57 protein-coding genes, 1 tRNA gene and 1 pseudogene (1 of these 59 cut by a window edge) are annotated in these 56,242 nt (G+C 70.1%); 22 read left to right on the top strand and 37 right to left on the bottom strand.

The features are described from left to right. Together D0T12_RS00275 and D0T12_RS00270 are read right to left on the bottom strand one after the other, a co-directional pair. Positions 1-248 carry the 5' portion of a DUF6745 domain-containing protein gene (locus D0T12_RS00275; RefSeq protein ID WP_117397220.1) on the bottom strand. Its footprint begins 937 nt before the window's first position, so only the first 248 of its 1,185 coding nucleotides appear in the window; its start codon is at positions 246-248; the stop codon falls past the left edge of the window. Then, entirely contained in the window at positions 248-784 is a 537-nt protein-coding gene (locus D0T12_RS00270) for a hypothetical protein (RefSeq protein WP_117397219.1), read from the bottom strand. Before D0T12_RS00270 ends, D0T12_RS00275 begins: the two co-directional genes overlap by 1 nt. A gap of 164 nt (positions 785-948) precedes the next feature. Between D0T12_RS00270 and D0T12_RS00265 the strand changes: the two genes are divergently transcribed. Then, on the top strand, positions 949-1,353 hold the full coding sequence (locus tag D0T12_RS00265) for a hypothetical protein (protein WP_117397218.1): 405 nt from the start codon (positions 949-951) through the stop codon (positions 1,351-1,353). A gap of 650 nt (positions 1,354-2,003) precedes the next feature. Here the strand turns inward: D0T12_RS00265 and D0T12_RS00260 are convergent. Then, on the bottom strand, positions 2,004-2,438 hold the full coding sequence (locus D0T12_RS00260; protein ID WP_117397217.1) for a tautomerase family protein: 435 nt from the start codon (positions 2,436-2,438) through the stop codon (positions 2,004-2,006). Between the two features lie 82 nt (positions 2,439-2,520). Here D0T12_RS00260 and D0T12_RS00255 point away from each other — a divergent pair, with 82 nt between their 5' ends. Then, positions 2,521-3,039 (top strand): winged helix-turn-helix transcriptional regulator, encoded by a 519-nt coding sequence (locus tag D0T12_RS00255; protein ID WP_233525759.1) that lies wholly within the window; start codon positions 2,521-2,523, stop codon positions 3,037-3,039. Positions 3,040-3,370: 331 nt separating this feature from the next. Here D0T12_RS00255 and D0T12_RS00250 read toward each other — a convergent pair whose 3' ends face one another. The 16 genes from D0T12_RS00250 to D0T12_RS36945 all read right to left on the bottom strand — a co-directional run bounded on the left by D0T12_RS00250 (position 3,371) and on the right by D0T12_RS36945 (position 17,005). Next, on the bottom strand, positions 3,371-3,805 hold the full coding sequence (locus tag D0T12_RS00250) for a hypothetical protein (protein WP_117397216.1): 435 nt from the start codon (positions 3,803-3,805) through the stop codon (positions 3,371-3,373). Between the two features lie 19 nt (positions 3,806-3,824). Next, a complete protein-coding gene (locus tag D0T12_RS00245; RefSeq protein WP_117397215.1) occupies positions 3,825-4,301 on the bottom strand; it encodes a YcxB family protein in 477 nt (158 codons plus the stop codon). 52 nt (positions 4,302-4,353) lie between these two features. Further along, complete coding sequence (locus D0T12_RS00240) at positions 4,354-5,496, bottom strand: hypothetical protein (protein WP_117397214.1); 1,143 nt, start codon at positions 5,494-5,496, stop codon at positions 4,354-4,356. Next, positions 5,496-5,879: a RidA family protein gene (locus D0T12_RS00235; protein ID WP_117397213.1), complete on the bottom strand. Its 384-nt coding sequence runs from the start codon at positions 5,877-5,879 to the stop codon at positions 5,496-5,498. Before D0T12_RS00235 ends, D0T12_RS00240 begins: the two co-directional genes overlap by 1 nt. Positions 5,880-5,888: 9 nt before the next feature. After that, positions 5,889-6,854 carry a sugar kinase gene (locus tag D0T12_RS00230; protein ID WP_199487210.1) on the bottom strand — a complete coding sequence of 322 codons (966 nt, stop codon included), beginning with the start codon at positions 6,852-6,854 and terminating at the stop codon, positions 5,889-5,891. Continuing rightward, positions 6,851-7,531: a bifunctional 4-hydroxy-2-oxoglutarate aldolase/2-dehydro-3-deoxy-phosphogluconate aldolase gene (locus tag D0T12_RS00225; protein ID WP_117397212.1), complete on the bottom strand. Its 681-nt coding sequence runs from the start codon at positions 7,529-7,531 to the stop codon at positions 6,851-6,853. Before D0T12_RS00225 ends, D0T12_RS00230 begins: the two co-directional genes overlap by 4 nt. Before the next feature lie 10 nt (positions 7,532-7,541). Next, entirely contained in the window at positions 7,542-8,765 is a 1,224-nt protein-coding gene (locus D0T12_RS00220; protein WP_117397211.1) for an alanine racemase, read from the bottom strand. After that, a complete protein-coding gene (locus D0T12_RS00215) occupies positions 8,762-9,547 on the bottom strand; it encodes an IclR family transcriptional regulator (RefSeq protein WP_117397964.1) in 786 nt (261 codons plus the stop codon). Before D0T12_RS00215 ends, D0T12_RS00220 begins: the two co-directional genes overlap by 4 nt. Positions 9,548-9,717: 170 nt before the next feature. Beyond that, positions 9,718-10,461, bottom strand: a complete 744-nt coding sequence (locus D0T12_RS00210) for an MBL fold metallo-hydrolase (protein WP_117397210.1) — start codon at positions 10,459-10,461, stop codon at positions 9,718-9,720. Next, complete coding sequence (locus D0T12_RS00205; RefSeq protein WP_117397209.1) at positions 10,458-11,612, bottom strand: M20 family metallopeptidase; 1,155 nt, start codon at positions 11,610-11,612, stop codon at positions 10,458-10,460. The genes D0T12_RS00210 and D0T12_RS00205 overlap by 4 nt, the downstream gene beginning before the upstream one ends. Beyond that, the gene (locus D0T12_RS00200) at positions 11,612-12,580 is read right to left on the bottom strand and encodes an ABC transporter permease (RefSeq protein ID WP_117397208.1); all 969 of its coding nucleotides are present in this window, start codon (positions 12,578-12,580) and stop codon (positions 11,612-11,614) included. The genes D0T12_RS00205 and D0T12_RS00200 overlap by 1 nt, the downstream gene beginning before the upstream one ends. Continuing rightward, entirely contained in the window at positions 12,580-13,524 is a 945-nt protein-coding gene (locus D0T12_RS00195) for an ABC transporter permease (protein ID WP_117397207.1), read from the bottom strand. Before D0T12_RS00195 ends, D0T12_RS00200 begins: the two co-directional genes overlap by 1 nt. Then, complete coding sequence (locus D0T12_RS00190) at positions 13,517-15,145, bottom strand: sugar ABC transporter ATP-binding protein (RefSeq protein WP_117397206.1); 1,629 nt, start codon at positions 15,143-15,145, stop codon at positions 13,517-13,519. Before D0T12_RS00190 ends, D0T12_RS00195 begins: the two co-directional genes overlap by 8 nt. A gap of 2 nt (positions 15,146-15,147) precedes the next feature. Further along, positions 15,148-16,203: an ABC transporter substrate-binding protein gene (locus tag D0T12_RS00185; protein WP_117397205.1), complete on the bottom strand. Its 1,056-nt coding sequence runs from the start codon at positions 16,201-16,203 to the stop codon at positions 15,148-15,150. 266 nt (positions 16,204-16,469) lie between these two features. Beyond that, a complete protein-coding gene (locus D0T12_RS35155; RefSeq protein WP_158581348.1) occupies positions 16,470-16,625 on the bottom strand; it encodes a hypothetical protein in 156 nt (51 codons plus the stop codon). A gap of 254 nt (positions 16,626-16,879) precedes the next feature. Next, the gene (locus D0T12_RS36945; protein ID WP_267900382.1) at positions 16,880-17,005 is read right to left on the bottom strand and encodes a hypothetical protein; all 126 of its coding nucleotides are present in this window, start codon (positions 17,003-17,005) and stop codon (positions 16,880-16,882) included. A gap of 321 nt (positions 17,006-17,326) precedes the next feature. Between D0T12_RS36945 and D0T12_RS00180 the strand changes: the two genes are divergently transcribed. Together D0T12_RS00180 and D0T12_RS34670 are read left to right on the top strand one after the other, a co-directional pair. Then, on the top strand, positions 17,327-18,460 hold the full coding sequence (locus tag D0T12_RS00180; RefSeq protein WP_158581347.1) for an amidase domain-containing protein: 1,134 nt from the start codon (positions 17,327-17,329) through the stop codon (positions 18,458-18,460). 13 nt (positions 18,461-18,473) lie between these two features. After that, positions 18,474-18,887, top strand: a complete 414-nt coding sequence (locus D0T12_RS34670) for an Rv0361 family membrane protein (RefSeq protein WP_147339313.1) — start codon at positions 18,474-18,476, stop codon at positions 18,885-18,887. On the opposite strand, the gene D0T12_RS00175 is transcribed toward D0T12_RS34670, so the two are convergent. After that, positions 18,817-19,788: an alpha/beta fold hydrolase gene (locus D0T12_RS00175; RefSeq protein ID WP_117397203.1), complete on the bottom strand. Its 972-nt coding sequence runs from the start codon at positions 19,786-19,788 to the stop codon at positions 18,817-18,819. The two genes, D0T12_RS34670 and D0T12_RS00175, sit on opposite strands and share 71 nt — an antisense overlap. 67 nt (positions 19,789-19,855) lie before the next feature. On the opposite strand from D0T12_RS00175, the gene D0T12_RS00170 reads away from it, so the two are divergent. Continuing rightward, complete coding sequence (locus tag D0T12_RS00170; protein WP_117397202.1) at positions 19,856-20,410, top strand: CGNR zinc finger domain-containing protein; 555 nt, start codon at positions 19,856-19,858, stop codon at positions 20,408-20,410. A 370-nt stretch (positions 20,411-20,780) separates the two neighbouring features. Here D0T12_RS00170 and D0T12_RS00165 read toward each other — a convergent pair whose 3' ends face one another. From D0T12_RS00165 to fbaA, 3 genes are all read right to left on the bottom strand, one after another. Then, positions 20,781-21,665 (bottom strand): dioxygenase family protein, encoded by an 885-nt coding sequence (locus tag D0T12_RS00165; RefSeq protein ID WP_117397201.1) that lies wholly within the window; start codon positions 21,663-21,665, stop codon positions 20,781-20,783. Between the two features lie 217 nt (positions 21,666-21,882). Beyond that, positions 21,883-23,526, bottom strand: a complete 1,644-nt coding sequence (locus D0T12_RS35705) for an RNA polymerase sigma factor (RefSeq protein ID WP_199487209.1) — start codon at positions 23,524-23,526, stop codon at positions 21,883-21,885. A 254-nt stretch (positions 23,527-23,780) separates the two neighbouring features. After that, complete coding sequence (gene fbaA / locus D0T12_RS00155; RefSeq protein WP_117397200.1) at positions 23,781-24,803, bottom strand: class II fructose-bisphosphate aldolase; 1,023 nt, start codon at positions 24,801-24,803, stop codon at positions 23,781-23,783. 237 nt (positions 24,804-25,040) lie between these two features. Between fbaA and D0T12_RS00150 the strand changes: the two genes are divergently transcribed. Further along, entirely contained in the window at positions 25,041-25,766 is a 726-nt protein-coding gene (locus D0T12_RS00150; protein WP_117397199.1) for a DedA family protein, read from the top strand. Between the two features lie 63 nt (positions 25,767-25,829). Next, positions 25,830-26,231, top strand: a complete 402-nt coding sequence (locus tag D0T12_RS00145) for a RodZ domain-containing protein (RefSeq protein ID WP_233525757.1) — start codon at positions 25,830-25,832, stop codon at positions 26,229-26,231. Positions 26,232-26,747: 516 nt separating this feature from the next. Here D0T12_RS00145 and pyrE read toward each other — a convergent pair. Further along, complete coding sequence (gene pyrE, locus D0T12_RS00140) at positions 26,748-27,284, bottom strand: orotate phosphoribosyltransferase (protein ID WP_117397197.1); 537 nt, start codon at positions 27,282-27,284, stop codon at positions 26,748-26,750. Between the two features lie 36 nt (positions 27,285-27,320). On the opposite strand from pyrE, the gene D0T12_RS00135 reads away from it, so the two are divergent. Continuing rightward, positions 27,321-27,839, top strand: coding sequence for a hypothetical protein (locus D0T12_RS00135; RefSeq protein ID WP_199487208.1), 519 nt, complete (start codon positions 27,321-27,323; stop codon positions 27,837-27,839). Positions 27,840-28,064: 225 nt separating this feature from the next. Continuing rightward, positions 28,065-28,262: pseudogene (locus tag D0T12_RS37230) on the top strand (RapZ C-terminal domain-containing protein); the annotation flags it as partial. A gap of 135 nt (positions 28,263-28,397) precedes the next feature. Here the strand turns inward: D0T12_RS37230 and D0T12_RS36930 are convergent. The 4 genes from D0T12_RS36930 to D0T12_RS00110 form a co-directional block, all read right to left on the bottom strand. Next, a complete protein-coding gene (locus D0T12_RS36930) occupies positions 28,398-29,042 on the bottom strand; it encodes a tetratricopeptide repeat protein (protein ID WP_267900380.1) in 645 nt (214 codons plus the stop codon). A gap of 80 nt (positions 29,043-29,122) precedes the next feature. After that, positions 29,123-30,424: an NYN domain-containing protein gene (locus D0T12_RS00120; protein ID WP_117397194.1), complete on the bottom strand. Its 1,302-nt coding sequence runs from the start codon at positions 30,422-30,424 to the stop codon at positions 29,123-29,125. Between the two features lie 373 nt (positions 30,425-30,797). After that, the gene (locus D0T12_RS00115; RefSeq protein ID WP_117397193.1) at positions 30,798-32,426 is read right to left on the bottom strand and encodes a DUF7800 domain-containing protein; all 1,629 of its coding nucleotides are present in this window, start codon (positions 32,424-32,426) and stop codon (positions 30,798-30,800) included. After that, a complete protein-coding gene (locus tag D0T12_RS00110) occupies positions 32,383-33,411 on the bottom strand; it encodes an SDR family oxidoreductase (protein ID WP_117397192.1) in 1,029 nt (342 codons plus the stop codon). Before D0T12_RS00110 ends, D0T12_RS00115 begins: the two co-directional genes overlap by 44 nt. A gap of 264 nt (positions 33,412-33,675) precedes the next feature. Here D0T12_RS00110 and D0T12_RS00105 point away from each other — a divergent pair, with 264 nt between their 5' ends. From D0T12_RS00105 to D0T12_RS00090, 4 genes are read left to right on the top strand one after another with little or no spacing between them, the layout of a single operon-like run. Next, positions 33,676-34,071, top strand: coding sequence for a hypothetical protein (locus D0T12_RS00105; RefSeq protein WP_199487207.1), 396 nt, complete (start codon positions 33,676-33,678; stop codon positions 34,069-34,071). Continuing rightward, on the top strand, positions 34,061-34,717 hold the full coding sequence (locus tag D0T12_RS00100; RefSeq protein WP_117397191.1) for a DUF4388 domain-containing protein: 657 nt from the start codon (positions 34,061-34,063) through the stop codon (positions 34,715-34,717). Before D0T12_RS00105 ends, D0T12_RS00100 begins: the two co-directional genes overlap by 11 nt. A 59-nt stretch (positions 34,718-34,776) precedes the next feature. Next, positions 34,777-35,175 carry a roadblock/LC7 domain-containing protein gene (locus tag D0T12_RS00095; RefSeq protein WP_233525756.1) on the top strand — a complete coding sequence of 133 codons (399 nt, stop codon included), beginning with the start codon at positions 34,777-34,779 and terminating at the stop codon, positions 35,173-35,175. Between the two features lie 23 nt (positions 35,176-35,198). Continuing rightward, positions 35,199-35,570 carry a hypothetical protein gene (locus D0T12_RS00090; protein ID WP_117397189.1) on the top strand — a complete coding sequence of 124 codons (372 nt, stop codon included), beginning with the start codon at positions 35,199-35,201 and terminating at the stop codon, positions 35,568-35,570. Between the two features lie 36 nt (positions 35,571-35,606). Here the strand turns inward: D0T12_RS00090 and clpB are convergent, their stop codons facing one another. The 5 genes from clpB to dnaK all read right to left on the bottom strand — a co-directional run bounded on the left by clpB (position 35,607) and on the right by dnaK (position 42,550). Next, entirely contained in the window at positions 35,607-38,204 is a 2,598-nt protein-coding gene (gene clpB / locus D0T12_RS00085) for an ATP-dependent chaperone ClpB (protein ID WP_117397962.1), read from the bottom strand. Positions 38,205-38,266: 62 nt separating this feature from the next. Next, positions 38,267-38,713 carry a heat shock protein transcriptional repressor HspR gene (locus tag D0T12_RS00080; RefSeq protein ID WP_117397188.1) on the bottom strand — a complete coding sequence of 149 codons (447 nt, stop codon included), beginning with the start codon at positions 38,711-38,713 and terminating at the stop codon, positions 38,267-38,269. 4 nt (positions 38,714-38,717) lie between these two features. Further along, complete coding sequence (gene dnaJ / locus D0T12_RS00075) at positions 38,718-39,896, bottom strand: molecular chaperone DnaJ (protein WP_117397187.1); 1,179 nt, start codon at positions 39,894-39,896, stop codon at positions 38,718-38,720. Between the two features lie 132 nt (positions 39,897-40,028). Further along, complete coding sequence (gene grpE / locus D0T12_RS00070; RefSeq protein ID WP_117397186.1) at positions 40,029-40,688, bottom strand: nucleotide exchange factor GrpE; 660 nt, start codon at positions 40,686-40,688, stop codon at positions 40,029-40,031. Further along, positions 40,685-42,550, bottom strand: coding sequence for a molecular chaperone DnaK (gene dnaK / locus D0T12_RS00065; protein ID WP_117397961.1), 1,866 nt, complete (start codon positions 42,548-42,550; stop codon positions 40,685-40,687). The genes grpE and dnaK overlap by 4 nt, the downstream gene beginning before the upstream one ends. 472 nt (positions 42,551-43,022) lie before the next feature. Between dnaK and D0T12_RS00060 the strand changes: the two genes are divergently transcribed. From D0T12_RS00060 to D0T12_RS00050, 3 genes are all read left to right on the top strand, one after another. Beyond that, complete coding sequence (locus D0T12_RS00060; RefSeq protein ID WP_117397185.1) at positions 43,023-43,475, top strand: DoxX family protein; 453 nt, start codon at positions 43,023-43,025, stop codon at positions 43,473-43,475. A gap of 310 nt (positions 43,476-43,785) precedes the next feature. Continuing rightward, positions 43,786-44,409 carry an RNA polymerase sigma factor gene (locus D0T12_RS00055; protein WP_117397184.1) on the top strand — a complete coding sequence of 208 codons (624 nt, stop codon included), beginning with the start codon at positions 43,786-43,788 and terminating at the stop codon, positions 44,407-44,409. Then, a complete protein-coding gene (locus tag D0T12_RS00050; protein WP_117397183.1) occupies positions 44,402-45,580 on the top strand; it encodes a hypothetical protein in 1,179 nt (392 codons plus the stop codon). Before D0T12_RS00055 ends, D0T12_RS00050 begins: the two co-directional genes overlap by 8 nt. A gap of 66 nt (positions 45,581-45,646) precedes the next feature. Here D0T12_RS00050 and D0T12_RS00045 read toward each other — a convergent pair whose 3' ends face one another. Next, positions 45,647-47,179 (bottom strand): 3-hydroxyacyl-CoA dehydrogenase, encoded by a 1,533-nt coding sequence (locus D0T12_RS00045; RefSeq protein ID WP_117397182.1) that lies wholly within the window; start codon positions 47,177-47,179, stop codon positions 45,647-45,649. 145 nt (positions 47,180-47,324) lie between these two features. Between D0T12_RS00045 and D0T12_RS00040 the strand changes: the two genes are divergently transcribed. Continuing rightward, complete coding sequence (locus D0T12_RS00040; protein ID WP_117397181.1) at positions 47,325-48,533, top strand: acetyl-CoA C-acetyltransferase; 1,209 nt, start codon at positions 47,325-47,327, stop codon at positions 48,531-48,533. 58 nt (positions 48,534-48,591) lie between these two features. On the opposite strand, the gene D0T12_RS00035 is transcribed toward D0T12_RS00040, so the two are convergent. Next, positions 48,592-49,197, bottom strand: a complete 606-nt coding sequence (locus tag D0T12_RS00035) for a TIGR03086 family metal-binding protein (protein ID WP_117397180.1) — start codon at positions 49,195-49,197, stop codon at positions 48,592-48,594. A gap of 304 nt (positions 49,198-49,501) precedes the next feature. On the opposite strand from D0T12_RS00035, the gene D0T12_RS00030 reads away from it, so the two are divergent. Further along, entirely contained in the window at positions 49,502-51,643 is a 2,142-nt protein-coding gene (locus tag D0T12_RS00030; RefSeq protein WP_199487206.1) for a (Fe-S)-binding protein, read from the top strand. Between the two features lie 4 nt (positions 51,644-51,647). Here the strand turns inward: D0T12_RS00030 and D0T12_RS00025 are convergent, their stop codons facing one another. Further along, on the bottom strand, positions 51,648-53,309 hold the full coding sequence (locus D0T12_RS00025; RefSeq protein WP_158581346.1) for a BTAD domain-containing putative transcriptional regulator: 1,662 nt from the start codon (positions 53,307-53,309) through the stop codon (positions 51,648-51,650). Positions 53,310-53,497: 188 nt separating this feature from the next. Here D0T12_RS00025 and D0T12_RS00020 point away from each other — a divergent pair, with 188 nt between their 5' ends. The 3 genes from D0T12_RS00020 (at position 53,498) to D0T12_RS00010 (ending at position 55,129) form a co-directional block, all read left to right on the top strand. Beyond that, positions 53,498-54,241 carry a hypothetical protein gene (locus D0T12_RS00020; RefSeq protein ID WP_117397178.1) on the top strand — a complete coding sequence of 248 codons (744 nt, stop codon included), beginning with the start codon at positions 53,498-53,500 and terminating at the stop codon, positions 54,239-54,241. 35 nt (positions 54,242-54,276) lie between these two features. Beyond that, a complete protein-coding gene (locus D0T12_RS00015; protein ID WP_117397177.1) occupies positions 54,277-55,011 on the top strand; it encodes a ZIP family metal transporter in 735 nt (244 codons plus the stop codon). A gap of 47 nt (positions 55,012-55,058) precedes the next feature. Then, positions 55,059-55,129 (top strand) — tRNA-Gly (locus tag D0T12_RS00010). Positions 55,130-55,202: 73 nt separating this feature from the next. Here the strand turns inward: D0T12_RS00010 and D0T12_RS35150 are convergent. After that, on the bottom strand, positions 55,203-55,367 hold the full coding sequence (locus tag D0T12_RS35150; protein ID WP_158581345.1) for a hypothetical protein: 165 nt from the start codon (positions 55,365-55,367) through the stop codon (positions 55,203-55,205). Between the two features lie 196 nt (positions 55,368-55,563). Here D0T12_RS35150 and D0T12_RS00005 point away from each other — a divergent pair, with 196 nt between their 5' ends. Next, complete coding sequence (locus tag D0T12_RS00005; RefSeq protein ID WP_199487205.1) at positions 55,564-56,130, top strand: hypothetical protein; 567 nt, start codon at positions 55,564-55,566, stop codon at positions 56,128-56,130. Positions 56,131-56,242: the final 112 nt, after the last annotated feature.

The raw sequence follows: 56,242 nt of genomic DNA, 5'->3' as shown, positions 1-56,242 counted from the left end.
AGGGAGCGTCGGCCCGCGCGGATGTCGGCGCCGATGCTGCCCGCCATCGGCGAGCCCAGCCAGATCACCTGGTCCGGTGGCCGGCGGCCGGCGCCGAGGTAGACGTCACGGACGCCCGCCTCGGCCGCCGCCCGGTCCGTCGGACCCGCGGCCAGCCCGTGCCCCACCCACTCGTCCCGCACCAACGGCAGGAGTGCCTGCTGTTCCGCGGTCGGGGGCGGGTGGGGGCCGGGCGCCTTCGCCGTCATCAGTCCGCGACGAAGCGGACGGACGCGTTCCACTCCTGCTCACGGGCCGCCTGCTCGCGGATCGCCTGGTCGCGGGCCGCCTGCTTACGAGCCTGCTTACGGGCCTGCTCGCGCTTGCGGCGGGCTTCCGGGTCGAGGACGCGGGGTGCCATTTCGCGCTTACGGCGCAGTACGTACCGGCCGGGCGCGATTCCCGTGTTTCCGTGCTCCGGGTGGTCGAGCCACGCGGTCGCCCCGTCGCCGACTTCCAGCGATCCCAGGGTGATGTCGTCCGCCGCGCCATGGGCGGCCTCGTACCGGACGTCACCGGACGCGAGGAGGAGGTGCGTGTGCCCGCCCGCCTCGCCATGGACAACGGCGATACCGGACGCCGGAACCTGGGTCACCGCAGGCTGATAATCCGGCGACGCCATCGCGGCGGGAATCACCGAAACATCGCCCTGGTGCTGAAGTCCGGCGATCGTCGGAATGTCGAGTTCGGCGGCCAGGTGGGCGAGGTCGCTGCCTTCTGACCGCACGTTGCTGAGAAGTATCATTACGGCCTCCCGCCGAAGTGCTTGCCATGAAATGTAACGTCGCCCTCTCAACACAGGAAACTGATTTTCTGACCGGACGCACCCCGTCCCCGAAGAAGCCCCTTGTCGGACGCGTGGCGTAGGTTGCCTGGTGTGGCGGAACCGGGGTGTGAGGTGAGCTGGTCGTGAGCTGGGACGTCTTGCTGATGCGGGCTCCGGCGGAGGTCAGCGGGATGGACGACCTGCCGCGAGATTTCGCTCCCCACCCGATCGGTTCACTGCCGGACGCCCTCGGCCGCCTGGAGAGCGAGCTGCCCGAGGTCGATCTCTCAGATCCCGAGTGGGGTGTGATCGAGGGCCCGATATGGTCGATCGAGCTGAACATCGGCCGCGAAGATCCGCTGGAGGCGGTGATGCTTCATGTTCGGGGTGGTGGCGACGATGTGCTCACCGTCATCCTGAGAATCGGGCAGGTACTCGGATGCCGGGCCCTTGATACCTCCACCGGCGATTTTCTCGCGGAAGGCCGAACCGAGGGTTGGCGCGCTTTTCAGCAGTACCGCGATCGGGTGACGAACAAGCCCGGCTAGGGCGTGTCTCGGTCAATGCGCCCGGCTGACGGCCACTTTGAGGTACGGCCGGTGCCCTACGGTCAACGGCCTTACTCGTCCACCCGCCGACCTGTGCCTTCTGAGCATTTACGTCGTCGCGTTGACCGGGTTCACCGTCAGACGGTGAACAACATTCGTGCACAGGTAGCGATCGGTTCCGGCGGTTCAGAATCGCGGGTGGAGGTTCGATCGATCGCCTCTGGCGCGGATCCTTTTCTGCGTCGCCCAACGAGTTCGATCACCCTTCCCACCAGGTGGTCCGGACGCCGGCCAACCTGTTCTTCTGGTGGGGAACTTCGTGCTCGTTGAACCTGAGGCGCTTCCGGATGCGCTCGGCCTGTTCACCGCGACTCTCCGGAGGCGTCTCATCCCGATGCCGACGCGATCGGCAGCTACCGAAGTCTTGATCCAGGTCTGGCTGCCACGACCGCCTTGCGCTCTCTGAACGGGCCGGGCCACGGCGCGAACCGTGCGGCGGGCGCGCACGGCCGCGGGCTGGACGAGGAGGGGTGGTGTGCCCGTCCAGGCCCTGCGGATCCGGCCGGCCGACGTTCGGGCCGTTGTGCTCGGGGTTCCCCGCCGCCGCTCAGGGGCGTGCCTAGGCGGGATCCGCAAAGCCTTCTAGGAGGTCAGCCCTTGGTCACCAGGGCGACGATGTCCTCGATGCGGACGATTTCGCCGCCCGATCCCCAGTTACCTTCCGGGACCTCGTTGATGTGTACCCACGCGGCGGTGGGGCCGTTGAAGCGGTCGGGGTCGGTGTCGGCGTCCGCGAGGACCTGCGTCACGCGTTTCACGATGTCACGGCGTTTGTCGTCGTTCATCGAACCGGCCGGGACCCCCACCCGCACCATGTACTTCGGCTTCTCACCGGCGGGCACCTCCTGGCCGCCGACGAACCAGGCGTCGACCTCGTTGACCACCAGCCAGGAGATGGCCCTGGCCGCCTCGTTGTCCGGCGCACCTTCGGCGATCATCACCTCCGACACCAGACGTCCGCCGATCTCCTTGCGGCGGTCCTCCTCGAGCGAGCCCTTGCGGACGAACAACTCCACGAACGGCACTACTTAGTCCTTTCATTGAACTCTTCCCTGGTCGCAACGTACCCTAGTGAGTTCAATGAATCAACCCTCTACACTGGTTGCCATGCAACGGACCAGCTTCGCGGAGATGCACTGCTCGATCGGGCAGACCCTGGAACGCGTCGGCGAGTGGTGGACCCCGCTGATCGTGCGGGACATCTATCTGGGCCTGCACCGGTTCGACGACATCGCCGAGAACCTCGGCATCTCCCGCAACCTGCTCACCCGTCGGCTCCAGACCCTGGTCACCGACGGCATCGTGCAGCGGCACGCCTACCAGCAGCGGCCGCTGCGGCACGAGTACCACCTCACCGAGGCCGGTCGGGAACTTGTGCCGGTGTTGATGGCGCTGATGGCCTGGGGCGACAAGTGGGCCACGCCGGAGGGCGGCCCGCCCGTCCGTCTGGAACACCACGACTGCGGGGCCGAGTTCACCCCGCATGTCTGTTGCTCGGCATGTGGGGAGCGGGTGAGCAGCGAGAATGTCACGGCGCTGCCCGGGCCGGGGGCCGCGTCCGGGCCGGGGACCAGGGTGCTCGCCCGGCGCAGCGGTGTCATGTCCGAACGGCCGAGGGTCAGTTAGGGCGTGTTTCGCCGTGGCCTCGGCCCGGCGCGCGAACGAGTTACCCGCCCGGTGGAGCGATGCCGGAGGCGAGCGGAACCGTGCGGAGAGCGAAGCGATGCCCCGATCGCCCCGGCCCGGTCACGCAGCGAGCCACAAGGCGAGCGAAGTGGGCCAGGACTGCAATGAATACAGCCGCCCCCAGGGAGGCGCGGACCGGCTTGCGCCGGTCCGCGACCGGGGTTTTGCGGCCGGAACGTTCAGGGGTCCCGAGGTCCTCGTGGGTTGCACGGCATCACGCGCAGGAGATGCCGATGCAGATGGTGTTCAGCGGCCTCACAACGAATACGGTTCAGGGGCAGATCCAGCAGTAGAGGCGGGCGCGATGGCCCACGGCTCGACCGGCGAGCCCGGACAACTCGTCCAGGAAGGCGTGGAGATCCTCCGGGTCGACCGGGTTGAGGAAGGCGTCCTCGTCTTTCGACCAGGCTGTGGCGATCTCGGGGAAGGACGCGGGGTCGGCGGCGGCGAGGGCGTCTCGGAAGTCGTCGGCGAGCGTCACCACGACGACCTCGCCGTCCCCGAGCATGCCGACAAGGGAGCCGCTCTGTGTGTCGGATCGGCCCGTCAGGAGCGCCTCGGCCGGGGCCAGGTTCACCACCGGGTCCATGCCCTTGACGACGAGCTGGTCATAGCCGGTTCCGCTGGTCTCGCCGTCGTCGCGGACGACGGCCCGGACGGCGTCGTCGTCATCGGCGGCGGCGAAGTAGCCGAAGAGAACTCCCATGGGTGGAGCCTCGCATCGGTCATCGGGGCGGCAGGTTGGTGAGGAACTCTCGGAGTTCGGTGATTCGGTCTTGCGGGACGGCCCGCTTCGGAAGAGCCAGGCATTGGTTGCGGGTGCCCAGTATCCATTGATGTGGGCCTTCCCTGATAACGCCCATCCGGGCCCAGGGAACCTCGGTGGTCACGCCTCCGGACTCCCAGCGAATGCGGGTCGGGGTGATGCTGATGTGGCGTTCGTCCTGGTCAATGGGCTGAAAGTGCGTCCACAGGGTGATGAGGAGAGGCAGGGCCAGGAGGACGACACCGCCCACCGCGGCCAGGGCGGGCGCATTCGTCGCTTCGCCGTGGCGGGCCGCCGCGCGGGACAGTGCGCCGATTCCGACGACCGCGATCGCCAGGCCGACGAGACCGGCATACAGGAGCCGAATGAACCAAGGGAGAACAACCGCGCGTCGACGGTCGCGAGGCGTGGGTACGTAGCTGACCTCTAAGAGCATCTGCTGCCCTCTCAGCGGAATTAGAGGCCAGCCACGTTAGCGCCGGGGTACGTCAATGAGGGATGCGGGACAGGACTGGTAGTGGCACAAGGCCGTATGAGTAGTAGTCGACGGTGTTCGCGCCTGCCTTGCGGGCGGCGGTGACCTTGGCGGCGAGGTGGTCGGACGAGGTCGTGTCGGGGACGCCGGGGCGGAGGACGGCGCGAAGCGTGGTGTCCGGGCCCAGGGCCGTGCGGTAGGCGGCGACGTCCTCGGCCACGCGGTCCTCGTCGTGGGCGTAGCAGAGGATGGCGTACGACGGGACGACGTCGCTCACAGCCGACGGGTCCACGCCGATCTGCCAGGCGGAGTCGGCGGCGGGGCCGCCGGTGGGACGTCCGTCCGCGTAGCCCTTCACGGCGCCGGTGAGGTCGAGGAAGGTCAGGCTGGATCCTTCGGCGGCCACGGCGTCGGCGACGTCGGCGGCCAGGGACGTGACGATCGGGGTGCGGGAGCGGGCGTAGTCCTCCAGGACGGTCGGAAGCTCGGTGGCGGGAGGGCCGCCGTCCAGGACGGACGCGGCGAGGCGGGACGCGGCGGTACGGGCCGTTTCGGCGCCGGGGAGGCGGGCCTGGCAGTGGGGGCAGAAGCAGAGGCCGAGCGCGAATTCTGCGGCCGAGCCCAGGTCGACGAAGGAGCGCTCATGGTGGTAGCCGTGCCCGAACATCCCGAAGTGCAGGGATTCGGAGACGACGCTGTCCATTCCCTGGCGGGCGACGGCGCGGCCCAGCGCGACGGCGTAGGCGCGGACGTCCGGGTTGGACGGGCACAGGTCGGCGGGCGCGGCACGGTCACCGAAGCAGTTCTCCTGGGTGACGTCCGGGAAGGCGAGGCCGAGGGTGGTGCTGTGCAGGAACACGGCCCAGCCGTGCAGGGGCACGCCCAGCTCGCGGGTCTGGTCGCGGAGGGCCTTCAACGGTTCCTGGTCGGCGTCCCGCTGGACGGGCGGGAGGAGGCGCAGCCCGTCGAACAGGTCGCCGGGAGGGAAGTGGATCCCGTCCTGCCGGAAGGTCACGCGGGTGCGGCCGTGGGGGGTCACGTCGCGGGCGCGGTGGTAGGCCGCGCCGACGGTGATGGAGGAGACGCCGTGGGAAAGGACCTGCGCGGCGTCCACCCCGCGCAGGTCCTCGACCAGGGCGTACAGGGACGAGTCCATCAGCTCTTCTTGTACGCGACGAAGTCGATCTCGACGAGGATGTTCATCAGGTCGGAGCCGACGGTGGTGCGCACCGGGTACGGCTCGTTGAAGTGCTCCCGGTACACCTTGTCGTAGGCGGCGAAGTCGCGGTGGAGGTCCTGAAGGTGGACGGTCGACTTCACGACGTCGTCGAAGCCGAGGCCATGTTCGGCGAGGACCGCCTTCAGGTTCGCCAAGGTCTGCCGGGTCTGCTGGGCGACGTCCCCGCCGACCGACTCGCCCGTCTTCGGGTCGATCGGTCCCATCCCGGACGTGTAGAGGAAGTCGCCGACCACGATCGCCTGCGAGTACGTGCCGAGCGGGGCGGGCGCCGCATCGCTGCGAATCTCACGTTTGCTCATATCTGTCTCCTAGCGGGTGACGGTGTCTTCAGCTGATTTAAGTAGATCAAGGTCGGCTCGGCTCGGGAGACCCTCCCAGTCGCCGCGGACGGTAACGGCGTACGCCCCGGCGGCCGTGGCCGTGTCGAGACGGTCGGCGACGGGACGTCCCCGGACGAACTCGGCGAGATACCCGGCGGCGAACGCGTCTCCGGCGCCGACCGGGTCGATCACCGGCACCCGGTGCGCGCCCTGGACGTGCAACGCGCCCTCGCACAGCGCGACCACCCCCTGGGCCCCGCGCTTGAGGAGGACGTCGCGCGGGCCGAGCGCGGCGAGCCCCGCGGCGAGCCCCGCCAGGTCGTCGTCCGCGTCGGGGACGATCAGCCGCGCCTCCTGCTCGGTGGCGAACAGAAGATCGGCGCGTTTCACGAGTTTCTGCAAGCACTCGCCCGCCTCGGTCGGCGTCCACAGGGCCCGCCGGTAGTTCAGGTCGAGGGAGACGGGCACGCCCGCGTCGCGGGCGGTCTCGACGGCGTCGTCGAGGGCCTGCCGGGCGGTGGCGCTGATGGCGGCGGTGATGCCGGTGACGTGCAGAACCCGCGCCGACCGGATCAGGTCGTGCGGGACGTCGGCCGGGCACAGCCGGGACCCGGCGCTGCCCGTCCGGTAGTACTGGACGCGGGTGAGCGTCCCGGCGCGGCGCTCCTTGAACAGCAGCGCCGTCGGTGCGGACCGGTCCACCACGGTGTGGCCCAGGCGTACACCCTCGCCCGCCAGGACGTTGGTGATCAGGCGGCCGAACTCGTCGTCGCCGACGCGGCCGAACCAGGCGGCGGTGCCGCCGAGGCGGCACAGCCCGATCGCCGTGTTCGACTCGGCGCCGCCGACGCCGAGGTCCAGGGCGCGGGCGTGCCGCATGGGCCCGACGACGGGGTTCTCCAACCGCGCCATGGTCTCGCCGAACGTGACCAGGTCGATGCTCGGTTCGGTCATCGGGCGGCGCCCTCGCGCTCCACGCGGACGTCGGGTCGTCGGGCGGCGTGCACGGCGGCGAGGAGCCGGCCCGCCCGGTCGGCCAGAGCCGTCAGGGAGCCGCCGTCGAACGCGTCGCCGATGAGGGAGCCGCCCACGCCGACGGCGACGGCGCCCGCGGCGATGTAGTCGGCGGCGTTGTCCGGGCCGACCCCGCCCGTCGGAAGCAGCGGGACGTCACGGAACGGTCCCGCGAGGTCGCGCAGGTAGCGGGGGCCGAACGTCCCGGCGGGGAAGATCTTGACGGCGGTGGCGCCGAGGTCCCAGGCGCGGCCGACCTCGCCGGGGGTCAGCGCGCCGGGGTAGTAGGCGACGCCGTGGTCCCGTGCCACGGCGGCGACGCCTTCGTCGGTGTCGGGGGAGACGAGGAAGGAGGCCCCGGCGGCCACCGCCGCGGACGCGTCCGCGGCGGTGCGCACCGTGCCGGCGCCGAGTTCGACGTCCGCGGGCAGCCGTTGCCGCGCCGCGTCCAGTTCGGCGAGCGCGCCCGGGGTGTTGAGGGTGAGCTCCAGGCAGCGGACGCCGGCGTCGGCGAGGGTGTCCAGGACGTCGGCGACGCGTTCGGCGCGGGTGCCGCGGACGACCGCGACGACCCCGGTCGCCGTCAGCGCGCCTCCCGGCGCCAGGCGGGGGTTCATGTGTTTCCTCTCAGAAGTACGTGCGGATCAGGTCGGTCACCGTCTCGTCGTCGTCGACGACGGGGATGACCTGCCATTTGTCGAATGCCGTGCAGGGGTGCGAGATGCCGAAGCACAGCAGGTCGCCGGGGCGGGGCGGGGGCCCGTCGACCTTGACGTAGGCGTGGTGGTCGTTGGTGTCGGTGACGCGCAGGCCGCTCGCCGGGTGGACGGTCCCGTCCCGGCGCCGCAGCCGCAGCGGGACGGGCAGGCCCGCGTCATAGGGGGCCTCCCGTTTGCCCATGCCGACGATCGCGAGACCCGGCTCGGGGACGGACGTCACCTGCGCCCAGATCTCCAACGCCGCGTCCAGGGAACCGGGAATGCGGGTGTAGGGGGTCTTCTGCGTGTAGATGCCGTCGTCGTGGGTGATGTAGGCGCCGCTGCGCAGGATCACGGTCAGTTCGTGCCCCGGCAGCCATGCCCCGGACAGCCGCTCGGCGACCTGGTCGAAGTAGGCGCTGCCGCCCGCGGTGACGATGACGTCGCGGGGCAGCAACCCGGTCTTGGACAGTTCGGCGGTGGCGTCGCGGAGCCCGCCGAGGTAGGCGCTGGCGGCGGGGACGTCCGGCAGCCCGCCCTCGTATCCGGCGACCCCGGCGAGTTCGGTGCCGGGCGCGGCGGCCACGGCGCGGGCGACGGAGATCAGCTCCTCGATGGTGCGGCAGCCGGTCCGGCCGCCGCGGTGGCCGAGTTCGACCAGGACCCGGAACGGCCGTTCCCCGGCCGCCGCGGAGATCGCGGCGACGCCCTCGGCGGAGTCGGCGTACAGCAGGAACTCCATGCCACGGTCGATCTCGCCGCCGAGCCAGCGCAGCGCGGTCGGGTCGAGGAGCTCGTTGGCGAGCAGGATGCGGGGCACGCCGAACTTACGGTAGGCGAGGACCTGGTTCGCGGTCGCGGCGGTGATGCCCCACGCGCCCGCGTCGAGCTGCTCCTGGAACAGGGTCGGCGCCATGGACGTCTTGCCGTGCGGCGCGAACACCAGGTCGTGCGCGGCGCAGAACGAGGCGAGCGCGGCGATGTTGTGGCGCAGCGCGGACCGTCGCGCCACCATCAGCGGCCACGTGAACGGGCCGTCGAAGAGGAGGTGCCGCGCCGCGGTGAAGTCCTCGAACGAGACGGGAGCGCCGGGCTGCCAGATGCCCTTCGTCCGCCAGTCGACCTGCTCTCCGGGAATGTTCAGGCTGGTCACGGCTGTTTCCCTCCTCGTTTCTCGGCACGGCGACGATGCGGACGGGACGAACCGAGCACCCGGGAGATCTCCTGACCCGTGCGCTCCACCAGGGGGCCGACCTCCCGGACCCGGGCGGGGGTGATCCGGGACGCCAGCCCGGACACGCTGAGCGCGCCCACGGCCCGGTCGGTGTGGTCGAAGATCGGTGCGGCGACACAGCGAACCTCGGGTTCGTTCTCCCTGTCGTCCACGGCATACCCCGTCAGGCGGACCCGTTCGAGTTCGGCGGACAACCGGGCCGGGTCGGTGATGGTCCGTTCGGTGCGCGGCTCCATCCCCCCGGCGATGACGGCCTGGAAGTCGTCGTCGCCGAGCCAGGCGAGGATGGCCTTCCCGACGGCCGTCCGGTAGGCGGGCATCCGCATCCCGACCCGCGACGCCATCCGCACGTTGTGCTCGTTCTCGACCTTGTCGATGTAGACGACGTCGGGGCGTTCGTAGACGACGAGGTGGCAGGTCTCCCCGACCATGTGCTGGAGGCGGCGCAGCGGGTCGGCGGCGACGGAGCGCATGTCCAGCGACGACAGGTAAGCCTGCCCGAGGCGCAGCGCGCCGTGCCCGAGCCGGAACGAGCCGGTCTCCCGGTCGCGGGTGAGGAGGTCGCCGTCGACGAGCGGCGCGGCGAGCCGCAGCACGGTGCTCTTGCTGATGTCGAGGTCCTCGGCGATGCGGGTCAGCGTCACCCCGCGGGTGTCGGCGTTGTCGCGGACGTAGTCGAGAACCGCGAGCGCGCGCCGCAGCGACGACGACTGGTTGCGCGCGGGCCCCTTGGCGGGCGTCTTCGTGGTGCCCGATGTCTTCGTGGTGCCCGATGTCTTCGTGGTGCCCGATGTCTTCGTGGTGCCCGATGTCTTCGTGGTGCCCGGTGTCTTCGTGGTGGCCGGTGTCTGTTCGGTGCCGGTGTCTTGGCTCACGTTGTGCTCCCCGGAAGCAGTCCGCGGTCGAGGACGTCGCGGGCGGCCACGAGGTGGCGCCCGCCGCGCGCTAGTGAGATCTCGTGGTGGCCGGGCAGCAGGACGTCGACGTCCAGGTCGGCGAGGCGCGCGAGGCTCGCGGCGTACTCGGGGACCCGGGTGTCGTGCAGGTTCTGCAACGAGATGCGTCCGCCGGTGAACACGCAGTCGCCGGAGAACAGCACCCGCCCCTCGGACGCCTCCAGCAGGTAGCAGGTGTGCCCGTCGGCGTGGCCCGGTGTGGCGAGGGCGGTGAGGACGACGCCGCCGCCGAGGTCGATCCGTTCCGCGTCGGCGATGGGACGCACCTGCGGGCACGCCGTGAAGGTGTACTCCTCCGGGTACGCGCCGGACGCCTTGCCGCGGTCGAGGCTGATCTTCTCCTCCTCGCCGCGGGCGATCCACCGGTCCGCGGGGGACCCGGCGCGGACGGACAGCCCCGGCACCAGCCGCGCGAGTTCCGCGGCGCCGCCCGAGTGGTCGGCGTGTCCGTGGGTCAGCAGCAGGTGACGTTCGCCGGTGGGCCCGGCGGCGGTGGTGAGCCGCCGCGCGAGCACCCCGGCGGACGCCCCCGCGCCCGCGTCGATCAGCGCCGCGCCCCGTGTGCCGCGCACGAGGTAGACGTGACAGTCCAGCGGGTCGGTCAGGTCGAACCCGGCCGCGCCGCTGCCGACCAGGTCGATGTGCTGCGTGAGCCTCACCGCGGCCTCCCCTCGATGTCCAACGAGCGGACGGTCTCGGTGATGACGCGCGCCGCCAGATCGACCTCGGCGAGCGCGATGGACTCGTCGGCGGAGTGCGCGTCGGAGATCGAGCCGGGGCCGAACACGACCGACGGGATCCCGGCGCGGGCGAGCTTGCTGGCGTCGGTGCCGAACGGCATGCCGTGGACGGACGCGTCCCGTCCGGCGGCCGTGAGCGACCGGGACAGCGCGGCGGGCACCGGGCTCCCGGCGGGCGTGTCGAGGGAGTGGTCGAGGGTGAACGGCTCGTCCACCTCGATGTGGCCGGGGATGAGCGCGGTCAGTTCCTTCCGGTCCATGCGCCACACGTCGAGGGGGTCCTCGCCGGGAAGGGTGCGGCGGTCGATGTCGATCTCGCAGCGGCCGGGCACGGTGTTGGGGCCCTCCCCGCCGCGGATGCCGGTGACGCACCGCGTCGCGGATCCGAGCAGCGGATGCGCCGGGACGTCGGGCGCGGTCCGGTTGACGTGCCCGATCACGCGGGCCATGAGGGTGACCGCGTTGACGGCCTTGTCCGGACGTGAGCTGTGCCCGGCCGTTCCCAGCGTCCGGACGGTGTACCGCACGACGCCCTTGTGCGCGGTGGCGGCGACGAGCCCGGTCGGCTCACCGACGACGGCGCCGACGACGGGCGTGTCGGCGAGGTCGTCGATCAGGCCGAGAACCCCCTGGTAGGCGTGTTCTTCGTCCATGACCCCGGCGAGGACGACCCCGAACGGCGGCGGCCCGTCCTGCGCGAGGTTCGCCAGTGCCAGCATGAACGCGGCCAGCGGCCCCTTCGCGTCGCACGCGCCGCGCCCGTAGAGGCGGCCGTCCCGGATCGTCCCCGCGAACGGGTCGACGACCATGCCGCCGGTCTCCACGGTGTCGAGGTGCGACTCCAGCAGCACGGCGCGCGGATCGCGTCCCGGCACGGTCGCGACGACGTTGGGACGGCCCGGCAGGACCTCCCGCAGCTCGGCCCGCACGCCACGGGCCGTGAGCCAGTCGCGGACGTACTCCGCGACGGCCGCCTCCCCGATCCCGGACGCGGCGTCGACCGGCCCGCCTCGCGGGTTGACGCTCGCGATGCCGACCAGTTCCCGCAGCAACTCCCCCGAAGCCGACATCAGGTCCGCCGTTCCCTCGCGTAGGCGAGCAGAAGCCCGATGATGAGCAGGCCCAGCACGATCTGCCGGACGCCCTCGGACACGTTCCACGAGGCCAGCAGCGCGGTCAGCAGCGTCAACATCAGCGCGCCCGCCACGGTGCCGAGCACGTGCCCGCGCCCACCGAGAATGGACGTCCCGCCGAGCACGACCGCCGCGATCGACAGCAGCTGGTACGGGTTGCCCATGGTGAGCGAGCTGGTGGAGGTGAACCCGAGCAGGACGAGCCCGGACACCCCTGCGAGCAGCGAGCACGCCCCGTAGGCGATGAACGCGGTCCGGGCGAGCGGGACCCCCGACGCGCGGGACGCCCGTTCGCCGTTGCCGAGCGCGAACACGTACCGTCCGATCCGGGAGGCGTGCAGCAGCCACACGGCGACGGCGGTGATGCCGAGCCACAGCAGGAACGCCAGCGGCACCCCGGCGACCCGGTCGTTGGCGAGCGAACCGAGCAGCGACACCTTCGCCGACTTCGGCGACCCGTTGGTGTAGACGAGCAGCGAACCCGCGACGATCGTGCCGGTGGCCAGCGTCATCACCATCGGAGGCACGCGCAGCCACGTCACCCCGGCGGCGTTGGCGAGCCCGACGACGACGCTCGCCACGAGCGCCACCACGATGCCCGTCGTCCCGCCCGAACCGGCCGCGACCTGCGCGCACACCACCGCCGACAGCGCCACCACACCCGACACCGACAGGTCGATGCCGCTCATCATGACCACGAGGGTCTGCCCGACGGCGACGATGCCGAGGAACGCGGCCGTCTGCACCAGGTACCGGACGCTGGAGACGCTGTCGAAGCCCTTCGCGAACAGGACGGCGGCGATCCACGTCACGAGCAGGACGCCGAACGCCCAGGCGGCGCGGTTCTCCCGCAGCGTCCCCGTCAGACGGCGGGGAACGGAGGCCGTACGCGGCAACGCGGTCATCAGTCCGTCCTCTCGCGGGTCGCGAACGTCTTCACGGCGATCGCCACGATCAGCACCGCCCCCTGCATGATCAGTTGGTAGAAGGGCGACAGGCCGGTGAACAGCAGCAGGTTCGTCAGCAGCCCTATGAGCAGCGCGGCCAGCACGGTGGCGCGCATCTGCCCGATGCCGCCGAAGAAGCTGACCCCCGCGAGCACCGACGCGGCGATGGAGTTCAACGTGTACGGGGCGCCGATCGTCGCGTCACCGGACCCGGTCTGGACGGCGAGGCCGATCCCGGCCAGCCCGACGAACACGCCCGCCAGCGCGTACGCGCCGATCTTGACCTTGCGGACGCCGATGCCGCTGGCGTAGGCGCCGTGCTCGTTGCCGCCGACCGCGTACAGCGACAGCCCGAACCGGGTCGTCCGGACCGTCTTCCACAGCAGCAGCACGAGCCCGATCACCACGAACGGCAGCGCCAGCCCGTTCCAGCCGTTGTTGTAGGCGTCGACGAGCCCCGCCGGAACGCTGCCGCCCGGCTTCGGCAACACCACCAGCGTGACGCCGCCCCACAGGAACGACGCGGCCAGCGTCACGATGATCGGCGGTAGTCCCGCGTAGGCGACGAGCACGCCGTTCGCGGCCCCGGTCGACGCGGCGGCGGCCAGTGCCAGGACGGCGGCGACCGCGACACCGTCCTCGGCACGGACGGCGAACACCGCCATCGCGAGCGCCAGCACCGAGCCCAACGACAGGTCGATGCCGCCCGCGAGCATGACCGTGCTCTGCCCCATCGCCGCCAGGATCAGCGGCAGGAACTGCGCGGACAGGATCGTGATCGACGCCGGGGTGAACAGCTCCGAGTCGTAGTGCCGGTACGCGGCCAGCAGCACGACGAGCAGCGCGCCGAGCCCGACGACGTCGAGGTTGCCGCGCAGCGTGGTTGCGACGCGGTCAGGCATGCGTCCCCGCCCCCTTCCGGGGGGCGGCCTCGGCTCCGGTGACGGAGGCGCGGACGAGCCGCTCCTCGGACAGGTCCTCGCCCGCCAGCCGTTCCACGACCGCGCCCTCGTACATGACGGCGACCTCGTCGCACAGGCCGACCAGTTCCATGGTGTCTCCAGAGGTGACCAGCACCGCCATGCCGCCGTCGGCGAGCCTGCGGAGCAGATGGTAGATCTCGCGTTTGGTGCCGACGTCGATGCCGCGGGTCGGCTCCGCCAGCAGCAGGACCCGGGGCTCGGACGGCAACCAGCGGGCCAGTGACACCTTCTGCTGGTTGCCGCCCGACAGCCTCCGGACCTCCTGCTCCGGGCCCGTGACCCGGATCCGCATCCGCTCGACCAGATCGTCGACCAGCGCCGCCTCGGCGCCCCGGTCGACGGTGAGGAGCCGCTTCCCCGGGGTGACGACCCCGAGGTTGGTCAGGGACAGGTTCGCGCGGACGTTCTGCGCCACATGCAGGCCCTCGACCTTGCGGTCCTCCGGGACGTAGGCGATCCGGCCGCGGATCGCCTCGCGGGGGGACGCCAGGCGGGCGGGCCGCCCGTCCAGTTCGATCCGCCCGCTGTGCCGGACGAGCCCGAACAGCGCGCGGAGCACGGCCCGCTGCCCCTGACCCTGGAGCCCGCCGAGACCGATGATCCGTCCCGGGTCCAGGTCGAGGTCGACGTTCTCGCAGGCGCCGGGCACGGTCAGCCCCCGCACCTTGAGCACGGGCGCGCCGGTGAGAACGGGGATCGTGTTCTCCGCGGCGACTCCGGCGGCGCTCTTCTCCTCGGCGATCTCCGCCTCGGACGGAATCGCGGCGATCTCCGCGCCCACGGGGCTGCCCTCGCCCGCCTTCGGCGGGAACAGGTCGGACAGCTCCCGCCCGATCATCAGCCGGACGATGTCGTCATGGTCGGTCTCCGCGCGGTCGCGGGTCGCCATGACCTCGCCGTCCTTCAGCACGGTCAGCCGGTCGGAGACGGCGAACAGCTCCGCCATCCGATGGCTCACGATGATCACGGACGAGTCGGCGGCGCGCAGCTCGTCGACGACGGCGAACACGCTCCTGACCTGGTCGTCGTCGAGCGCGGACGTGGCCTCGTCCAGGATCAGCAGCCGTGGCCCCGACGCGAGCGCCTTGGCCAGTTCGACGAGCTGCTGCTGCCCGAGCGGCAGCCGTCCCGCCCTGGTCAGCGGGTCGACGTCCAACCCGACCCGCTCCAGCAGCGGGCGCGCCCGCTTCGCCAGGTCGCGGCGCAGGACCAGCCCGCGCCGCGCCGGCCACTGCCCGAGGAACACGTTCTCCGCGACGGTCTGGTGCGGGTTGAGGCTGAGCTCCTGGTGCACCGAACCGATCCCGACCTCGCGGGCACGGTGCGGCGACCAGGACCGCAGCGGCTCACCGTCGTACAGCACGCGCCCGGAGTCGGGCGACAGCAGACCGGTGACCAGCGACAGCACGGTGCTCTTGCCCGCGCCGTTCTCACCGACCAGGGCGAGCACCTCGCCCGCGCGGACGTCGAAGCTCACCTCGTTGAGCACCCGGTTGCCCGCGAACGACTTCGAGACCTTCTCGACGGCCAGGAGCGCCACCGCTACTTACCGATCAGCTTGTCGATCTCGGGCTGCGGCATCGGCTGGATCGGGTACGAGTCGTCCGGCTGGTCCGCCTTGACGTACTGATCCAGCGTGTCGTCGGTGATCTTCGGCAGCGGGACCATGATCTGGTTCGGCACGGTCGCCCCGCCCGCCTTGGCCACCGCCGCCCGCAGCGCGATCACGCCGAGGTAGTTGGGCTGCGCGGTCGACAGGGACGAGAACCCGTTCGCCTTCTGCTCCTTCCAGAGCTTCAGGAACCCGTTGTAGTTCTCGCCCGTGATCGGGACCATCTTCTTCTTCTGCTTGACCAGCGTCTGCAGCGCCGCCGCGGACAGGGCCCCGCCCTGCGAGAACACGCCGTCGATGTCGGGGTTCGCCGAGTACGCCGACGCGAACGCCTGGGCCGCGGGGGCCAGGTTGTACTCGCTGTGCACGTTCGCCGCGACCTTGATGTCGGGGAACTTCTTCAGCGCCTCCTGCGCGCCCTGCCAGCGTTCCTCGCTGACCGCGACGCCCGCCGGACCGTTGAACGCGATGATCTTGCCCTTGCCGCCGAGCTTCTCACCGAGCCACTGGCCCATCATCCGGCCCCACTCCTTCTGGTCGGTGCCGACGCGCACGACCTTCTCGGAGGTGACCAGGCTGTCGAAGTTGGCGACGGTGATGCCCGCGTTGACCGCCTGCTCCATGGCCGGGTTCAGCGCCGTGGACGAACCCGCGTCCACCAGGATCACGTCGTACTTCTGCTGGATCATGGCCCGGATCTGGGCGATCTGCTGGGACGTGTCGCCGTTGGCGTTGAACACCTGATAGTCGGCGATCTTGCCCTCGCCCTTCAGCTTCGCGACATCGTCCTTGATCATCTTGTCGGTCTGCTGCATCCACGACGGGGTGAGGTAGATCGTGGACCAGCCCACCTTCAGGGCCTTGGACTTGCCGCCGTCGCCGTCGCCGGACGAGTCGTCGCCGGAGTCGACGCCGCACGCGGCGGTGGCGGCCAGTGCGCCGAGCGCCGTCACGGCCACGGCGGCGCGCGTGAACCTACCGATCATGGGGGTGCTCCTCGTGACTGTCCGGGACCCGCTACGGGTCCCGGCGTTCCGGGCGGGACAACGGAGGTCACGCGGGTCGCGGCACCGTCCCGGGGTGAGCCCGGCGAACCAGGCATCCGGACGAACTCGTCCAAACGCCCGATTACCGGGCCTTCCCGCCCTTGCCGTGGAGGTTAAGACGGGCACCGAGCCCCACGCCAGATTTGCAACACATCATTTTGCACTGCAGAACACTGCTCTGACCAGGGGCGATGTCCCACCGAAGGCTACTCGGGCCCGTCCGACGGCAGCCGCGCCGCCACCGCGCCAATGCCACAGACCAGCAGCAGCACGGCCACCACCAGCAGGGGATTCACGAACCCGGACACCGAGTCGGCGCCGCAGCTCGTGGGGCAGGCGTCCCCGGGATCCTTGCCGCCCACGGCCCCCATGCTCGTCAAGCCGTAGCCGTACAGGGCCTAGAGCGCCAATAGCCATGTCCACACCAGCCGCGACCACGTCGCGCGTGGCGCCACCTTCCCCGGCCGAAGACCGGACCCCACGGCCCACACCCCCACACCCACGGCGGCCAGCGTCACCACCGGCCAGCCCACGATCGCCACGAACAGCGCCGCCAGCACCCCCTCGGATCGAGGACGAGCGTGACCACCAGTCCACCGCCCACGATCCCCAGCACTCACCTGCACAGCCGTCCGAACGTGTCCGCCCGCCACGCCCGCGGCGGCAACAGCACGATCAGCGCCACCACCAGCAACACCAAGGTCACCGTGATCGAGCCCCGGAAACCCCACTCAGAGGCCACGCTCCCACCACCGACAACCACCGCAAATGCCATGCGCCAAGTTGACCAACCCACCGGTGCTCTCGCCTGCGCTCCGGTGTGACGGAGGAGTGCAGCCACTGGTCAGCCGACCATTGTGTGGCCACCCGGAGTGCTAGCAGCGCAGACGGTCAGTAATGGTGAGTATCCGTGCACTCCTTGGCCGGAAACGGCCACTCCCATAACAGGCCACGCTACAGAGGGTTCGGCCTGTTGTTAGTAATTTTCCGGTTTGTCGCCGATGCAGCGTCTGGGTACCGTCGATAGTCCAATAGTTGATCACGTGTTCGGGGGATGATGTCGATGAAAATCACACGACGCCTGTTAGCCGCATCGATCGGCGGCCTACTGATCACGGAAGCACTTATCTCGCCTGCCCATGCTTCGGATCCGACGTCAGCGGACGCGGCGCCCGCCCCTGATCGAGCCAGGTTGGCCGCCGTCGCGCAGGCCGTTTACCAGGAGCGTGCCGATCGGCTCACGCGTCCTCCCGAGGCGAAAGCGAAGGCTCAGATCGCTGCCAGTGGACGATTCCAGGCGCAGCGGGCGGCCGACGGCCGACGACTCGAGCAGCGGCGGCAGATGTACGTCCGACTAGACGGCGGAAACTCTCACGCACAGGTGGATATCACTCCGCTGGGTCTTCGCGTAGCCGGTACGAAGGCCATCTTCAGGGTCCAGGAGCACACCAAGCTCTACTATGCCGGTGCGACCGAGGAGGAACGTGCTCAGGGGCTCGACTATGAGGAGTACGCGCTGGACCACGTCCTCACGTTCCGCTATTCCGGATCGGCCTGGCAGCTGGATGAGGCTCGCCCGACCGAGAAGGCGAACGGCGCCGAGGTTCCCACGCAGTTCGATGACGGCCGTCAAACGGTAGGGGCCCCTGATCCGCGGGAAGCACCGGCCTCGACGGCTCGGGGGCCGAGCGACCGGGCTCTCCCGGCGACCAGTGCTGCGGCTGCGGCTCGTAAGAAGCACATCATCTGGTACGGCGAGAAGTATGTCATCAAGCCCAACAAGGCATACCGGGTGTACCGAAACGACTGCACCAACTTTGTCTCACAGGCGCAACGACACGCCGGCTACCCGTACGTCGGCTCTGGTGCGTCCAACCGCAAGAACAACAAGAAGTGGTTCTACGGTCGTACCACCAAGAGCACCAGCTTCACCTGGGCTGCGGCCAAGAATTGGGGCCTGTTCTGGGCCTACCGCACGCTCTCCTATAGAAACGTCTGGGCTCTCACCCCGGGAGACCTCCTCCAGGCGGATTGGGATGGCGGAGGCAAAGACCACACGATGATCGTGGTCAACTGGCTCAAGGGCGGGGAACGTCTCCTCAATTACCACACTCGCAACACTCGCCACAAGAAGCTTTCTCGACTTCTGGCAGAGAATCGCAAGGCGACCTGGTACCCGCGCGGAACCATGGAGTGACACACTGAGAGCCGTGAGCAGTTCCAGCAGACTCCGCGTCCGGAAGGCGCTTGTCGCCGCCGCCGCTCTCGTGGTCGTGGCCGCACTTGCTGTCGCTTTCTGGATGTGGAGGGACGACGGCGGCGCCGAAAGTCCTCGTGCCATGGCTGATTCCTACGTATCGGCGCTCAATCACGGCGACCAGGACGAGCTGCGCAAGCTCTATCACCCGGACAGCAGAGACCGAGCTGATTCCGAGGTCAAGACCTTCCTCCGCCGATACGGGAGTAAGTCCATCAAGCTCGGTGATGTTCAGGTGATTCAGGATTTTGGGCCCGACGAAGCCAAGGTCCAGATTACCGGCACGGGTGAAGGCATCAGGTTGTCCGAGACCTTGTATATGGGCAGACGCGATGGGAGTTGGTACCTCGCCGCACCTCCCAACTAGACCAGCCAGAGCGCGGACGCCCCCCGCGCTCTGTCATGATCTGGTCGGTGAAGTCGGCGATCAGGGGGGCGATCTGCGGCAGGTGGTCTTCGAGGGCGAAGTGGCCGGTGTCGAACAGGTGGAGCTCGGCGGCGGGGAGATCGCGCAGATACGCGTGGGCGCCGGGCGCCGGGAAGAACGGGTCGCGCGCACCCCAGGCGATGAGCGTCGGCGGAGTGTGCTCGCGCAGCCAGGCCTGCCAGGCGTCATAGCGTTCGACGTTGGAGTGGTAGTCGAACGCGAGCGCGACCTGCGCCTCCTTGCGTCCGGGAAGGTCGAGGAAGTGCTGGTCGAGCGTCCAACCGTCGGGCGCGACCAGCTCCGGGTCGGTGACGCCGGTCACGTACTGGCCGCGCGTGCCGGACAGCGTCAGCAGGGCGCGGATCGTCTCCTCCGCACCCGGCGTGCCGGGACGCAGCGCGATGAACTCGCGGGCCGCGTCCGACAGGCCCTCCTCGTAGGCGTTGCCGTTCTGCACGATCAGGCCCGCGATCCACTCCGGACGCCGCTCGGCGAGCCGGAAGCCGACCGGGGCGCCGAAGTCGAACACGTACATCACGAAGCGCGCCAGGCCGAGCCCCCGCACGAACCCCTCGGTGACATCGGCGAGCCGGTCGAAGGAGTAGACGAACCCGGCGGGGACCTCGGTGTGACCGAACCCGGGATAGTCGGGCGCGATCAGCCGGTAGCGGGAGCCGAGCACATCGATGAGCCGCCGGAACTGGTGCGACGCGGACGGGAAGCCGTGCAGCAGCAGCACGACGGGTGCGTCGGGGCGCTCGGGCAGCGACTCGCGGTAGAAGACGCGGACCCCGTCGACGTCGAGGTGCCGGTGAACGATACGGGCGACGACAGAAGTCATGCTAATGCCTTTCCCTCGATCAGAGGCATTAGCCTAACGCATCAGCCCATCCATGTAGCATTAGTGCATGAGTGACCTCGTTCCCCTGATCGGGGAACCGCCCGCCCTGGATCTGGTGAACACCCGCACCGCCGTGGGAGACCTGCTCACCACCAGCGACGACCTACGCACCTGGCTCCGCCGGGAGGCCACCCGCTTCCCACAGGTGGACGTCCTGGGCGCCGACGCCGACCTGGCCGACGTACGGAGACTTCGCGAGCACACGTCCCGCCTGATCGACCACGCCCGCCACGGCACGCCACCACCGGCGGACGACCTGAACGCCCTCAACGAGATGCTGCGGGTCACTCCCGCCGTCACCGAACTGCGCTGGGACGGCTCCGCCATCACCACGGCACGCCACCGCATCGGCACACCCGCGGCCCAACTGATCGCCTGGCTGGCCGAGGAGACCGCCGCGCTGCTGACGGACCCGGCCGTCACCAAGATCCGCCAGTGCGAGGCGGACGACTGCGTGCTCCTCTTCCTGCCCGCCCACCCGCGCCGCCGCTGGTGCTCCCCCGACCGCTGCGGCAACCGCACCCGCGTCGCCCGCCACTACCGCCGCCACAGATCCCCCTGACGAACACAACCGACCCCGCGAGCGTCGACGCGAACGCGGGCCTGGTAGTAGGGCCGTTTCGACGTGGCCGCAGCCCCGCGCGAACGCGTCACCCGCCCGGCGCAGCGATGCCGAAGGCGAGCGAAACCGGGCGGATCGCGAAGCGATGTCGCGTTCGCCCAGGCCCGATCACGCAGCGAACCGCGAGGCGAGCGAAGTGGGCCGGTCTTGCGATCAGCACAGTGACCTCAGCCCGCACGCGAACGCGTGACCTGCCCGGCGCAGCGATGCCGGAGGCGAGTGGAGTCGGGTGGATCGCGAAGCGATGTCGCGTTCGCCTCAGGGACGGTCACGTAGCGAGCCGTTAGGCGAGCGGAGTGGGCCGGGCCTGCTAAGACACAGCAGGGGTGGTTCGGGTGTCGACGGCGATGGTGAGTGAGGCGGTGTAGCCGGTGGGGTCGCCGGTGACGGTGGCCATCTGGCGTGTGGCCTTGTCGTCTTTGAAGATGAGGTCGGTCTCCAGGGTGATCTCTGCCAGGGTCTGGACGGACCGCTGGTACCCCGGCTGGGCGTACGCCTTGTCGCAGGCGTCCTTCGGCAGGGCGAGCTGCGAGATCGCGATCGTTTTCGTGGCGTCGGTGATGTCGGCCCGGGTGGCGTAGACCTCGAAGTGGACGTGCGGCCAGCGCCCGGGGTAGCAGCCGGGGAAGATGCTGGTGAACCTCACCTTCCCGGCGCCGTCGGCGATCTGCACGCCGCGCAGGAAGTTCTCCTCCTCGACCCCTTCGGAGTACATGGAGTACGCCCCGTCGCGGTCGCAGTGCCAGACGTAGACGGCCGCTCCCGCGAACGGCGCGGCGTTCCTGGCCAGGTCGGAAACGGTCAGTTCCATCGTCATCGGCACGCCCTCGGCGGTGCCGTTCGCCGTACCGAAACTCGTTCTGATGTCGCTGCGGATGATGCCGCTCTGCTCCAGGACGTCGGGGCCGTTGGAGCCGTCGCCGGGGTAGGGGCCGGCGGTCTCGTCCGGGATCTCGCCGGACGAAGTGCCCGCCGACGCGGAGGACGAGCCGGAGGACGAGCCGTCTCCGCCGCCGCAGGCGGCGAGGCCGAGACCGGCCGCTCCGAGGCCGAGCAGTCCCAGCATTCGGCGTCGACCCAGCAAGGTATCAAGGTCGAAGCCGAGTCCCTGGTCGACGACCTCCTCGTCGGGACGGGCAAGGGCACGGCCCTCGAAGTCCGTGCCCTGGTTCCGCCTTCCGCGACGTTCGTACATACATGCTCCGTTTGCCCTAGCCACTGCGGGTGTGCCCGCCACTGTCCGCAGCCGTCCTGAACGCAGCATAAGTGGCGGACCGACCTTCCCTGGCGTCCGGATCGGGAGGACTTCGTCGAGGTCGGCGCGGTCTTTCGGCCGTTAGCGGCGGGGCGGCCGTTGGCCGGGTTGAGGGCGGGCTCAGGCCGGACAGGCCGCCGAGGGTTCCGGGGGGCGGTCAGAGGATGCTGGCGCCCCAGACGACGGCGATCGTGTGCGGCTCGCCGACGGCGTCGGTGAAGGTGAGGGTGGCTCGTCCGGGGAGTCTGAGGACGGCCTCGCGGAGGGTGAGGGTCACCTGGGTCTCGCCGTTCTCGGGCATGTCGCCCTGTGTCCTGGACAGGACGACGTTGTCGGTCGACGACGTCGCCGTCCACTGCACGGGCCCCTGCTTGGCCGAGAGGAAGACGTCGGCGGTCTTCTTGCCGAACAACTCGACCTTTCCCGGGCCGACGACCAGGACGCCGGGCCGATCGGGCGGTGGGTCGGACGAGGGTGGCGCCGGGCTGCTCGGGTCCTTGGGGGCCTGGTCGTCGGTGGGCGGGACGGCGGGGGATTGGCCCGGATGATTCGGATTGAGGCCCGGCCCGCCGCTGCCCGGTCCGCCATCGGGGTCGCCGCCCGGCGCGCGGGCCGCGGGTCTGCCGGGTCCTGACCCGTCCGGCGACTCGTGCGTGATGGACGGCTGCGGGTCCGTGCGGAACGGCGGCCACGAGAGCGGGTCGCCGCCGATGCCCGTCCCCATGGAGAACACGGCGATGAGCGCGACGGCGAGCGCGCCCGCCATCGCCCCGCCGGTGAACAGCCATCGGCGCGTGAACGGCGACGGCACGTCCGGCTGGGACGGCAGCCCGGACGGTGTGAGGGTGCCGCCCCGGGCGGCGATGTCGGCGCGGTATCCGGCGAGTTCCGGGTCCGTCGCGGTGTGCATGACGCGGTGGCGGAGCGCGGCGGGCAGCACCGGGGCGGGCGCCCGGCTCAGCAGGGCCGTGACGGTCACCCGGCCGCGTCGCAGGCAGGCGGGACAGTCGGCGACGTGCCGTTCCGTGGACGGGTCCGTGGGGGAAGACGCCTCGTCGGCGTCCGGGAGCCGTCCACCGGCGGGTGGCTCGGCGGTGGGCGGCGGGGGCGCCTCCTTCTTGGCCGGGGTGCGTGCCGCCAGGACGGCGACGGCCGTGGAGCGCGGCTCGTCCGGAACGCTCTCGGCCACCGTCGCCTCGGTCGCCGCGCAGGCCCGGTCGGCGCGGTCGATCTCCTTGCGGAGTGCCGTTTCGAGTTCCGCCCGACCGCGGCGCACCCGCAGCGCGGCCCGCCGTGACGACAGGCCGAGCGTCGCGCCGAGCCGGGCGGGGCGCAGCCCGTGCCGGAACGCCAGCAGCATGATCTCCTGCTCGGTGGGCGCGAGCCGGGCCAGGCAGGCGCGCAGGAGGCCGTGGAGTTCGTCCGGCGGCGGCCATTCGGGGGCGGCGTCGTCCGGCTCGGCGTCGTTCAGGAACGGGACGTCGGAGAACTCGGCGTCCCGATCCCAGAAGAGGCGCTCGGCCCGGCCGCGCCTGATGCAGCGGCGGCGGGCCGCCCCGTACAGCCAGGAACTCAGATACAGGCGGTCACGCATCCGGGGCGCGCGGCGGCACGCGTCGATGAACGTGTCATGGACGATGTCCGCCGCGACTTTCTCATCACCGGACATTGACAGGGCGTAGTCATAAATGCGCTCGCCGTACTGGTCATAGAGTGCCGCGAGCGCCCTGTCGTCGCCGTCGTGCAGTCCCTTGACCAACAGCCGGTCGGACGCGTCGGCGGAGGGCGACAACCTGGGCATTCACGCTCCCGGGACCGGCATGAGGTGTCCGTCCACATGGGGATCGTCCGGACAATCGGCTCACCCTACATACACCCAAGAAGCCCACTCGCACCACATGATGCGAGGAAATCACTATTAAGGTGACCTCAGGGTGAGATGTCGTTTCTCTCTGTGATCATCTTCGCCCCATGACTCAGCGTCAGAATCGAGTCAGCCGCGGAGCGTCGGCCCACGGGAAAACCGTCCCGATGGGCCGACGCGCTCACGCGGTGTTACTTCAGCTTCCGGCCCGCGGACTGGAGGTTCTCGCACGCCTCGACGACGCGCGCCGCCATCGCGGCCTCGGCGGCCTTGCCCCACGAACGCGGGTCGTACTGCTTCTTGTTGCCGACCTCGCCATCGACCTTGAGCACGCCGTCGTAATTGCGGAACATGTGATCGGCGACCGGGCGGGTGAACGCGTACTGCGTGTCGGTGTCGATGTTCATCTTGATGACGCCGTACGACACCGCCTCCCGAATCTCTTCGAGCGTCGAGCCGGAACCGCCGTGGAAGACCAGGTCGAACGGCTTTTCCTTGCCGTACTTGGCGCCGACCGCGTCCTGGATCTCCTTGAGAACCTCGGGCCGCAGCTTCACCGAACCCGGCTTGTACACGCCGTGCACGTTCCCGAACGTCGCCGCGAGAATGTACCGGCCCTTCTCGCCGACGCCGACGGCCTCGGCGGTGGCCAGCGCGTCGCCCGGCGTCGTGTACAGCTTCTCGTTGATCTCGTTGGCGACGCCGTCCTCCTCGCCGCCGACGACGCCGATCTCCATCTCCATGATGATCCGGGCCTTGGCGCACTCGTCGAGCAGCCCGGCGGCGATCTCCAGGTTCTCGTGCAGTTCGACGGCCGACCCGTCCCACATGTGCGACTGGAACAGCGGCTCCTCACCGCGCGCCACCCGCTCCTGCGAGATCTTGATCAGCGGACGCATGAAGCCGTCCAGCTTGTCCTTCGGGCAGTGGTCGGTGTGCAGGGCGATGTTCACCGGGTACCTGGCGGCCACGACCCGGGCGTACTCGGCCAGCGCGGTCGCGCCCACGACCATGTCCTTGACCGAGGAACCGGAGAGGTACTCGGCTCCGCCGGTGGACACCTGCACGATCCCGTCGCTCTCGGCCTCGGCGAAACCGCGCAGCGCGGCGTTCAGCGTCTGGCTGGACGTCACGTTGATCGCGGGGAACGCGAAGCCGTCCTGCTTCGCTCGGTCGAGCATCTCCCCGTAGACCTCGGGCGTTGCGATGGGCATTGGTCAGCGTCCTTTCATACGGAGTGAACCCTCCATCCGGCCTCGCCGCCGGAGCCTCCCCGCCGCGGACGCCGAGGATGGAGGTGTTCAGATGTGCCGCCGGGCATCCAGCGGGCGGTAGCACCCGGACGTCCGCCTACCCAGGGTGAGGGCCCTGGTCACGTCATCCGGGCCGGGCGTGCCGTCCACGTCCAGTATCCCGCCTAATCGGAGCGTGGGGAAAGGTACGCTCGCTGGGTGGATCTCTTGACCCTGCCTCTGAGCATCACCGAGTGGCTGCACCCGACCGCGTGGCTGGAACTGTTCGGCACGTTCGCGACCATCGGCGTCCTCGCCATCATCTTCGCTGAGACCGGACTGCTGTTCGGCTGCATCCTGCCGGGCGACTCGCTGCTGTTCACGGCGGGAATCCTCACGGCGGTCTCCACGCTCCACGGGCAGGAGTTCCAGCCCCTGTCGCTGCCCTGGCTGCTGGTCGGCGGGCCCATCGCGGCCATCGCCGGGGCCCAGCTCGGGCATTTCCTCGGCGCCCGCTACGGGCGCAGGCTGTTCGACCGTCCCGACTCCAGGATCTTCAAGCAGGAGTGGGTGGAGAAGGCCGAGTACTACTTCAACCGCTTCGGCCCGGCCAAGGCGGTCGTCCTGGCGCGGTTCATCCCGATCGTCCGGACGTTCCTCAACCCGCTCGCCGGGATGCTCGGCATGGACACGCGCCGCTTCTTCGTCTGGAACTGCGTCGGCGCCGTCGTCTGGACGGACAGCCTGTTCCTGATCGGCCACTTCCTCGGCGCCGAGGTGCCCGGCATCGAGCGCTTCATCCTGCCGGGGGTCGCGGTGATCCTCGTCCTGTCGGTCATCCCGATCGTCCGAGAAGTCCTGAAAGGGCGCAAAGCGGACCAGGGTCCGAATAAGAATGGCCCCGAAGAGTCACGTCCGTCGCTCAGCGGTGACAGTTATCGCTAACCTCCCCATGTGGGACGTCATCGGTCGGACCCTAGGGGTCTCGCGCGCATACTGATCGCGGCTTTGGCCGTCGCGGCCGCCTTGGCCCTTCTCATCGGCGGCGGCGTGGCCCTGGTCAACGCGGTGACCGGCGAGCCCGAGAAGACCGGCCCGTCGTCGGCGGGCACGCCGCCCGTCAAGGACACCCCGTCCGCCGACATCACGAAGACGCAGGCGACGGTCGTTCCCCTGGTCATCCGCGTGACCGGCCAGGCGACCAACGTCCTGGTCCAGGTCGCCGGGACCCGCGGGAAGATCCTCACCAAGGGCACCCTCAACTCGGGCGAGACCCGCCAGTACGAGGTGGCGCCCCTCCAGGTCGTCGCCGCCAACGGCGGAGCGCTCCAGGTCGTCATCTACGGCGAGCTGCAACCCGCCAAACCGGAGGGACGCCGCGCCACCTGGTTCGTGAACGCCCGCGACTGACCTATTTTTTTCAGGACCGGCCCACTTCGCTCGCCTGGCGGCTCGCTGCGTGACCGTCCCTGGGGCGAACGCGACATCGCTTCGCGATCCGCCCGGTTCCGCTCGCCTTCGGCGTCGCTGCACCGGGCGGGTAACGCGTTCGGCGCGGGCTGAGGCCACATCGAAACGCGCCTGGCTTTTTCGCGGTCCTGGCCCGCTTCGGTCACCTGGCGGCCTACCGCGTGTCCGCGCATGGGCGGACGCGGGTTCGCTCGGCGATCGGCCCGGCTCCGTTGGCCTGCGGCATCGCGTCACCGCGCGATCACGCGTTCGCGTGCGGGCTGAGGCCACATCGAAACGCGCCTGGCTTTTTCGCGGTCCTGGCCCGCTTCGGTCACCTGGCGGCCTACCGCGTGTCCGCGCATGGGCGGACGCGGGTTCGCTCGGCGATCGGCCCGGCTCCGTTGGCCTGCGGCATCGCTTCACCGCGCGATCACGCGCTCGCGTGCGGGACTGGAGGCCACGTCGGGACGCGGGTTAGCCGAGGCCGAGATCGGCCACGTCGTAGGGGTGGCGGTAGACGAGGCCCTCCTCGGCGATCCGCTCGGCCGCGCCGCGCTCCAGGATCGTCGCGACCGCCACGACCTCCGCCCCCGCCTCCTGCAGCGCCTCCACCGCGGTGAGGACGGAGCCGCCCGTCGTCGAGGTGTCCTCCACGGCGAGCACCCGGCGTCCCGCCACGTCCGGACCCTCGATGCGGCGCTGCAACCCGTGCGCCTTGCCCTCCTTGCGGACCACGAACGCGTCCAGCTCCCGCCCACGGGCCGCCGCCGCGTGCAGCATCGCCGTCGCCACCGGGTCGGCGCCGAGCGTGAGCCCGCCGACGGCGTCGTAGTCCAGGTCGGCGGTCTCGTCCAGCATGACCCGTCCGACGAGCGGCGCCGCCGCCCCCGCCAGCGTCACCCTCCGCAGATCCACGTACCAGGACGCCCGGCGCCCCGAGGAGAGCACGAAGTCCCCGTGCACCACGGCCCTGTCCTTGATCATCCGCAGCAGTTCATCACGATCGCTCACGTGAAGACCCTATGCGGCCCCGGGTACGGTGCCCGCATGACGCCGGGAACGATGATCCTGCTGCACGAGCCGAACGCCACCGCCGCCGCCTGGGGCGACCTGCCCGAGATGCTCCGCTCGTACGGCCTGGACGTGGTCGCGCCGGACGTCCCGGACGCCACCGGCCCCCGCTACATCGCCCGCGCCTCGCTCACCATCACCGCCACCGACCCCGCGCCCCCGCTCGCCCTGGCCGCGCACGGCGCCGCCGGCCCCCTCCTCCCCGGCATCGCCCTGGCCCAGCGCGCCGCGCACCGTCCCATCGCCGCCTACGTCTTCATCGACGCCGACCTCCCCCGCCTCGGACGCCACCCGGACCCCGAGAACGACCTCCCCATGCCCCCAGATTGGCCGGAGGCGCCCTGCGGCTACCTCCGGACCCCTACGGACCGCGACACCGCCCCCGATCACGACCAGGCGATCAGAGAGGCCCGCCTCCGCGGCTGGCAGGTGACCGAACCCGAAGCCCCGACCACCCTCCCCCAGTCTCTGAGCAAACTCCTCACAACCCTCTGACCCCACCCGACCTGCCCCTGCCCGTCCCCGGCCACCGCCTCTGCGTTTTCTACGTCATGAGGGCCGACCTCGGTTAAACCGATACGGACTGCTCCGCACGTGACTTGGCGTTCAGAGAGGCCCGCCTCCGCGGCTGGCAGGTGACCGAACTCGAACCTCGACCACTCTCTGTCCCTGCGCGACAGCGGTGCCGACAGCGAGGGCGGACCTGCGCGCCTCGCGGACGGGTACGACCGTGAGGGCAAGCACTACGTGACGCTGGCCGTGGGATGTACCGGCGGCGCGCACCGTCGTGTTGCCATGGCGGAGACGCGGCACCTCGGCGTCGGCGTCGAGGAACTCCTTGGCGCCGCCCTGCCCGTCTTCGGCCGCAGCTCCGGCAGGGCACCAGGGCCTCCGGGTGCCGCGGGAGCGGTCGCCTGACGGCTCATGTCACGGCTGGGCCGTCAGCGAGTTCCGGCCGGGTGTCACCGTGAGACACGGCCCAGCGGCGGACGTTCGTCGTGTTCGTCCAAGGGGCCGACCCCGGGGCACCGCAGGCGGGTCTCACGCCGGCGGCTAGTTCTTCAGGAGGTCGTCCAGGAGGGCGTCGTAGTCGTCTTCGCTGCGGCCGAGGTCGATGCGGGCGCGGTAGCGGAGGCGGAGGAGGGCCTCCAGGCTGTCCTCGGCGATGGCGACGTCGTCCGGGCCGGGGGTGAGGGTGTCGGCTCCGGGGGTGGGCTGCTCGTCGGGGCCGCCGCCGATGCCGGTGCCGACGGCGCGGTCGCGGAGGGCGAGGATGACGTCGGCGCCGCTGGTGGCCCATTCGTGGGCGCCGGTGGCGTCGCCCTGGGCGTAGAGGACCTCGGCCACGGTGCGGTAGACCTCGGGGTCGCGGGGCTGGTCGGCGCGGATCTGCTCGACGAGGGCGCGGGCCTCGTCGGCGCGGTCCAATTCGAAGAGCGCGTCGGCCAGGTAGGCGCGCGGGTCGCCGTAGGTCTCGCCGCCGTCGTCCATGGCCTTGCGGTACAGCTCGGCGGCCCTGCCGTGGTCGCCGGCGTGCTGCCACTGCTCACCCGCGCGCAGCAGGACGTTGGCGCGTGACACTCCGCCGGACACCGACTCGGCCAGCTCGGACAGCCGGCGGGCCGCCGAGATGTGATCGCCGGTGCGCAGGGTGTCGAACTCCAGGTCGTCGAGATCGTCTTCCGTCACATGCGTCACGCTTCAACGCTACCCGTCACCGTGCGACCGAAGCGGGCGAATCACTGATGATCGTGGAATACCGGTGCGTACCTGTCGGCTCACCTGCGGGAACGTTCGAGGGCGTCCCAGAATCCGCGGCGTAGCGCGTGCCGGACCTCGTCGTGCAGGAGGAAGTCGATCGGGAGTGAGGAGCCCTGGAGGAGGCGTGCCTCCAGGTCGGACGGCATTCGCGGTTTGCGGGCGAGGACGGCCTCCAGCCACAGCGCGGGCGCGTCCCTGGCGACGGACTCGCCGAAGTCCTGGCCCTCCTGGTGGGCGGCCTTGACGGCGTCCGCGAGCGTCGGCGCGCTCTGCTGGACGGGGGCGGGCGAGACCTGCTGCGGGCCGGTGTAGGGGCCCTGCGGCTGCATCGTCTGCGGCGGTGGCGGCGGGGACGGCGCCGGGACGGGTGACGGGCTGTACTGCGAGCCGAGGCTCGGTGGCGCCGCGGGCGGGGCGGCGGGGGCCGGGGACTGGGTGGTGGACGGTCCGGCCGCCGACGTCGGTTGAAGCGGCGACTGCTGCGCGCCGCTCCCGTAGGACGGGACGCCGCCGGGCAGCTGCATCGGGCCGGTGGCCACGCCGGTGCCGCCGGTCGTCGTTCCGGTGGACCCCGGGTTGAGGGATCCGCCGCCCATGGCCGGGCCGAGGTCCCGGACGGCGGGCGCGCCGGTCGTCGAGGGCCGCCCGCTGATCGGGGACGACGGCGGAGGCCCGTTGTTGACGGCCGGTTGCAGCGTGCCGAGGGCGCCGCCGTGCCCGTTGGGGCCATGGCCGTTGGACAGGGGACCCGCACCGGCGCTGGAACCGGCCGTCCCGTCGACGCCGGTGAGCAGGTTGACGTAGGTCCGCAGGTGGCTGGAGCCGATCTCGATGAGGTCGTCGCATTCCTGCCGCAGCACCCGGGAGATCGTCCAGTTGCCGTCGACGGCGACGTGCACGACGGTGACGCGGACGCCGAACTCCTGGGCGTCGGCGACGATCTGCGCGAGGTCCTCGTCGCCGCTGACCAGGACGGCGTCGGTCAGCGCGCCGTTGCGGGCGAGCGCCATCAGGTCGCGGCGGATCTCGGCGTCGACGCCCTCGCGGCGACCTGGCCGGATGCGGCCGAGCCGCAGTTTGAGGCCGGGCAGGTCGGCGAGCGCGTCGTGTTCGGGGGAGCGGCGGCCCTCGACGGTCGCCTCGTACCAGTAGCAGCGCAGCAGGGGCATGCCGGTGCGTTCTCTGGCGAGGTCGCCGAGGAGTTGGAGGAGGCCGCCGAAGTCCCACGAGACGGTCTCGCGATGACGTGTGCCGTGCACCGCCATCGCGCCGTCGGCCAGCAGGTAGCCGGCGTCTACGAACAGCGCGCAGCGATCCATGCGACACCGCCCTTCCTCTGCACGGGAGTTCACGGCCTGCCCATCCGGCGTAGTGTCCCGGGCCGCCTATAGCGTAGTGAAGCGCGTCAACCCGGGAGACCAATACGGCGATTCGCCACTCTTTCACGGAAAGACGCCGGTTGGCGATTCCCCTGTAACGAGATCTGTGACCGCGGCGGACGCTACCAGCCGTTCGGGTCCCGCCCTCGACTTCCCCATGATCTTTACGGGAACAATCAGGTCCGTGGTGCAGTTCCGGGGTCCGCGCGACCTGCGCTTCAACCGTCCATGGCGACCGCCCTATCGCGCGATAGGGAGCGGAACGCCTTGAGTTGGGGCGCGTCCGTCAATGTCGTGGCGCATCCCGTTCCGGTCAGCCGGTGATGTTCGCGCGGCCCATGTCGCCGAGCGTGCCGCCGTCGCGGGGTGTCTCCCAGCGCACGTCGCAGTGGCGTCCCCGCAGATGGACGGTCGCGATGGCGTTGTCGAACCACGGCCCGTCCGTCATCCGCCACCGGATCGGTGGGACGGGCACCTTCGACAGTTTGGCCAGGGCACGGAAGGGCCCGCCCGTGGCGCGGGAGTACGCGAGGCGGTTGGCCCAACGGAACTTGCCGACGAGCGGGTTCCGCAGCGGCGAACAGACGATCTGGGAGACCTTCGACTGTGTACCGGGCTTGGTGACCCGCGCCAGGTACGAGTAGTGGATGTCGCCGGACAGGAACGAGATGCTGGCCGGCGCGGGGCCGCGTTCGCCGCGTCCGACGGCGACGACGTCGGCGGCCACGTCACGGAACGAGCGTTCGAACGCGGCCCAGTGTTCCAGGTCGGCGGCCTGCCGGATCTTCTCGCCGAGCCGTGCCGCGGCCTTTCCCCAGGCGCCACCGGCCATGGCCTCGTTCCACGACTCGGCGTGGTGGATCGCCATGGGCAGCAGGTAGGGCAGGGAACTCGCGATGAGCAGATGGTCCATGCCGCCATGGCACTGTTCGTGCAGCCATTGGAACTCGTCGTCGTCCAACATGCCGCGACGGTCGGCGGTGAGGAGCCTCGAACAGCGGCTGTCGACCACGATCAGGCGCGTCCCGCCCCAGTCGTGCGCGTAGCTCCAGCGTGTGCCGGCCGGTTCCTTGTCGGCCTTCTCGGCGAACTCGTCCAGGACGGCGCCCGCGTCACCGGTGCTGTCGGACGCCTCCCGCACCGCCTTGTACGTGATGTCGGACGCACGGTCCCGCGGTGACAGGTTTCCGAGGTGCTGGTAGATCCAGTACGACCCGATCCCGCCGGTGATGCGGGACTTCCACCAGGGCTGCGACCACATCTCCTGGCGCCAGGCGTACGAGGTGTTCCAGTCGTCCCGGATGTCGTGGTCGTCGAAGATGGTGAAGGTCGGGACGGTGGACAGCAGCCACCGCACCTCCGGATCGTCGTACCAGGCCAGCTTGTACAGGTACGTGTAGTCCTCGAAGTCGGCGGCCTCGTCGATGGGAAGGTCGTCCGCGGCGCGGCGGCTCTTGATGAACTCGCGCATCGGGTCGGTCAGCTCGTCCGCGTAGACCTGGTCGCCGACCATCAGCAGGACGTCGGGCCATTCGACCGAGTCGCCTCCGGTACGGAGCCGCCGCGCGAACGCGGCGAGCGCGTCATGTCCGAACTCCTCGACTGTGCCGGGTGAACGTCGGCAGGAACCGAACGAGATACGCAGGCCGCCGTCGGGGGCGAGGGTCCTGATCTGGGACGGAGGAAACTCGCTGCCTTCCTCGGGCCAGACGGTCTCACCGTCGACGACGACCTCGTACGGGATACGTGCCCCTGGCGAGAGCCCGTCGATCTCGACGACCGCGTAGTGGTGGCCGTGGGCGGTGAACGTGCGGGCGCCCGCGTCCAGGCCCTGCTCCTGGTTGACGACCCGGACCTCGCACGGACGGTCCGTTTCCACCCAGATCGTCGCGGTGCGGTCACTGACGTGTCGAAGGTGTGGCCCGAGCACGAGCTTTCTCACAGCTGCACCGTACTTTCGCCTCGGTTTCGGCGTCCAGGCCGACGGTTGGGCGGTCGGGACGCTGAGGCGCCCGGCCACCGATGGACTGTAGCCACTCCCACGTGTCCGTCACCGTTTCCTGGACGGGTCTGCAACGCAATCCGGCTGAAAGCGCCTTGGTCACGTTTCCCCGATGCATGGTGTCGTACGCGTCTCCGGGCGGGAGCCAGACCGGGAGATCCGTCCACGGCCCGATACCCGCTTCGAGGATGGTTTCCGGGGGTGTCCAGGCGAGTTCCGCGTCCGAGCCCGTTACCTGGATGCACGTTTCGAGCAGCTCCCGCATCGTCGTGTGACCGGGTGGGCTCACCACGTCGTACGGCCCGCCGAGCCCTTGTTCGACGGCGTTCAGCGTCCACGTGGCAAGGTCCCGGACGTCGATGTACTGCAAACCGGCGTCACGTGGGCCGGGTGCCAGTACTTCACCGCCCTTCGCGATCCGTGTGAGCCACCAGGGCAGCCGTCCGATGTTCTCGTACGGGCCGAGGATGAGCCCCGCCCGCACCAGCAGGGCCCGGTCGCCGAACACATCGACGGCCGCCAGTTCCGCGCCGCGCTTAGCGGCCGCGTACTCGACGTCGCCGTCGTCGGGGGAGCCGTCCACCACGGGCCCGTCTTCCCCGAGCCCGTCCGGCTCGGGGAAGACGTAGACCGATCGGCTGGAGATGTAGACGTAGCGTTCGACGCGTCCGGAGAGCAGGTTCACGGCGTCACGTACGACGGAGGGTGCAGCCGACCAGGTGTCGACGACCGCGTCCCATGTCTCGTCGGTCGCGAGCGCCCGGAGACCGTCCTCGGCGGTTCGGTCGCCGCGCAGCGACGCCACACCCTGGGGCGGCTCATGGTGCCCCCTGTGGAATACGGTCACGTCCCACCCGCGTGCGAGAGCGTCCTCGGCGATGGCACGCCCGACGAACTCGGTCCCACCCAGCAGCAAGATCTTCATGGGAGAACTGTACGGTCTGTACGTTACGTACGGTAGACCGCTCCGCTTACGGCGGAACGCCTCGCCGACCGGGGACGATTTCCTCCACCGACGCCTGTCCCTTTAGTGGTGATTCGTCGAATAACGTGCTGACCAGTCGGCATACGAAGCGGTATTTATACCCCACTCAGGATTTGTCAAGTCATTTAGTCGTTTAGCCTTGCGGGCGGCACTGCCCCCGCTATGGTGGGGTTTCTTGCAACTCTCATTTTTTTCGGTGGGGAAATGGGCCTGCTCATCGACGATTGCCTTGCCCGGATGATGACGATTCCGGGTGCCCGGCGGGCGACCCTGATCGACTGCGCCAGCGGGCTCGCCGTGGCGGCGGCGGGCCGAGAGGATCTTGTCGACCAGCATGAAGACGCCGCGGGAGCGACCGACGTCGTCCGGGCGGTGCTGTCGTCACCGGCGCTGAGCGCCACCCCGACGGGTGACGACATCGAGGAGATCATTGTTTCCGGGACCGGCGGATATCACCTTCTGGTCCTCACCGGAGCCGATTTCGACGGACATCTCTTCGTCCATCTACTGGTCGACCGGGAAAACGGCAACCTCGCCCTCGCCCGGCTCCAGATGCACCGGCTCGTCCAGGAAATAACGGACGGCCGCCATGACAGATGACATTCCCGGCGTGCTCGGCGCCCTGGAGTCGGAAAGGCGCACCGGGCTGCTGCGCGTCGGCGACGACGGCGCGTTCCACGTCGAGCACGGCGCGGTCGTCCACGCCGAGAGCCGCCACACGCCGGGCCCGGACGACCTGTCAGGCTCCGACCTGCCGGCGCTGCTCGCGATGTTCGACGCCGCCTACTTCCTCCTCGGCTCGACGGCCGAACCCGTGTTCACCGAGGGCCCGCCCAACGGCGCCGGTCGGCGGATCTCCGTCGCGACGCTCGTGCAGGAGCGGCACCGGCGCCGCGCCCGCCTCGACGCCGCCTGGCCGGACGCCCGCGTCGACGTCGACCCCGTCGTGCCGGTACGGCGCGTCCGGCGGCAGCGCGTCATCCTGACCGGCGTCCAGACCGAGATCCTGATCAACGCCGACGGTCGGCGCGCCCCGGCGGAACTGGCCCGCCACCTCGGCCGGACCGCGTTCGCCTGCCTCCTCGCCGTCCGCGGCCTCGCCGCCGCGTCCCTGATCCGCGCCGCCCCGCGCCCGGTGTCCGGCCCCCCGCCCCCTCGACCCGCGATCCCGGCCGAGTGGGCGCCGCCCGACTACGAGCTGCTCGACCGGCTCAGGACCGCGCTCGTCGAACTCGGCCCATGCTGAGCACCCCCGGCCGAGGGACCGGCCGACCGGTGAAACGTTGGATCGAAAGGCTGACGAAGGTGACGGAACGAGCGGCAGCGGAGCCGGTGCCCGTGGTGACGGAACTGCGGACGCTGCGCGCCCGCGTCCCGCAGCTCACCGGCAGCCTGGTCGCGTCGGCCGACGGGCTCCTCATCGCGCACGACCTGCCCGCGCCCGTCGAACCGTCCGGGATGGCGGCCGTGACGGCGACCGGGCTGTCCCTCGCCCACCGCATCGCGCACACCGCCCACGGCGGCGCCTTCCACGAGGTGGTGATCCGCGGCGTGGACGGTTACGTCGTCATCTACGCCGCCGGTCCCGTCGCGTCGTTGACCGTCCTCGCGGCCCCGACCGTCAACGTCGGCCGGCTCCACCTGGAGTCACGCCCCACCGCCCGCGCCATCGCCGCCCTCCTCCCAGACACGCGCCGCAAGTAACGACAACCCGAAGGAGAACACGTATGGCCAATCTCGACCTGACCCTCAAGGACATGATGGCGGTCGACGGGGCCGTCGGCGCCGCCGTCGTCGACTACGACAGCGGCATGGCGCTCGGGCACCTCGGCGGCTCCAAGGCCCTCGACCTCCAGGTCGCCGCCGCCGGGAACACCGAGGTCGTCCGCGCGAAGATCCGCACGATGGAGCAGCTCAGAATCAAGGAGGACATCGAGGACATCCTCATCAGCCTCTCCACCCAGTACCACGTCATCCGCCCGGTCAGCGGCCGCAAGGGCAAAGGCCTGTTCCTCTACCTGGCCCTCGACCGCGGCCGCGCCAACCTCGCCCTCGCCCGCCACCGCCTCCGCGACATCGAGGAGAACATCGAGGTCTGAGAGCCGGGCCGGCGCGCGAACGCGCCGGCCCGCCGCTCACTTCGAAAGGGTGAGGGTCGTGGACGGGGCCACGGTGAGCTTGTCGGCGGCCTCGTCGAGGTCGACGACGACCTCGTCGCCGTCGCGGATGTCGCCGGACAGGAGTTGCCGGGCGAGCTGGTCGCCGATCGCGGTCTGGACGAGCCGCCGCAGCGGCCGCGCCCCGTACAGGGGGTCGTAGCCGGTCAGGGCGAGCCATTCGCGGGCCGCGGGCGTCACGTTCAACGTGAGCTGCCGGTCGGCGAGGCGTTCGGCGAGCTTGTCGACCTGGAGGTCGACGATGCGGGTCAGCTCCGTCGTGGACAGGGCGTCGAACAGGATGACGTCGTCGAGCCGGTTGAGGAACTCCGGTTTGAAGGAGTTACGGACGGCGTTCCAGACCGCCTCCTTCTTCGCGCCGTTCTCCAGCGTCGGGTCGACGAGGAACTGCGAGCCGATGTTCGAGGTGAGGATCAGGATCGTGTTGCGGAAGTCGACCGTGCGGCCCTGCCCGTCGGTGAGGCGACCGTCGTCCAGAACCTGGAGCAGCAGGTCGAACACCTCGGGGTGTGCCTTCTCCACCTCGTCCAGCAGGACCGCCGAGTACGGGCGGCGCCGGACGGCCTCGGTGAGCTGGCCGCCCTCCTCGTAGCCGACGTAGCCGGGCGGCGCGCCGACCAGGCGGGCGACGCTGTGCTTCTCGCCGTACTCGCTCATGTCGATGCGGGTCATGGCCCGCTCGTCGTCGAACAGGAACTGCGCGAGCGCCTTCGCCAGCTCCGTCTTACCGACGCCGGTGGGGCCCAGGAACAGGAACGAGCCGGTCGGACGGTCGGGATCGGAGATCCCCGCGCGGGCGCGGCGGACCGCGTCCGAAACGGTGCGCACGGCGGTCTCCTGGCCGATGAGGCGCCTGCCGAGCTCCTCCTCCATGCGAAGCAGTTTCGCGGTCTGGCCTTCGAGGAGACGCCCGGCGGGAATGCCCGTCCAGGACGCGACCACGTCGGCGACGTCGTCCGGGCCGACCTCCTCCTTCACCATCGGGTCGCGGTTCTCGGCGGCCTCGGAGGCCTCCTCCAGCTGCTTCTCCAGGGCCGGGATCTCGCCGTAGGTGAGGCGGGCCGACGTTTCGAGGTCGCCGTCGCGCTGGGCGCGTTCCGCCTCGCCGCGCAACTGGTCGATCCGCTCCTTGATCTCGCCGACGCGGTTGAGACCCGCCTTCTCCTTGTCCCAGCGGGCCACGAGGGCGGTGAGGTGCTCCTGCTTGTCGGCGAGGTCGGCGCGGAGCCGGTCGAGACGCTGCCTGGACGCGTCGTCCGTCTCCTTGGACAGGTTCATCTCCTCCATCTTGAGACGGTCGACGGTGCGCTGGAGCTCGTCGATCTCCACGGGACGGGAGTCGATCTCCATGCGGAGCCGGGACGCGGCCTCGTCCACGAGGTCGATCGCCTTGTCGGGGAGGTAGCGCGAGGTGATGTACCGGTCGGACAGCGTCGCGGCCGACACGAGCGCCGAGTCGTTGATCTGAACCTTGTGGTGGGCCTCGTACCGGCCCTTGAGCCCGCGCAGGATCGCGATGGTGTCCTCGACGGTCGGCTCACCGACGAACACCTGCTGGAAACGGCGCTCCAGGGCGGCGTCCTTCTCGATGCGTTCGCGGTACTCGTCGAGGGTGGTGGCGCCGATCATGCGGAGTTCACCGCGGGCCAGCATCGGCTTCAGCATGTTGCCCGCGTCCATCGCACCCTCGGCCGCGCCCGCGCCGACCACGGTGTGCAGCTCGTCGATGAACGTGACGACCTGCCCCTCGCTCTCCTTGATCTCGTTCAGGACGGCCTTCAGCCGCTCCTCGAACTCGCCGCGATACTTCGCGCCCGCGACCATCGCGCCGAGATCGAGGGAGACCAGGCGCTTGCCGCGCAGCGACTCGGGCACGTCGCCCGCGACGATCCGCTGCGCGAGGCCCTCGACGACGGCGGTCTTGCCGACGCCGGGCTCCCCGATCAGGACGGGGTTGTTCTTCGTCCGGCGGGACAGCACCTGGACGACGCGGCGGATCTCCGAGTCGCGTCCGATGACCGGGTCGAGACGGCCGTCGCGGGCGGCGGCGGTCAGGTCGACGCCGTACTTCTCCAACGACTGGTACGTGCCCTCAGGGTTCTCGCTGGTGACGCGGGCGTGGCCGCGCACCTTCTCGAACGCGTCCAGCAGCGCCTGGGGCGTGGCGCCGAACTCCTTCAGCAGACCCGCGGCCGGGCCGCCGTCGGCCGCGAGACCGACCAGAAGGTGCTCGGTCGAGACGTAGTCGTCCTCAAGCTGCTGCGCGCGGTTCGCCGCCGTGTGGATCGACCGGTTGAGCTGGCCCGAGACGCGCGGTGTCGCGACCGTGGAGCCCTGCGCCTTCGGCATCGCGGCGAGCTGCTCCTCGGCGCGGCGGCGGATCGCCTTCCAGTCGGCGCCGACGGCCTCCAGCAGCGGCACCGCCGTGCCGTCGGTGAGGGCGATCAGCGCGACCAGCAGGTGTTGCGGCTCCACCTCGGGGTGCCCCTCGGCGGCGGCCCGCCGGACCGCGACCGACAGCGCTTCCTGGCTCTTCTGCGTCAGCTTGTAGTCCATCGTCCCCACACCCCCGTGTCCTCCTGGGGGCCGACCTCTCGGCCCCCGCGACGGCCATGTGTTCAGTCCCGGTTCCGCTCCTGCCAGACGACGACGCTGGTGTGCCTGATCGGCACCAGGTCGGCGCCGGGGGTGCCGCCCATTTCCCCGCGCCTGCGCTGCTGCGCGAGACGCGCCGCGACGGAACGGGTCGATTCGAGTTCGTTGGCGAGCGCGTCCAGCGCGGCGTGCGCCTTGGCGAGCTCCTCGCGGAGCCGCACGTTGTCGCGTTGCAGCTCCAGGATGTGCTTGATGCCGGACAAATTGATGCCCTCCTCCTGCGAGAGCCGCTGGATCTCGCGGAGCATCACGATGTCGCGCATCGAGTAGCGGCGGCCCCGGCCCGCCGTCCGGCCGGGGGACACCAGGCCCATCCGGTCATAGGTGCGCAGCGTCTGCGGGTGCAGCCCCGACAGTTGCGCCGCGACCGAGATCACGTAGACCGGAGCGTCGTCGCCGAAGGGGTTCATGGGATCACTCCTGTCTGGCCTGCTGGACGAGTTCGGTGCGCAGGTCCTCACCGGAGCAGGACGCCCGCAGCCGGACCAGCGCGTCCCGCGCGTCGCCGTCGAGTTTGTGCGGCACCTGGACGTCGACGGTGACGAGCAGGTCGCCCTTCGTGCCGTCCCGCCGGGGCGCGCCACGGCCCTTCACCCGGAACTTGCGTCCGTTGGGCGTGCCCTCCGGCAGTTTCAGCGTCACCGGTTGCCCCTGGAACGTCGGCACCTGGATCTCCGCGCCGAGCGCCGCCTCCGGGAACGTGACCGGGACGGTCAGCGTCAGGTTGTCGCCGCTGCGGCCGAACACGTGGTGCGGTTTCACCTTGATGTTGACGTACAGGTCGCCGTTCGGGCCGCCGTTCTCGCCCGGGGCGCCCTTGCCCTTCAACCTGATCTTCTGCCCGTCCGCGACGCCCGCCGGGATCCGGGCCTGGATCGTCCGGGTGCCGGTCGCGCGGCCGCTGCCGTGGCAGATCGGGCACGGGTCGTCGACGACGAGGCCCCGGCCGTGGCACTCCTTGCACGGCTCCTGGAACCCGAAGCTGCCGAGGTTGCGGGTCTCGTGCCCGGTGCCCTCGCAGCTCGGGCACACCCGCGGCACCGTGCCCGCCTTCGCGCCCGTCCCGCGGCAACTGTTGCAGCCCGCCTCGCTCGTCAGCTTGATCGGGACGGTGACGCCGTTCATGGCGCGGGCGAACGACAGCGTCACGTCGGTCTCGACGTCCGGGCCGCGGCGCGCCCGGCGGGCACCCGTGGTGCGGGTACCGGCGCCGCCGCCCCGGCCGAACAGCCCGCCGAACAGGTCGCCGATGCGTTCCCCGGCGCCGCCGCCGGTGTGCGTCCCGGCGCCGGCGCCCTGCCCGAACAGGTCACCGAGGTCGAACGGGAAACCGCCGCCCTGCTGGCCGCGGAACCCGCCCGGCATCGACCGGACCGCGTCGTACTCCTTGCGGCGCTTCTCGTCCGACAGGACGTCGTACGCCTCCGAGACCTCCTTGAAGCGCTCCTCGGCGTCGGCGTCGCCCTTGTTGGCGTCCGGATGGTACTTGCGGGCCAGCTTCCGGTACGACTTCTTGATCTCCTCTTGTGAGGCCGACTTCGCGACACCGAGGACCTTGTAATAGTCCTTCTCCAGGTAGTCCTTGGTGCTCACGGCGCCCCGCTCTCTGCTATCGCCACATGCCACATGTCCTTACGCGGCCCGCGGGGCCCGTCCCGTTCGGGACGGGCCCGCGAGCCTGTTCGGGGGAGGCGATCCCCCGGACCCCCGGCCGGAGCCGTGGGGTCATTCGCCTTCGTCGCCCGGTTCGTCACCAGTGTCACCCGGCTCCTCACCCGGCTTCTCGTCATCGGCGTCCGGGCCGGGCTCGGCCACTCCCACGCGGGCTGGCCGCAGGATCCGCTCGCCGATGCGGTAACCGGGTTGGAAGACGTTCACGACGCTGATCTCGGACACGTCCGCCGAGTACGCGTGCATGAGCGCCTCGTGCACGGTCGGGTCGAAGGGCTCGCCCTTCTCGCCGTAGCGTTCGAGGCCGAGCTTGCCGGTGACCGCCTCCAGGCTCTCCGCGACGGACTTGAAGCCGCCGTTGAGCTCGTCGTGCTCGCGGGCGCGGCCGATGTCGTCCAGCACCGGGAGCAGCTCGGTCAGCACCTGCCCGAGCGCCTGCTCCCGGACCGCGACCCGGTCGCGTTCCACCCGCTTGCGGTAGTTGTCGTATTCCGCCTTCAGCCGTTGCAGGTCGGCGAGACGCTCCGCCAGCTGCTCCTTGAGCGAGGCGACCTCCTCGTCCGTGACCGCGGCTCCCCCGTTGGTCTGGGCCTCCGAGGCGGACGACTTGTTCGCCGTCTCCTCCCGGACCCTCCCCGTTTCGGGATCGATGCGCCGCTTGTCGCGGATCACCGGGCCCTCCTTCTCCTCGCCCTCTTCAGGGGAGGTCGTCACGAAGCATCACCCTTCGGCTTGTCCTCGTCCACGATCTCGGCGTCGACGACCTCGTCGTCCTGCGGCTCGCCGCCCTGGGCGTTCGCCGTCGGCCCGTGGTCGTCGGCGCCCGCCTGCGCCCCCTCGGGGTTCTGCGCGTACATGGCGGCGCCCATCTTCTGGCTGATCTGCGCCAGCTTCTCGGCGCTGCCCTTGATCACGTCGATGTCGGTGCCCTCCAGGGCCTTCTTCACCTCCGCGACCGCGTCGCCGACCTCGGACTTCAGCTCGTCGGGGACCTTGTCGTCGTTCTCCCGCAGGAACTTCTCGGTCGAGTACGCGAGGGTGTCGGCCTGGTTGCGGACGTCGGCCTCCTCCTTGCGGCGGCGGTCCTCCTCCGCGTACTGCTCGGCCTCGCGGACCATCTTCTCGATGTCGTCCTTCGGCAGCGCCGAGCCGCCGGTGATGACCATCGACTGCTCGCGCCCGGTGCCCTGGTCCTTCGCGCTGACGTTCACGATGCCGTTGGCGTCGATGTCGAAGGTGACCTCGATCTGCGGGACGCCGCGCGGCGCCGGCGGCAGACCGGTGAGCTGGAAGGTGCCGAGCTTCTTGTTGTGCATCGCGATCTCGCGCTCGCCCTGGTAGACCTGGATCTCCACGGACGGCTGGTTGTCGTCGGCGGTGGTGAACGTCTCCGACCGCTTGGTCGGGATCGTGGTGTTCCGCTCGATGATCTTGGTGAAGATGCCGCCCTTGGTCTCGATGCCGAGGCTCAGCGGGGTCACGTCCAGCAGCAGGACGTCCTTGACCTCGCCCTTCAGCACACCGGCCTGGAGGCTGGCGCCGATCGCGACGACCTCGTCCGGGTTGACGCCCTTGTTCGGCTCCTTGCCGCCGGTCAGCTCCTTCACCAGCTCCGACACGGCGGGCATCCGCGTCGAACCGCCCACCAGCACGACCTGGTTGATGCCGTCCACGGAGATGTTGGCGTCCTTGAGCACCTGCTGGAACGGCGCCTTGGTCCGCTCGAGCAGGTCGGCCGTCATCCGCTGGAACTCGGCGCGGGACAGCTTCTCGTCCAGGTGCAGCGGGCCCTCGCTGGACGCGGTGATGTACGGCAGGTTGATCTGCGTCTCCGTCGAGCTGGACAGCTCGATCTTCGCCTTCTCCGCGGCCTCACGCAGCCGCTGGAGGGCCATCTTGTCCTTGGACAGGTCGACGCCGTTGGCGTTCTTGAACCGCTCGACCAGCCACTCGACGACCTTCTGGTCCCAGTCGTCGCCGCCCAGGTGGTTGTCGCCGCTGGTCGCCTTCACCTCGACGACGCCGTCGCCGACCTCCAGCAGGGACACGTCGAACGTGCCGCCGCCGAGGTCGAACACCAGGATGGTCGCCTCGTTCTCCTTCTCCAGGTGGTAGGCGAGCGCCGCCGACGTCGGCTCGTTGATGATCCGCAGGACGTTCAGCCCCGCGATCTGCCCGGCCTCCTTGGTGGCCTGCCGCTGGTGGTCGGAGAAGTAGGCGGGCACGGTGATGACCGCGTCGGTGACCGTCTCGCCCAGGTAGGCCTCGGCGTCCCGCTTCAGCTTCTGCAGCACGAACGCGCTGATCTGCTGCGGGGTGAAGTCCTTGTCGTCGATCTTGGTCTTCCAGTCGGTGCCCATCTCGCGCTTCACCGAACGGATCGTCCGGTCCACGTTGGTCACGGCCTGGCGCTTGGCGACCTCACCTACCAGGACCTCGCCGTTCTTGGCGAAGGCGACGACGGACGGAGTGGTCCGCGACCCCTCCGCGTTCGCGATGACGGTGGGCTCCCCACCCTCCAGAATCGCGACGACCGAGTTGGTCGTCCCGAGGTCGATGCCGACCGCACGTGCCACCATGTTCTCGTCCTCCGTCGTTTCCGGTGTATCGCCCCCCGGTCGCTCCCAGGGTGCGGCCGGTTCAGTTTCCGTTGGTCAGGGTGGCCCGGACACCCAAGCGATGTCAAATCCCTTGAGTCGACCAGACTCAACTTTGCTGCTGACCTCTCCAACACTACGTCTGAGCGGGGTATTCCGGTTCCCCGCCCACCCGAAATCGCCTCCACGGAGGAGGGGCGCATCCCTCGATCGGAGGAGTGCCGCCCGACGACCCGCCCCCAACGCACGACCCGCCCCCACGGCACGACGACGGCGCGCGGGGGTCTCCGCTTCGGACGTCGCGGTCGACGGGGTTCGGAGGAGTGTGCCGTTCCATCCATGATCGTCCTGACCTGCGCACTTCGGGCTGGTACGGGCTCGTTGGATCGTGCTAACCTCCGTCTTCCGCGCTGATAGTTCAGTTTTGAACGATCTCTTTGCAGGAGGGCGCATGATCCCCGCGAACCGAATCCCGTACCTGTCCGACATCGGTCTGCTCATCGGCCGTCTCGCCGTCGGCGTCGTGTTCGTCGCGCACGGCTGGCAGAAGCTCAACGACATGGGCCACGGCAACGTGACCAAATTCTTCGAGAGCGTGGACGTACCGATGGCGTCCCTGTCCGCGTACTACGCGACCTGGGTCGAACTCGCCGGTGGCATCGCGCTCATCGTGGGCGTCGTCACGCCGATCGTGGGGCTGCTCCTCGCGATCGACATGGCCGGTGCCTTCCTGTTCGTGCACAAGGGCAACGGCATGTTCGTCGCCGACAACGGCTACGAACTCGTCCTCGCCCTCGGCGGCACCGCGATTCTGCTCGCCCTCGCCGGCGCGGGCCGCTTCTCCGTCGACGGCCTCCTCTTCAACCGCGCCGCGGCCCCCGAGAACCAAGGCGCGGCCGCCTGATCGTCCGTCCCCGCCCGCGCAGCGTTCCGATCGGTCCACACGCTGCGCGGGCGGGGGCGAGGCACCGTCCGCCGGTACCGTCCGCCTGCCCCTCGCCTACGCCCCCCGAACAGCGCGAAGCGCCGCCGCTTCGGCCGCGTCCTGCACTCCCTGACCTGGTCAGGGAGTGCACGTCTTCTTGACCTTGGTCTTTCGAAAAGAGCCGGTCGGGTCGCCCCGCGACCCGACCGGCTCTTTTGTTTCGTGAACGTTGGGCGGGGGGTCGGGTGATACGTGTGTGACCGCCGTTCGTGCCACGGAAAGGCAGCACATGACTGGGGAGCCTCTCACCGCAGACCCGCCCTTGCGCGGGGCCCAAGGGCGGGTGGACGACAGCGCCGTCCTGCGGTCGTCGCTGGACGAGCCGGAACGGTTCGGTGAGATCTTCGACGCGTACTTCGCGGAGATCCACGGTTATGCGGCCCGGCGGCTCGGGCCGGACGCGGCGTCCGATGTCGCGGCGCAGACGTTCCTGGAGGCGTTTCGCGGGCGGGCGCGGTACGACGCGTCCCGCGCGGCGGTCCGTACCTGGCTGTTCGGCATCGCGACGAATGTGATCGGCAAGCACCGGCGTGCCGAGGTGCGCGGATTGCGGGCGCGGGCGCGGCTGGAGGTCGTCGAGCGGGCGGGCGGACACGCGGACCGGGTGGACGACCGGGTCAGCGCCCAAGGCCTGCGAGGACGGCTGGCCGGAGCCATCGCCGCGCTGTCCGACGGCGACCGGGACGTGCTGCTGCTCGTCGCGCTCGCCGACCTGAACCACCAGGAGGTGGCCGCGGCGCTCGACATCCCGTACGGGACGGTCGGCTCGCGGCTGAACCGGGCGCGCAGGAAGGTGCGCGCGGCGCTCGGCGGGACGAATCCGATGCGTGACCTGGAGGATGACCATGGATGACCTGCGGACCGTCATGGAGGCGTACGGGGAGCCCGCCGCGCCCACCCGGCGGGAGATGGCCGAGGCCCGTGCCCGGATGTTCGAGGAGCCGGCGCGGTCGCGCCGCCGGTTCGGGTTCGGGTGGCGGGCCAAGGCCGGGATCGGGCTGGTCGCGGTGGGTACCGCCACCGCGGTCGCGGTCGTGGCCCTGGAGCCGGGGTCGCCCGCGCCGCGCGAGACGACGGAGTCCGTCGACCTCGGCAGGCTCGCCGTGCTGGCGGCGGCGGAGAAGGCCGAACGGCAACCCACGGGGAAGTACTGGCACACCGACACCGTCAGCGGCCAGGCGTACGTCGTCCGGGCGAAGACCGGGACCTACGCGATCTACGGTGCGCAGGACGAGTCGTTCAACTGGGTCGGCGCGAAGCGGGGCATGGGCGAGGCGTACTACGGCCGCGACCTCCCGGCCCACCCGCAGACGGCGCGGGACGCCGCGCTGTGGCGTGAGGCGGGGTCGCCGTCGCGCATCCGCGTCTGGTCCGGCGACCACTACGCCACGTACACGACCAAGGCGACGGCGTGGCGGTCGGACGGCCCGAACGTGGGCGTCGACCCCAAGGGCGGCGGGACGTTCGTGGACGGAAAGTCGGTGGCGGACCTGCGGAAGCTGCCGACCGACCCGGACGCGCTCGCCGCGATGTTCCTGGGCTGGACGACGGTGGGGGACGACCCGGGGCGTCGAGCGGGGGCCGACTCGAGGGAGGCGGGCGTCCGGCGGCTCCTCGCCGCGTCCAAGATCATGCGGATCTCGGCGGTGTTGCGCGCCCCGATCCCGCCGAAGGCGCGGTCGGGACTGATGAGGGCACTGGCCGCCCAGCCGGGCGTGCACCCGATCGGCCGTGTCGCCGACCCGCTGGACCGCCGGGGCGTCGCGCTGGCCGGCGACGAGCGCAACGTGACCGTGACCGGCGAGTACGGCGCTTCGAAGGCCGATCAGGGAACCTACCGCTCCCGCCAAGTCATCGTGTTCGACGAGCGGACCGGCGCGCTGCTGTCGCGGCAGGAGATGCTGACCGTGCCCGGCGGCCCGTACGCGGAGATGAAGCCGGGCTTCATCATCGAGTACCAGGCCAACCGCTCGGCGGGGTGGACGGACGCGAAACCGAAACCGCCCGTGGAACTGCCCTTCTGATCGGGGGACTCCGGCCCTCCACCCGCCAGCGGGTGGAGGGCCTTCGGACGGTCAGAAGCGGGGTCGTCAGGCTGTGAGGTCGGACGGGAGCGTGCCGGTCTCGGTCAGCGGGAGGCCGAGCGTCGTGCGTTCGGTCAGCCAGACGCTCGGACGGTAACGCGGGTCACCGGTGCTCGCGTGCAGGCCCCGGAGAATCTCCAGGACGCGGGCGGCTCCCGCGTGTTCGCCCCACTCCAGCGGGCCGCGCGGATAGCCGAGGCCCAGCCGGACGGCGGTGTCGATGTCCTCGGGACGTGCCAGCCGTTGTTCCGCGATGCCGCAGCCCACGTTGATGATCGCGGCGAGGAGACGCTGCGCGACGGGAGCGGGCGCGTCCCGGACGACGGTCACCGGTCGTCCCGTGGAGGTGAGGGCGGCCAGACCGGCGCGACCGGCCTCCCTGTCGACGCCGGGATGAACGGACACGGTGAGACGGGTGAAGAAACCACCGAACGGGTCGATGCCCAAGGTGCGGTCCAGGGGAAGACCCTCGGCGGCTTCGACGGTGCTCTTCCCGAAGGGGGCGACCAGGACGACGGCGTCTCCGGACGGCCCGTCCCCGGACTCGACCTCCACGCCGCTCGTCGAAAGCAACGCGCCCAGCTCCTCGCGGACATCGCCGTGCACCCAGACGGGACGGGCGGCGGCCGTGGAGGCCTTCGCTTCGGGCGGTTCCTGTTTCGCGCCGTCCACATATGTGTAGAAACCCTCGCCCGTCTTGCGTCCGAGCAGACCCGCCTCCAGCCGGGCCCGTCCGACCCTGGACGGACGCAACCGTGCCTCCGTGTAGAAACCCGTCCAGATGGATTCCATGACCGGCTGGGACACGTCCATTCCGGTGAGATCGAGCAGTTCGCACGGCCCCATCTTCAGACCGAGGACGTCACGCGCGATGCGGTCGATGTCCACAGGTTCAGCGGCGCCCTCGGACAGGATCTGCAAGGCCTCCGTCACCAGACCGCGCCCGGCGTGGTTGACGAGGAAACCGGGAGTGTCCGGTGCGAGGACGGGTTCGTGGCCGAGGCGCCGCACGAGATCCGCCAGCGCGTCCGGAATCCACCCGGCCGTCCGAGCGCCCGGAATCACCTCGACCAACCGCATCAACGGCACCGGGTTGAAGAAGTGCAGGCCCGCGAGCCGTGACGGATCGTCCAGCGCCGCGCCGATCGCCGTCACCGGCAGCGAACTGGTGTTGGTCGCCAGGACGGTGTGTTCGGGGCACACCTTCTCCAGGGTCGTGAACAGCTCCCGTTTCGTCCCGATGTCCTCGCGGACGGCCTCGATCACGAGATCACAGCCCTGGAACGGCGTGAACGGATCACCGACCGGTCGCAGCCGCGCCTTCGCGGCCTCCGCCTCGTCCCGGGTCAGCCGTCCCTTGCTCACGAGCTTGTCGAACATGCCGCCGATGTACTCGACCGCGCTGATGACCGCGTCCGTCCGGATGTCCGCCAGTTCGACCGTCAGCCCGCCCGCTGCGGCTAGCTGCGCGATGCCGCGTCCCATCGCACCCGCCCCGATCACCCGGACCGTCGTCACCCGCCGCGCCCACTGCTCCACCGTCGCCTCCTCGTCGCTCGCACACCGTTCCCCGTCTCCCGGCAGGCATTCAACCCGGTGCCAGACGCAAACCCGGCCGCGGCTCACCCGATACGGGGACGTAACCTGCAAGGTGCCCGAAACTCTCCAGCCCGAGGAGCCCACCATGCGCGAAGCGGTGATCTGCGAGCCGCTGCGTACCCCGATCGGCCGGTTCGGCGGGGTGCTGAAGACCGTCCCGCCCGCCGACCTCGCCGCGACCGTCATCCGGGCGCTCGTCGAACGCACCGGCCTCGCCGGCGACGCGATCGACGAGGTGATCCTCGGGCACTGTTACCCCACGTCCGACGCCCCCGCCATCGGACGGGTCGCCGCGCTCGACGCCGGGCTGCCCGTCGAGGTCGGCGGGCTCCAGCTCGACCGGCGCTGCGGCTCCGGGCTCCAGGCCGTGGTCAACGCGGCCATGCAGGTCCAGACCGGTGTCAGCGATGTGATCATCGCGGGTGGTGTGGAGAGCATGAGCGGCGCGCCGTTCTACACGACGCAGGCCCGCTGGGGCGTGCGCGGGCCGTCCCTCGAACTGCACGACGCGCTCGCGCAGGGCCGGGTCACCGCCGGGGGCGCCAACCACCCGGTGCCCGGCGGGATGCTGGAGACCGCCGAGAACCTGCGCCGCGAGTACGGCATCGGACGCGAGGAGCAGGACGAACTCGCCGTAAGGTCCCACCAGCGCGCCGTCGCCGCGCAGCGGTCGGGGGCGTTCGCGGAGGAGATCGTCCCGGTGACCGTCCGGTCCCGCAAGGGGGACACGGTCGTCGACACCGACGAGCACCCGCGGCCCGACACGACGGTGGAGTCGCTGGCGAAGCTGCGTCCCGTCCTCGGCAGGAGCGACGACCAGGCCACGGTCACGGCGGGCAACGCCAGCGGGCAGAACGACGCGGCCGCCGCCTGCGTCGTCACCACGCCCGAGCGCGCCGCCGAACTGGGGCTGCGTCCGCTCGTCCGGCTCGTGTCCTGGGCCCGCGCGGGCGTGCCGCCGCGCACGATGGGCATCGGGCCCGTCCCCGCGACCGCCAAGGCGTTGGAGCGTGCCAACCTCACGCTCGCCGACATCGACCTCATCGAGCTGAACGAGGCGTTCGCCGCGCAGGTCCTCGCCGTCACCCGCGAATGGGACCTGAAGGACGCCGACTGGGACCGCGTCAACGTCAACGGTTCCGGCATCTCCCTCGGCCACCCCGTCGGCGCGACCGGCGCCCGCATCCTCGCCACCCTCGCCCGTGAGATGCGCCGCCGCGAGGCCCGCTACGGCCTCGAAACGATGTGCATCGGCGGCGGTCAGGGCCTCGCCGCCGTCTTCGAACGCGTCTAGGACGCGTCCACGCCCCTCCCGTGCCGACCCGATCAGACGCGGCTCGACGACGGAGGGGTCACCCGGCCGAGGAGGCCGGGGACCACTCCGGATCGCGGCCGGTGAGGGCGAGGAGGCGATCCAGCGGAGGGGCGTCGCAGGGGATGTCGAGGGCCGGGCCGAACAGGCCCTCGACGCCCTGCCCGCCGCTCTGCTCGACGGTCGGCGCGACGAACGCCAGACAGATCTCGACCTCGTCCCGCCCGGCCTCGTAGGGCTGGCCGCTCGCGCGGGCGACGTCCCACCCGTGCACGACCAGCTCGTTCATCGCGACGCGTCCGGCGTCCTCGCCCGGCAGGTCGACACCGCCCGCCTGCGTCATGCCCTCCCAGGCGTCCGGGGAGCGCCAGGCGGTCGCGAGCGCGTCGAGCCGCTCGGGGATGCGGGCCCGCCAGTCCGGCGGCAACCGCGACGCGTCGGCGGACGGCGGCTGACCGGGTCCCGGCGGGAAGTCCTTCGTGGCGGCCCAGGTGAACGCCAGGGCCAGGCCGTTCAGATGATCGAGCAGCGCCCCCAGCGACGTGTCCGCGCAGGGGGTCGGCGCGGTGAGCTGGTAGTCGCGGACGCCCGCGAGCAGGGCCGCCAGCCGGCGAGCGGCCGGGGCGAGGTCGGGCATCGAGGCCATGTGGGCTTCCTCCACAGAACGATCGGGTACCGATGGACGGGACGGCTCTGGACGAAGTCCCGTCCCGTGGTATGGACTGCTGACCCGCCCGATACTCATCGATACGGGAGAGATTCGGGGGAAGGGGGAGGAACGAAACGCCAGGTCGGTGCCTTGAGGCCGCTCGTGCAAGGGCTGCGGAGACGCTGACCGGCGAAAGCGTTGGATAAGCTACTACCGAGTAGTATTCGGGCCCCGGATGAAGGTGCGGTTTGTCGCGAGCCCTACGCTGACTGCCACCGACCCGTAACCAGGAGGACGGACAGTGTTCTGGATCACGTTGGTCATCGGGCTCGCCGGAACGGCGGTCGCGCTCACGCTCGCCGCCCGGCGGGTGGTGTTCCTCTACAAGATCGCCGCCAGCGGCCAGCCCGATCCCGAACGCGTCCTACGGGTCAGGCGGGAACCGAAGGCCGACGTCCAGGACCAGGTCACCGAGGTCTTCGGCCAGCGCAAACTGCTCAAATGGTCGCTCGCCGGCATCGCACACGCCGCGGTGATGTGGGCCTTCTTCCTGCTGATCACCGTCTACCTGGAGGCGGCCGTCGCGCTGCTCGCCGGGCTCGACGCGCACATCCCCGGCCTCCAGACCTGGGGGCCCATCGGATTCGTCCAGGACACCATCGCCCTCGCCGCCCTCGCCGGACTCATCGTCTTCGCCGGCATCCGGATCAAGAACTCGCCCAAGCGGATCGGCCGCGCGTCCCGGTTCAAGGGCTCGCACCTCGGCGGCGCCTGGATCACCCTTTTCATGATCTTCAACGTGATCTGGACGATGTTCTTCTTCCGCGGCGCCGAGCACGCCAGCGGCAACCTCGCCTACGGAAAGGCCGCGTACTTCTCCTACCTCGTCGGCCAGGCCTTCGAGGGACTGGGCCACGACACCCTCGAAGCGCTGGAGTCGGTCGGTCTCCTCCTGCACATCGGCGTCGCGCTCGTCTTCCTCGTCTTCGTCGTCCACTCCAAGCACCTGCACATCTTCCTGGCGCCGCTGAACGTCATGTTCAAACGCCGCCCGGACGGCCTCGGCGCCGCGCAGCCGATGATGTCGGACGGCGAACCGCTCGACTTCGAGGAGGCCGACCCCGAGGAGGACGTCTTCGGCCGCGGCAAGATCGAGGACTTCACCTGGAAGGGCTTCCTCGACATGGCGACCTGCACCGAGTGCGGCCGCTGCCAGTCGCAGTGCCCCGCCTGGAACACCGAGAAGCCGCTGTCGCCGAAGATGCTCGTTCTCGACCTGCGCGACCACGCGCTCGCGAAGGCGCCCTACTTCACCGCGTCCGAAGAGGAGCAGGGCAAGTTCACCGACGAGCAGAAGGCCGCCATGGAGGTGGACAAACCGCTCGTCGCCGAAGACGGCGTCATCCACCCGGACGTCCTGTGGTCGTGCACCAACTGCGGCGCCTGTGTTGAGCAGTGCCCGGTCGACATCGAGCACATCGACCACATCCTGGACATGCGCCGCTTCCAGGTCATGATCGAGTCGAGCTTCCCGTCCGAGGCCGGCGTCATGCTGAAGAACCTGGAGAACAAGGGCAACCCGTGGGGGATGTCCGAGACGAAGCGCCTCGAATGGATCGAGGAACTCGACTTCGAGGTCGACGTCGTCGACGACAAGATCTCCAAGGACACCGAGTACCTGTTCTGGGTCGGCTGCGCCGGCGCGCTGGAGGACCGCGCCAGGAAGACCACCAAGGCCGTCGCCGAACTGCTGCACATCGCGGGCGTCGAGTTCGCCGTCCTCGGCCCCATGGAGGCCTGCACCGGCGACCCGGCCCGCCGCCTCGGCATGGAGTTCGTCTACCAGATGCTCGCCCAGCAGAACGTCGAGACGCTGAACGAGGCGGGCGTCAAGAAGATCGTCGCCACCTGCCCGCACTGCTTCAACACCCTCGCCAACGAGTACCCGCAGCTCGGCGGGAACTACGAGGTCGTCCACCACACCCAACTGCTGGCACACCTGGTGGAGACGGGCAAACTCACCCCGATCACTCCGATCGAGGAGAACATCACCTACCACGACCCGTGCTTCCTCGGCCGCCACAACAAGGTGTACAAGCAGCCGCGCGACATCATGGCTACCGTCCCCGGCGTCCGGACGCAGGAGATGCACCGGCACAAGGAACGCGGCTTCTGCTGCGGCGCGGGCGGCGCGCGCATGTGGATGGAGGAGCGCATCGGCAAGCGCATCAACACCGAGCGCGTGGACGAGGCCCTCTCCACCGACCCCGACACCGTCTCCACCGCCTGCCCGTTCTGCCTCGTCATGCTGGGCGACGCCATCAACGAGAAGAAGAACACGGGCGACGCCAAGGAGTCGCTGGAGGTCGTGGACGTCTCCCAACTCCTGATCCGCTCCATCAAGGGAACGGCAGAAGACAAGAAACCCGTCACCGCCGAGTAGAGCGCTACCGGAACGTCACACTGCCGTCCGGTATGTCGGCGTCCGCCCCCGGCGGGACGGCGATCAGCGTCTCCCGCAGCGCGTGCACCGCCGCGTACGGCAGGATCCCCCCGACGGCGAGATCGTCGACGGACGCGAGCGGCCCGTGCGCGGTCCGCGCCAGCACGATCAGCTTCGCTTGGTGGGCGTCCAACTCCGGCAGCGAGGCGAGCAGATGCTCGGGCGCCGAGTTGACGTCGATGAGGCCACCGTCGTCGAACGTGCGCGGCAGATCCGGCCGACCGACGCGGAGCCGCCGCGCCACCGCCGGATCGTGGGCCACCAGAGAACGGGCCTGCTCCCGCCGCACCCTCCGCTCGATCTGCTGGACGTCGAGAACGGCCGTCCCACCGGGCCACGGATCGGCCGTCAGAACGGCGAGATGCACGCTGCCACCGAGCGTCACGGCCAGCAACGTGAGCAGGATCGGCAGATCCCACCAGGTCGTCTCGTCCGGGTTACTGGCCAGGGCGCCCCCGAAGAAGAAGCCCGCCGCCGCCAGGTAGGCGAGCGCCACCAGCCCGAGCCAGAGGCTCCTGCGCCGGGCCGCGAAGTAGGCGAACAGCGCCCATGTCGCGACCCCGAAGCTGACTAACGGAACCAGAAGCAGGACGAGCCGCACGGCCCAGGGAAGCCGCCGCCTGGGCGGCACCACTGCCGGAGGGGGATAGACGGCCGGAGCGGGATGAGGGGGCCAGGACGAAACGACCGGACCGGCCCTCACCTCCACAACAGGAGCCGCCGCAACGACCTGCGGATCCGGCGGAGCGAACCCGCCCGAAACAGGGACCGGCGCCTCGCCCGAACCGCCCCGCTCCGGAGGCGGATCATCGGGTACGGACGGCGCCGCCAGCGCCGGATCGGACCGCAGAATGCCCACATGCAGGTTCTGAAGCCGCTCGCCCGGCTCGGACCCGAACTCCTCCGCGAAGAACTCACGCGCGTCCCGGTAGGCGGCCAGGGCCTCCGCCTGCCTCCCGCTGCGATAAAGAGCGAGCATCAGCAGGTAGCGGAACCCCTCCCGAAGCGGGAACTCGGCGACCATCCGGATCAACTCCGGCACCAGTCGCGCGTGCTCACCCAGATCAAGCCCGATCTCGGCGGACGCCTCCAACGCGGCCGCCCGCTCCTCGTCCAGACGATCCCGGGCCGCATCGAAGAACGGACCGTTCAGCCCGGCGAGCGCCGTCCCGCGCCACAGGTCCAGCGCCTCCCGCACCAGACCCCCGGCCCGAGCGTTGTCCCCCGAGTCGCGCACCGCCAAGGCCTCCCGCAGGCGCTCACGGAAAACCTCGGCGTCCAAGCCCCCCGCCGGGACATGCAAGGCATATCCCGCGCCGGTCAAGGTCAACAACCGTCCCGGGGAACGCGGCGACCGATCGGGCTCCAGCACCCGCCGCAGACCGGCCACATACTTCTGGACGACGTTCACACCGTTGTCCGGGGGCTCGTCACCCCACACCGCCTCCACGATCGAGGACGTCGACACCGGCCGGTTCGGCGTCAGCAGCAGCACGGCGAGGACCGCCCGCTGCTTCCCGGGACCCAGATCGAGCTCCTCGCCGTCCCGCCACGCGGCCGGACGACCCAGGAGTCCGAAACGCAGTGATGGGTCCTGCAGCGTCACCACCCCCAAATCCCCGGACCCGGCGCCTCCCGCCGTCCTACCGCAGCCCGGACGCAGTGACGGCAGCATAGCGACAGTCATTCCGCACCGGCATCCACCACCATTTCTCCGGACATCACGCGATGTCATGGATAAGGAAGTGAAAGGGGAACTTGGTGCTCCATAACGGACGACGGTCCGGGCGTGTCATGGTGTCGGGGGCCACGCTCGCACTCGTCCTCGCGTCCACCCTCGCCTGCCTCCCGGCGGACGACAAGAACACCGGCGTGGCACCGACGACGGCGCCCGCGTCGTCCCCCGCCGCCGCCAAGCCCACCCCCACCGTGACCCCCAACGGGGTGGAGAAGCTGAGGCCGGCCCAAATCCTGGCGCGCGCCCGCAAGGCGACGGCGTCCGCACGGTTCGTGCAGATGCGCGCGGAGGTCCACGAGGAGGGCGAGACCTACAAACTCGACTTCCGCTACGAGGGGAAGGCGAAGGCCACCGGAACGTTCATGCAGGGCTCCCAGCGCATGGAGATCAGTAGATTCGGGAAGACCGTATATCTCACGGCCAATGACGCCTTCTGGAAGGCGAACGTCGGCAAGGCCGGGGCGCAGCTCTTCTCCGGGAAGCACCTCAAGACGACCGTCAAGGACCGCGATTTCAAGGAGCTCGCGGTCTTCTCCGACCGCACGGCCCTGATCAGCGAAGCGCTCGGGGCGATGAGCGGCTGGAAGAAGAGCCGCCCCGGAAAGGTCGGCACCACACCCACCGTGGTCATCACCAGCTCGACCGGCGACAAACTCAACGTCGCATCCCAAGGACGGCCCTACATCCTCCTCCTAGAAGGAGGACCGGGGAACAGCATCGAGTACCGCGGCTACGAGACCCCGGTGAGCGTGCGCCCACCCACCAAGGGCGTAGTCGACATCGACTCGCTCCGAAGGTAAGGGTTGCGCCGACGACACCCTGGTAAAACCTGGGGATGGCCGTGCTCGCGTCCGTCATCGCCTTCCTGATGACGTTGGCCGGGGGCCTCGCGGCGATGCGGGTACGCGACCGCCGCCACCTGGTCCTCGGCCTCGCGGGCGGCCTCATGCTCGGAGTCGTCGCCTTCGACCTTCTCCCCGAGTCACTGGAGATGACCCGGCACCGCCCCCTCGGCGTCCCCAACCCCATGATCGGCTTCGCCGCCGGCTTCCTCCTACTCCACGTGGTCGAACAGGCCGTCGCGATCCACCGAGCCCACGAGAAGGAGTACGCCCCCCACACCCACGGCGGAGGCTCCGCGGGCCTGCTCGCCGCATCCGCCCTGGTCGGCCACAGCCTGGTGGACGGCCTCAGCATCGGCCTAGGCTTCCAATCCGGAACAGACGTGGGCATCTTCGTAGCGGTGGCCGTCATCACACACGACTTCGCCGACGGCTTCAACACCGTCACCGCCGCGTCCCTCTCCCGAACCGACCGCCGCCCCGCCGTCCTCCTCCTGACCGCCGACGCCACCGCCCCCATCATCGGCGCCGCAGTGGGAACCCTCATCACCGTCCCAGACGCCGTCCTGGCAACCTACCTGGGAACCTTCGCCGGCGTCCTCCTCTACCTCTCCGCCGCCGAAATCCTCCCAGAGGCCCACAGCGTCCACCCCCGCATAATGACCCTGTGCACCACCGGCCTAGGCCTAGCAGCAGTACTCTTCACCGTAGGCCTGACGCAGCGCTGACCGACTTCCGGTACAGTGTCCACAGCACGGCGGCCCCACAGGCCCCAGCGGGTGTAGTTCAATGGCAGAACTTCAGCTTCCCAAGCTGACAGCGCGGGTTCGATTCCCGTCACCCGCTCCCACGATGAAGGCCCAGGTCACTGACATGTCAATGACTCTGGGCCTTGTTTGTTCATCAGCCGCCGTGCCCGCTACGTGCCCGATCCCTTGAGCTTCCGCCCCTTCTTGGGCTTCTTGAGTTCCCGCTTGGCCATCTTGTCGAGCGTCGAGGCGATCTCCCGGTCACGCTCACGGCGCGCGTGCAGGTAGACCTGTGCCGCCCGCGCGTCCACCACCGACACCCACGAGATCCCCATCACCCACACCCGCCCGGCGAGCTGGTGAACGGAACCGCCAACACCCGCGCCAACCGATCAGCCGCCACAGCCGTATCGGTCACCGGGCACAACGGCTCGAACTCCGCAGGTGACTCCCGCGTCGGCCCCGACCACACCCACCACCACAACATCCCCGCCCGCTCCGCGCACAGAACCTCCTGACGCAGCCCCCGCCGTGGTCGAGCAAACCAAACTCGGTACCCAGCTACTCGCCGAAACGACCGGCGTCCCACGCACCATCCTCGCCACCGCACTCGCCGAGTCCCTGCTACTGGTCGGCCGCATCGAGTTCTTTGACCTCCGGCAACCCGACGACGCGGACGCCTCATACGTCCGAGCCCTCCAGGCCGCAGGCGAAGCCGACGACCCCCTGTTGGGCGCCGCGATCCTCGCCCACGCCGCGTTCATCCCCGGATGGGACGGCCGACGCGACGAAGCCGCCGAACGGATGCGCGCCGCCCGCACCTACGCCCGACGAGGCGCCGCACCCGCCGAGTTCCTGGCATGGCTGGACGCCGTGGAAGCCGAATGCGAAACCCGATGCGGACACCCCCGCGAAGCCCTTCGACTCATCAACCACGCCGAACACCTACTCTCCGAAGGCACCAGACAACCGGCCCCCGAGTGGTTCAACTGGTTCTCCCCCATCAGCCTCGCCTCGTTCAAGGGAGAGACCCAACTCAAAGCCGGTCAGCCCGCCCAGGCCAAGGCCACCCTCCTCGGCGTCCTAGGTCCTGTTTAGAAAGTCCTGGTTCGGGCGGCATGTCGCGCCTGGATACGAGTGAGGTCTCCGGTAGATGGATCAACGACCAAGAAGACCATCACCACCGGAGACCTCGTGCCCAGCGTACCGA

This window comes from Actinomadura spongiicola (assembly GCF_003432485.1).
GTDB lineage: Bacteria > Actinomycetota > Actinomycetes > Streptosporangiales > Streptosporangiaceae > Spirillospora > Spirillospora spongiicola.
This window is presented reverse-complemented; position numbering and strand designations above follow the sequence as displayed.

Bases quoted from the DNA above. Each gene is read 5' to 3' on its own strand.
- D0T12_RS00245 (WP_117397215.1), bottom strand. From the start codon at position 4,301: ATGCTCTTAGAGGTCAGCTACGTACCCACGCCTCGCGACCGTCGACGC.
- D0T12_RS00135 (WP_199487208.1), top strand. From the start codon at position 27,321: ATGACGCCGGGAACGATGATCCTGCTGCACGAGCCGAACGCCACCGCC.
- D0T12_RS00235 (WP_117397213.1), bottom strand. From the start codon at position 5,879: ATGAGCAAACGTGAGATTCGCAGCGATGCGGCGCCCGCCCCGCTCGGC.
- D0T12_RS00090 (WP_117397189.1), top strand. From the start codon at position 35,199: ATGGCCAATCTCGACCTGACCCTCAAGGACATGATGGCGGTCGACGGG.
- D0T12_RS00110 (WP_117397192.1), bottom strand. From the start codon at position 33,411: ATGAAGATCTTGCTGCTGGGTGGGACCGAGTTCGTCGGGCGTGCCATC.
- D0T12_RS00225 (WP_117397212.1), bottom strand. From the start codon at position 7,531: ATGAACCCCCGCCTGGCGCCGGGAGGCGCGCTGACGGCGACCGGGGTC.
- D0T12_RS00205 (WP_117397209.1), bottom strand. From the start codon at position 11,612: ATGTCGGCTTCGGGGGAGTTGCTGCGGGAACTGGTCGGCATCGCGAGC.
- fbaA (WP_117397200.1), bottom strand. From the start codon at position 24,803: ATGCCCATCGCAACGCCCGAGGTCTACGGGGAGATGCTCGACCGAGCG.
- D0T12_RS35705 (WP_199487209.1), bottom strand. From the start codon at position 23,526: ATGCCCAGGTTGTCGCCCTCCGCCGACGCGTCCGACCGGCTGTTGGTC.
- D0T12_RS00195 (WP_117397207.1), bottom strand. From the start codon at position 13,524: ATGCCTGACCGCGTCGCAACCACGCTGCGCGGCAACCTCGACGTCGTC.
- D0T12_RS00035 (WP_117397180.1), bottom strand. From the start codon at position 49,197: ATGGCCTCGATGCCCGACCTCGCCCCGGCCGCTCGCCGGCTGGCGGCC.
- D0T12_RS00060 (WP_117397185.1), top strand. From the start codon at position 43,023: ATGATCCCCGCGAACCGAATCCCGTACCTGTCCGACATCGGTCTGCTC.
- D0T12_RS00120 (WP_117397194.1), bottom strand. From the start codon at position 30,424: ATGGATCGCTGCGCGCTGTTCGTAGACGCCGGCTACCTGCTGGCCGAC.
- D0T12_RS00100 (WP_117397191.1), top strand. From the start codon at position 34,061: ATGACAGATGACATTCCCGGCGTGCTCGGCGCCCTGGAGTCGGAAAGG.
- D0T12_RS00050 (WP_117397183.1), top strand. From the start codon at position 44,402: ATGGATGACCTGCGGACCGTCATGGAGGCGTACGGGGAGCCCGCCGCG.
- D0T12_RS00240 (WP_117397214.1), bottom strand. From the start codon at position 5,496: ATGGACTCGTCCCTGTACGCCCTGGTCGAGGACCTGCGCGGGGTGGAC.
- D0T12_RS00200 (WP_117397208.1), bottom strand. From the start codon at position 12,580: ATGACCGCGTTGCCGCGTACGGCCTCCGTTCCCCGCCGTCTGACGGGG.
- D0T12_RS00165 (WP_117397201.1), bottom strand. From the start codon at position 21,665: ATGTACGAACGTCGCGGAAGGCGGAACCAGGGCACGGACTTCGAGGGC.
- D0T12_RS00170 (WP_117397202.1), top strand. From the start codon at position 19,856: ATGAGTGACCTCGTTCCCCTGATCGGGGAACCGCCCGCCCTGGATCTG.
- D0T12_RS00180 (WP_158581347.1), top strand. From the start codon at position 17,327: ATGAAAATCACACGACGCCTGTTAGCCGCATCGATCGGCGGCCTACTG.
- D0T12_RS00080 (WP_117397188.1), bottom strand. From the start codon at position 38,713: ATGAACCCCTTCGGCGACGACGCTCCGGTCTACGTGATCTCGGTCGCG.
- D0T12_RS00040 (WP_117397181.1), top strand. From the start codon at position 47,325: ATGCGCGAAGCGGTGATCTGCGAGCCGCTGCGTACCCCGATCGGCCGG.
- D0T12_RS00270 (WP_117397219.1), bottom strand. From the start codon at position 784: ATGATACTTCTCAGCAACGTGCGGTCAGAAGGCAGCGACCTCGCCCAC.
- D0T12_RS00230 (WP_199487210.1), bottom strand. From the start codon at position 6,854: ATGACCGAACCGAGCATCGACCTGGTCACGTTCGGCGAGACCATGGCG.
- clpB (WP_117397962.1), bottom strand. From the start codon at position 38,204: ATGGACTACAAGCTGACGCAGAAGAGCCAGGAAGCGCTGTCGGTCGCG.
- D0T12_RS00250 (WP_117397216.1), bottom strand. From the start codon at position 3,805: ATGGGAGTTCTCTTCGGCTACTTCGCCGCCGCCGATGACGACGACGCC.
- D0T12_RS00055 (WP_117397184.1), top strand. From the start codon at position 43,786: ATGACTGGGGAGCCTCTCACCGCAGACCCGCCCTTGCGCGGGGCCCAA.
- D0T12_RS00105 (WP_199487207.1), top strand. From the start codon at position 33,676: ATGGGCCTGCTCATCGACGATTGCCTTGCCCGGATGATGACGATTCCG.
- D0T12_RS00175 (WP_117397203.1), bottom strand. From the start codon at position 19,788: ATGACTTCTGTCGTCGCCCGTATCGTTCACCGGCACCTCGACGTCGAC.
- D0T12_RS35150 (WP_158581345.1), bottom strand. From the start codon at position 55,367: ATGGGGATCTCGTGGGTGTCGGTGGTGGACGCGCGGGCGGCACAGGTC.
- D0T12_RS00185 (WP_117397205.1), bottom strand. From the start codon at position 16,203: ATGATCGGTAGGTTCACGCGCGCCGCCGTGGCCGTGACGGCGCTCGGC.
- D0T12_RS00015 (WP_117397177.1), top strand. From the start codon at position 54,277: ATGGCCGTGCTCGCGTCCGTCATCGCCTTCCTGATGACGTTGGCCGGG.
- D0T12_RS00255 (WP_233525759.1), top strand. From the start codon at position 2,521: ATGCAACGGACCAGCTTCGCGGAGATGCACTGCTCGATCGGGCAGACC.
- D0T12_RS00020 (WP_117397178.1), top strand. From the start codon at position 53,498: ATGGTGTCGGGGGCCACGCTCGCACTCGTCCTCGCGTCCACCCTCGCC.